The 57,671-nt window shown below is 50.9% G+C and carries 45 protein-coding genes (2 of these 45 cut by a window edge); 27 read left to right on the top strand and 18 right to left on the bottom strand.

The window, feature by feature from the left end; genetic code table 11:
- From A8O25_RS04190 to A8O25_RS04155, 8 genes are all read left to right on the top strand, one after another.
- A protein-coding gene (locus A8O25_RS04190; RefSeq protein WP_066831247.1) for a FecR family protein crosses the window boundary here: on the top strand, positions 1-435 show its 3' portion. It extends 717 nt beyond the left edge of the window; the window shows 435 of its 1,152 coding nt (coding positions 718-1,152); the start codon falls outside the window, past its left edge; its stop codon occupies positions 433-435.
- A 192-nt stretch (positions 436-627) separates the two neighbouring features.
- On the top strand, positions 628-3,918 hold the full coding sequence (locus tag A8O25_RS04185; protein ID WP_241498929.1) for a TonB-dependent receptor: 3,291 nt from the start codon (positions 628-630) through the stop codon (positions 3,916-3,918).
- A gap of 11 nt (positions 3,919-3,929) precedes the next feature.
- Positions 3,930-5,207 carry a RagB/SusD family nutrient uptake outer membrane protein gene (locus A8O25_RS04180; RefSeq protein WP_066831241.1) on the top strand — a complete coding sequence of 426 codons (1,278 nt, stop codon included), beginning with the start codon at positions 3,930-3,932 and terminating at the stop codon, positions 5,205-5,207.
- Complete coding sequence (locus A8O25_RS04175) at positions 5,197-6,150, top strand: phosphodiester glycosidase family protein (protein ID WP_066831238.1); 954 nt, start codon at positions 5,197-5,199, stop codon at positions 6,148-6,150. The genes A8O25_RS04180 and A8O25_RS04175 overlap by 11 nt, the downstream gene beginning before the upstream one ends.
- A 159-nt stretch (positions 6,151-6,309) precedes the next feature.
- The gene (locus tag A8O25_RS04170) at positions 6,310-7,629 is read left to right on the top strand and encodes an IPT/TIG domain-containing protein (RefSeq protein WP_153042577.1); all 1,320 of its coding nucleotides are present in this window, start codon (positions 6,310-6,312) and stop codon (positions 7,627-7,629) included.
- A gap of 147 nt (positions 7,630-7,776) precedes the next feature.
- Entirely contained in the window at positions 7,777-8,730 is a 954-nt protein-coding gene (locus A8O25_RS04165; RefSeq protein ID WP_066831236.1) for a sugar phosphate isomerase/epimerase family protein, read from the top strand.
- 325 nt (positions 8,731-9,055) lie between these two features.
- Positions 9,056-10,330 carry a YdcF family protein gene (locus A8O25_RS04160; RefSeq protein ID WP_066831234.1) on the top strand — a complete coding sequence of 425 codons (1,275 nt, stop codon included), beginning with the start codon at positions 9,056-9,058 and terminating at the stop codon, positions 10,328-10,330.
- Between the two features lie 87 nt (positions 10,331-10,417).
- Entirely contained in the window at positions 10,418-11,506 is a 1,089-nt protein-coding gene (locus A8O25_RS04155) for an SGNH/GDSL hydrolase family protein (RefSeq protein ID WP_074987934.1), read from the top strand.
- Between the two features lie 143 nt (positions 11,507-11,649).
- Here the strand turns inward: A8O25_RS04155 and A8O25_RS04150 are convergent, their stop codons facing one another.
- Positions 11,650-13,242 carry a hypothetical protein gene (locus A8O25_RS04150; RefSeq protein ID WP_066831232.1) on the bottom strand — a complete coding sequence of 531 codons (1,593 nt, stop codon included), beginning with the start codon at positions 13,240-13,242 and terminating at the stop codon, positions 11,650-11,652.
- Positions 13,243-13,384: 142 nt separating this feature from the next.
- On the opposite strand from A8O25_RS04150, the gene A8O25_RS04145 reads away from it, so the two are divergent.
- Positions 13,385-14,968 (top strand): hypothetical protein, encoded by a 1,584-nt coding sequence (locus tag A8O25_RS04145; RefSeq protein WP_066831230.1) that lies wholly within the window; start codon positions 13,385-13,387, stop codon positions 14,966-14,968.
- A gap of 55 nt (positions 14,969-15,023) precedes the next feature.
- Here A8O25_RS04145 and A8O25_RS23685 read toward each other — a convergent pair whose 3' ends face one another.
- From A8O25_RS23685 to A8O25_RS04135, 3 genes are all read right to left on the bottom strand, one after another.
- Entirely contained in the window at positions 15,024-15,206 is a 183-nt protein-coding gene (locus A8O25_RS23685; protein ID WP_241498928.1) for a hypothetical protein, read from the bottom strand.
- The gene (locus A8O25_RS04140; RefSeq protein WP_241498927.1) at positions 15,157-16,422 is read right to left on the bottom strand and encodes an exonuclease domain-containing protein; all 1,266 of its coding nucleotides are present in this window, start codon (positions 16,420-16,422) and stop codon (positions 15,157-15,159) included. Before A8O25_RS04140 ends, A8O25_RS23685 begins: the two co-directional genes overlap by 50 nt.
- A gap of 161 nt (positions 16,423-16,583) precedes the next feature.
- Positions 16,584-17,681, bottom strand: a complete 1,098-nt coding sequence (locus A8O25_RS04135) for an AI-2E family transporter (protein WP_066831228.1) — start codon at positions 17,679-17,681, stop codon at positions 16,584-16,586.
- A gap of 326 nt (positions 17,682-18,007) precedes the next feature.
- Here A8O25_RS04135 and A8O25_RS04130 point away from each other — a divergent pair, with 326 nt between their 5' ends.
- The 9 genes from A8O25_RS04130 to rplT all read left to right on the top strand — a co-directional run bounded on the left by A8O25_RS04130 (position 18,008) and on the right by rplT (position 30,636).
- The gene (locus A8O25_RS04130) at positions 18,008-19,879 is read left to right on the top strand and encodes a DNA topoisomerase IV subunit B (protein ID WP_066831226.1); all 1,872 of its coding nucleotides are present in this window, start codon (positions 18,008-18,010) and stop codon (positions 19,877-19,879) included.
- A complete protein-coding gene (locus A8O25_RS04125; RefSeq protein WP_082893431.1) occupies positions 19,872-22,619 on the top strand; it encodes a DNA gyrase/topoisomerase IV subunit A in 2,748 nt (915 codons plus the stop codon). Before A8O25_RS04130 ends, A8O25_RS04125 begins: the two co-directional genes overlap by 8 nt.
- A 101-nt stretch (positions 22,620-22,720) precedes the next feature.
- A complete protein-coding gene (locus A8O25_RS04120; protein ID WP_161947690.1) occupies positions 22,721-23,473 on the top strand; it encodes a hypothetical protein in 753 nt (250 codons plus the stop codon).
- A gap of 243 nt (positions 23,474-23,716) precedes the next feature.
- Positions 23,717-26,191, top strand: coding sequence for a DUF5686 family protein (locus A8O25_RS04115; protein ID WP_066831221.1), 2,475 nt, complete (start codon positions 23,717-23,719; stop codon positions 26,189-26,191).
- A gap of 167 nt (positions 26,192-26,358) precedes the next feature.
- Positions 26,359-27,360 carry a tetratricopeptide repeat protein gene (locus A8O25_RS04110; protein WP_066831219.1) on the top strand — a complete coding sequence of 334 codons (1,002 nt, stop codon included), beginning with the start codon at positions 26,359-26,361 and terminating at the stop codon, positions 27,358-27,360.
- 48 nt (positions 27,361-27,408) lie between these two features.
- Positions 27,409-29,346 carry a threonine--tRNA ligase gene (gene thrS, locus A8O25_RS04105; RefSeq protein WP_066831217.1) on the top strand — a complete coding sequence of 646 codons (1,938 nt, stop codon included), beginning with the start codon at positions 27,409-27,411 and terminating at the stop codon, positions 29,344-29,346.
- A gap of 110 nt (positions 29,347-29,456) precedes the next feature.
- Positions 29,457-29,987, top strand: a complete 531-nt coding sequence (gene infC / locus A8O25_RS04100) for a translation initiation factor IF-3 (RefSeq protein ID WP_241498926.1) — start codon at positions 29,457-29,459, stop codon at positions 29,985-29,987.
- 24 nt (positions 29,988-30,011) lie between these two features.
- Positions 30,012-30,206: a 50S ribosomal protein L35 gene (gene rpmI / locus A8O25_RS04095; RefSeq protein WP_066831211.1), complete on the top strand. Its 195-nt coding sequence runs from the start codon at positions 30,012-30,014 to the stop codon at positions 30,204-30,206.
- 85 nt (positions 30,207-30,291) lie between these two features.
- Positions 30,292-30,636 carry a 50S ribosomal protein L20 gene (rplT, locus tag A8O25_RS04090; protein WP_066831209.1) on the top strand — a complete coding sequence of 115 codons (345 nt, stop codon included), beginning with the start codon at positions 30,292-30,294 and terminating at the stop codon, positions 30,634-30,636.
- Positions 30,637-31,320: 684 nt separating this feature from the next.
- On the opposite strand, the gene A8O25_RS04085 is transcribed toward rplT, so the two are convergent.
- The 3 genes from A8O25_RS04085 to pckA all read right to left on the bottom strand — a co-directional run bounded on the left by A8O25_RS04085 (position 31,321) and on the right by pckA (position 34,625).
- Entirely contained in the window at positions 31,321-31,986 is a 666-nt protein-coding gene (locus A8O25_RS04085) for a DUF4159 domain-containing protein (RefSeq protein WP_066831339.1), read from the bottom strand.
- A gap of 185 nt (positions 31,987-32,171) precedes the next feature.
- The gene (locus tag A8O25_RS04080; protein ID WP_066831207.1) at positions 32,172-32,885 is read right to left on the bottom strand and encodes a 16S rRNA (uracil(1498)-N(3))-methyltransferase; all 714 of its coding nucleotides are present in this window, start codon (positions 32,883-32,885) and stop codon (positions 32,172-32,174) included.
- 126 nt (positions 32,886-33,011) lie between these two features.
- Entirely contained in the window at positions 33,012-34,625 is a 1,614-nt protein-coding gene (pckA, locus tag A8O25_RS04075; protein WP_066831204.1) for a phosphoenolpyruvate carboxykinase (ATP), read from the bottom strand.
- Between the two features lie 200 nt (positions 34,626-34,825).
- Between pckA and A8O25_RS04070 the strand changes: the two genes are divergently transcribed.
- From A8O25_RS04070 to A8O25_RS04060, 3 genes are all read left to right on the top strand, one after another.
- Positions 34,826-36,409 (top strand): peptide MFS transporter, encoded by a 1,584-nt coding sequence (locus A8O25_RS04070; RefSeq protein WP_082893428.1) that lies wholly within the window; start codon positions 34,826-34,828, stop codon positions 36,407-36,409.
- Between the two features lie 157 nt (positions 36,410-36,566).
- On the top strand, positions 36,567-37,406 hold the full coding sequence (locus A8O25_RS04065) for a glycoside hydrolase family 25 protein (protein WP_082893427.1): 840 nt from the start codon (positions 36,567-36,569) through the stop codon (positions 37,404-37,406).
- Between the two features lie 115 nt (positions 37,407-37,521).
- Positions 37,522-38,115, top strand: a complete 594-nt coding sequence (locus A8O25_RS04060) for a hypothetical protein (protein WP_066831201.1) — start codon at positions 37,522-37,524, stop codon at positions 38,113-38,115.
- 121 nt (positions 38,116-38,236) lie between these two features.
- On the opposite strand, the gene groL is transcribed toward A8O25_RS04060, so the two are convergent.
- The 10 genes from groL to A8O25_RS04005 form a co-directional block, all read right to left on the bottom strand.
- The gene (gene groL, locus A8O25_RS04055) at positions 38,237-39,880 is read right to left on the bottom strand and encodes a chaperonin GroEL (RefSeq protein ID WP_066831198.1); all 1,644 of its coding nucleotides are present in this window, start codon (positions 39,878-39,880) and stop codon (positions 38,237-38,239) included.
- A 48-nt stretch (positions 39,881-39,928) separates the two neighbouring features.
- A complete protein-coding gene (groES, locus tag A8O25_RS04050) occupies positions 39,929-40,219 on the bottom strand; it encodes a co-chaperone GroES (protein WP_066831331.1) in 291 nt (96 codons plus the stop codon).
- Positions 40,220-40,537: 318 nt separating this feature from the next.
- Positions 40,538-40,918, bottom strand: coding sequence for a preprotein translocase subunit SecG (gene secG, locus A8O25_RS04045; RefSeq protein ID WP_066831195.1), 381 nt, complete (start codon positions 40,916-40,918; stop codon positions 40,538-40,540).
- 1 nt (position 40,919) lies between these two features.
- On the bottom strand, positions 40,920-42,527 hold the full coding sequence (locus A8O25_RS04040) for a hypothetical protein (protein WP_066831192.1): 1,608 nt from the start codon (positions 42,525-42,527) through the stop codon (positions 40,920-40,922).
- Positions 42,528-42,623: 96 nt separating this feature from the next.
- Positions 42,624-43,169 (bottom strand): LptE family protein, encoded by a 546-nt coding sequence (locus A8O25_RS04035; RefSeq protein WP_066831189.1) that lies wholly within the window; start codon positions 43,167-43,169, stop codon positions 42,624-42,626.
- Positions 43,150-44,430 (bottom strand): sigma-54 interaction domain-containing protein, encoded by a 1,281-nt coding sequence (locus tag A8O25_RS04030; protein WP_066831187.1) that lies wholly within the window; start codon positions 44,428-44,430, stop codon positions 43,150-43,152. Before A8O25_RS04030 ends, A8O25_RS04035 begins: the two co-directional genes overlap by 20 nt.
- Before the next feature lie 79 nt (positions 44,431-44,509).
- Positions 44,510-45,946 carry a tRNA (N6-isopentenyl adenosine(37)-C2)-methylthiotransferase MiaB gene (miaB, locus tag A8O25_RS04025; RefSeq protein WP_066831184.1) on the bottom strand — a complete coding sequence of 479 codons (1,437 nt, stop codon included), beginning with the start codon at positions 45,944-45,946 and terminating at the stop codon, positions 44,510-44,512.
- Between the two features lie 388 nt (positions 45,947-46,334).
- Positions 46,335-47,666, bottom strand: a complete 1,332-nt coding sequence (locus A8O25_RS04015; protein ID WP_241498925.1) for an anthranilate synthase component I family protein — start codon at positions 47,664-47,666, stop codon at positions 46,335-46,337.
- A 156-nt stretch (positions 47,667-47,822) separates the two neighbouring features.
- Entirely contained in the window at positions 47,823-48,557 is a 735-nt protein-coding gene (locus A8O25_RS04010; protein WP_066831178.1) for a zinc ribbon domain-containing protein, read from the bottom strand.
- A gap of 7 nt (positions 48,558-48,564) precedes the next feature.
- Positions 48,565-49,662 carry a Nif3-like dinuclear metal center hexameric protein gene (locus A8O25_RS04005; protein ID WP_066831175.1) on the bottom strand — a complete coding sequence of 366 codons (1,098 nt, stop codon included), beginning with the start codon at positions 49,660-49,662 and terminating at the stop codon, positions 48,565-48,567.
- 59 nt (positions 49,663-49,721) lie between these two features.
- Between A8O25_RS04005 and lpxK the strand changes: the two genes are divergently transcribed.
- The 4 genes from lpxK to A8O25_RS03985 all read left to right on the top strand — a co-directional run bounded on the left by lpxK (position 49,722) and on the right by A8O25_RS03985 (position 53,968).
- Complete coding sequence (lpxK, locus tag A8O25_RS04000) at positions 49,722-50,792, top strand: tetraacyldisaccharide 4'-kinase (protein ID WP_066831172.1); 1,071 nt, start codon at positions 49,722-49,724, stop codon at positions 50,790-50,792.
- Between the two features lie 38 nt (positions 50,793-50,830).
- Entirely contained in the window at positions 50,831-52,756 is a 1,926-nt protein-coding gene (locus A8O25_RS03995; RefSeq protein WP_066831169.1) for a putative porin, read from the top strand.
- 143 nt (positions 52,757-52,899) lie between these two features.
- The gene (locus A8O25_RS03990) at positions 52,900-53,493 is read left to right on the top strand and encodes a MiaE family protein (protein ID WP_277620004.1); all 594 of its coding nucleotides are present in this window, start codon (positions 52,900-52,902) and stop codon (positions 53,491-53,493) included.
- Positions 53,494-53,689: 196 nt separating this feature from the next.
- Positions 53,690-53,968, top strand: a complete 279-nt coding sequence (locus A8O25_RS03985; protein ID WP_153042576.1) for a hypothetical protein — start codon at positions 53,690-53,692, stop codon at positions 53,966-53,968.
- A 135-nt stretch (positions 53,969-54,103) separates the two neighbouring features.
- Here the strand turns inward: A8O25_RS03985 and A8O25_RS03980 are convergent, their stop codons facing one another.
- Positions 54,104-55,369, bottom strand: coding sequence for an asparagine synthetase B (locus A8O25_RS03980; RefSeq protein WP_066831317.1), 1,266 nt, complete (start codon positions 55,367-55,369; stop codon positions 54,104-54,106).
- A gap of 139 nt (positions 55,370-55,508) precedes the next feature.
- Between A8O25_RS03980 and A8O25_RS03975 the strand changes: the two genes are divergently transcribed.
- Entirely contained in the window at positions 55,509-56,744 is a 1,236-nt protein-coding gene (locus A8O25_RS03975) for an ABC transporter permease (RefSeq protein ID WP_066831163.1), read from the top strand.
- A 183-nt stretch (positions 56,745-56,927) separates the two neighbouring features.
- Positions 56,928-57,671, top strand: the 5' portion of a protein-coding gene (locus A8O25_RS03970) for a voltage-gated chloride channel family protein (RefSeq protein ID WP_082893426.1). 564 nt of this gene lie beyond the right edge of the window; 744 of the gene's 1,308 nt are visible here — the first part of the coding sequence; the start codon lies at positions 56,928-56,930; the stop codon falls past the right edge of the window.

Genomic DNA, 57,671 nt, shown 5'->3' with positions numbered 1-57,671 from the left:
GAAATGGAGGTGGAAGTATTGGGTACCCATTTCAACCTCATGGCCTATGAAGACGAAGACCGCCTGCGCACTTCATTGCTGGAAGGCTCCGTGAGAGTAAGCAGCACTCAGAAACAGGTGGTGCTCCAACCTAACCAGGAGGCCGTGCTGCAAAAGAATTCCCACGCCTTGCAAGTGCACCAGGTAGATGCTTCTGAGAGCATCGCCTGGAAAAACGGCCAGTTCCTCTTTCATGACGAAGACCTCAAAAGCGTAATGCGCAAAATTGCCCGCTGGTATGACGTGGACGTGGTGTACCAGAGTGAAATAGGCGAGAAAAGCTTTACCGGCACCATTTCCCGGTTTGAAAAAATTGAAGATGTGCTGGAGATGCTGGAGTTAACAGGAACTGTACATTTTGAACAAAAAGGAAGGAGGCTCTATGTAAAGGCATAACAGGAAAAAAATATGCCCGGAGCCAAAAAAAGAACCAGGGGCGTTGCAGCGCCCCTGGCTATAGTTGGGCTACTAGAGGCAATACATGTGTCACATCTATTTTCTAAAACCCAAACAAACAAATGTATGAAAATTTATACTCTTTCTAAGAGTAGGTTTCCAGGGAGTATACCGCAAAAGCTAATCTTGGGTATGAAACTTACCGTTTTTTTAATGGTGGCCGCCCTCTTGCAGGTGAGTGCCGCCAGTCATAGCCAAAGCATTTCGCTTTCTTACCGAAACGCCCCACTGGAGCAGGTTCTCAAAGAAGTGAAAAAGCAGAGTGGCTACAATTTTCTCTACAACGTGCAAATGCTGAAAGAAGCCAAACCGGTCACGCTCCACCTGGCAGATGCCTCTTTGGAGGAAGCCTTGGAGCGCAGCTTTGCCGACCAACCGCTCACCTATACCCTGAACCAGAAAACGGTGGTGGTCAAAAGGAAAGAAAGTACGCGGGCGGCGGTGGCGCCGCCCACCCTGGTAAAAGGCAGGGTGCGGGACAGCAAAGGCGAACCCATGCCTGGGGTGACCATTACCTTGAAAGGCACTACCGTAGCCACCTCTACAGACGGAAACGGGAATTTTAGTCTGCCAGTACCGGTAGACCAGGGGGTGCTGGTTTTTTCCTTCATCGGGTTTCAAAACAAAGAACTCCCTTTTAACGGCCCCGCCGAACTCACCTTAGATTTACTGGAAGACAACCAGGCCCTGAAGGAGATTGTGGTGGTGGGCTATGGCCAGCAGGAGCGCGAAGATGTGACCAGCGCCATCAGTTCCTTTAAACCCAGTGAAGAAACAAGCCGGCCGGTATTAGGGCCAGACCAGTTGATTCAAGGCCGCATGCCCGGTGTAAACGTGTCAGCGGGGTCAGGGGCGCCCGGCTCCTCTAACCGGGTGAGCATACGCGGTATCGGGTCCTTGAGCGCCAGCAATGAGCCGCTCTACGTCATTGACGGAATTCCGGTAGTACCGCACAACGCCGCGCTCTTCAACCTGGGCGAAAACATGAACCCGCTTTCGCAGCTCAACCCCAATGACATTGAATCTATTGAGGTGTTGAAAGACGCGGCTTCCTCGGCTATTTACGGGTCACGGGCCACCAACGGCGTCATCATCATCACCACCAAAACCGGGAAGAAAGGCAAGACCAACCTCAACTTTGACTTCTACACCGGCGTGCAGGACGTGCCTAATACAGACAAGGTAAAAATGGCCGACTCAGACCTGTACCTGGAGGTGATAAATGAAGGCATTGACAATTACAACCAGCAATTTGGGTATAAGCCCGGTGATACCAACTACATGTTGCGCAAGCTGAACCCATACCCGGGCATGCCAGACACAGACTGGTTTGATTTGGTAACCCAAACCGCGAGAACCTCCAGTTACAATCTGTCCTTCTCCGGAGGTACTGATAAAACCCGCGTATTTATTTCAGGGAACTACTTAACCCAGGAGGGGGCCATCATTACCAGTGAGTACAAAAAGTACACCGGTAAGATCAATCTTTCGCACCAGATGTTTGACTGGCTGGAGGTAGGCACTAACTCAAACTTGAGCTACACCCACAATTCGCGCGTTCCAGGTTCTAACTCGGGGGCCACCGTAATGGCGCGCAGCATTCCGCAGCGGCCTTTTGACCGTCCCTACAAACCCAACGGTGACTACTACATGGGCGGAACGCCTGACCTGCTGTACCACAATCCGCTCCATATCCTGAATGAGGAAGACGCAGACATTGAGAATTATCGTTACCTGGGTAATTTCTTTGCCACGTTCCACTTGTTCAAAGGGCTTGATTTCAAAACCTCATTGGGCCTTGACCAGATTTATACGGTAGACAAAGTCTATTACAATGAAGACCACCCGTACGGCACCGGCGTAGGCCGCCTGATTGACAGCCGCCGCAGCATTTCCAACTTACTAATAGAAAACACCCTCACGTACAACAAACAGTTTGGGGAGCTTTCGTTTTCGGCCCTGGCCGGGCAGTCTTACCAGAAAGTGAACAACTCCAGCATCAGCATTTATGGGCGTGGATTCCCTTCGCCTTCTTTTGATGTGCTGTCAGTGGCCGCTGAGATCACCGAGGCCGGAACCGGTTTAACTGAAAGTGCCATTGCCTCTTACTTTGGAAGAACCAGTTTCACCTTTAAAGACAAATACCTGCTCAACCTGTCTTACCGCGTAGACGGCTCCTCTAAGTTTGCCCCAGAGAACAGGTTCGGGTATTTCCCGTCAGTGTCAACAGGCTGGCATATTTCGCGGGAGGAATTCTGGCCGGTCTCGCTGCTGGACCTGAAAGTGCGCGCCAGCTACGGCTCAACGGGTAACCAGGACGGCATCAGTTCTTATGCCTACCAGGCCCAGATGAGCGGGGGGCGGAACTACGGGTATAAAAGCGGGATAGGAGTGAGCACCAACGGCAACCGTGATCTTACCTGGGAAACCGCCGATCAGTTTGACGTGGGGGCAGACTTCAGCTTTAAGCGGGGCATGTTCCATTTTACGGTAGACTACTTTGTAAAGAACACCAACAACCTGCTTTACAGCCGCCCAACGCCGGCTACCACCGGGTTCACCAGCATTACCAGCAACATTGGCTCCATGCGCAACTGGGGGTGGGAATTCCTGCTGGGGTCTAACCTCACCTTTGGGGATTTGACCTGGAGCTCAGACTTCAACATCTCGTTCATCAAGAACAAACTCACCTCGTTGCTGGGTGATGATGCCTTGCTCATTGGTGCCAACCGCACATTGAAAGTAGGGGAGGAAGTAGGCAGTTTCTATATGTACAAAATGCTGGGCATTTACCAGACCGATGAAGAAGTGCCGGCAGCCTTCTTTAACCAAGGGGTTAGGGCAGGTGATGTGCAATATGAAGACCTAAACAATGACGGCCTCATTAACGTGGATGACCGCCAGATTGTAGGCACCTCCAACCCCAACTTCTTTGGGGGCTGGAACAACACGTTCCGGTACAAGAACTTTGACTTGAGCGTGTTCCTGAACTACAGCCAAGGGGCAGAGGTGTATTCTTCCGGCCGAATCACCATAGAGCGGCTGGCCAACAACTTCTTCAACATGCGCGAAGAAATTGCCCTCACCCGCTGGACCGGCCCCGGCACCAGCAATACCGTGCCCCGTGCCATTTATGGCACCGGCTGGAACACCCAGAACTCCACCCGCTTTTTAGAAGACGGCTCTTTCCTGCGTCTGCGCTCCATCATTCTGGGGTATACCCTGCCTAAGAACCTGGTGTCAAAAGTGCGCCTTGACCGGCTACGGGTATATGTGCAGGCAGACAACCTCTTCCTCTGGACCAACTATTCTGGCATGGACCCAGAGGTGACCAGTGACTTTGACCCGCAGTTCATTGGGGAGGACAACTTAATCCTGCCTCAGCTGAGAACCGTGAACCTGGGTGTGAACCTTAGATTTTAAAGCCCCTTCCCATGAAAAATATTCTTAAATACATAGTGATGGCAGGCGCGCTGCTGTTCACGTCCTGCAATGACCAGTTAGACTTCTATCCGCACTCCTCGGTGTCACCAGACAATACCACCGAGAAGGACATGGACGCGCTGCTCTACGGCATGTACAACACCATGCAGAATGCCCCGGGCAGAGAAGCTTACATTACGTTTGACTTGTTGGGCGGTGACCTCTTCGCCGCCTCTGGCGGAAATGTGCAGGCCTTCATCAGCAACATTCTGCGTCCTGAATACTCCATGATCAGCGCCTCCTGGAACGGGTATTTCCGCGCCCTGTATCAGGTGAACAACGTGCTGGAAACGGTAGGGAAATTCCCAGACTCCCAGAAGAAGCGTGAGATTCTGGGTACCGCCCACTTTTTCAGGGCGTACCTGTACTACAACATGGTCACCCGCTGGGGCGGTGTGCCGGTGCTGGAAGTGAACACCACTGAGAAAGTAGCCCGCAACTCTGAGGCTGAAACCTGGGCCTTCATTGAGAAGGAACTCACGCTGGCCTTGCCAGATGCGCCGGTCTACGTGGTCAACAATTACTACTACGTGAACAAAGACGCGGTGCAGGCGCTGTCTGCCCGCGTAAAGCTGGCGCAGAACAAAATGCAGGAGGCGGCGGCACTGGCCGAAGGCTTCATCACGTCTGGCCGTTACCAGCTGGACAGTTTTGAGAAAATCTTCCGGAAGCAGCAGAACCGCGAGGTCATCTTCGCTTTTGAGAACAACACCGAGGAGTCCAGCATCACGCTGAGCACTTTGTTTTATACCTATGCCCACCCGGTAAAAGGTTCTTACGTGTACAAGCCCACAGATGCCGCCATGCAGATGTATGAGGCCAATGACAACCGGCGAGCCATTTCCATTGACACCTACCAGGGCCTGAACGTGGTGAACAAATACCCCAGCGGCCAGGCCGGCACCGACCCGTTTGTGGTTCTCCGCCTTGCGGAAATGTACCTCATCAGCGCCGAGGCGCAGGGACTGGCCGGTCTGCCCCGGTTGAATGAGCTGCGCGCTGCCCGCAACTTAGGACCTGTCAACCCCACCACGCCGGAAGAAATGGTAGATGCTGTGCTGGAAGAAAGGCGCCGCGAGTTTTTGGGTGAGGGCTTCAGGTGGTATGATCTGGTGAGAACCGGGAGGGCTGTTGCTACGCTGGGCCTGAAGGAGTATCAACTCAAATTACCGTTGCCCGAAAACGAGTTGATCCTGAATGATTTGCTGGAGCAAAACAATGATTATTAATCCTTTAACCAGACCAGACATGTTACAGACCTTTAAAAAATATATACTTCTTCTCAGCTTGGTGGGCGGGGTGACCGTCTTCAGCGGATGTGAAGAGGATGATGCCCCCGTTCCGGTAGAGCGAGCGCCGGTCACGCAAGTTGCCCAGCAATTGGTTGAGAAATCCAGCCTGGTGGCCCGCGTCTTCTATGACACCACGTTTCAGCTGCACCCTGGCGTAGAGGAAACCGATATGCACTATCTGACTGCTGACGGCTATACCAACCGCGCCTTTATCTTAAAGGTAGATTTGAAGCAGCCCGGCGTCTCCTTGTTCCCTGCCACTCCCTACGGCGGCACCAGCTTTGCCATGCAGACCATTCCAGACATGGTGAAGTATATTGACAAAGCGGGCAGAAGGGTAGTGGCCGCTGTGAACTCAGACTTCTTCAATACCAGCACCGGGGAGCCCCGCAGCCTGGTGTTTATCAATGGCAAAGCGGTAAAGACCGCCATACAGGCGGGCGGCCGCGGCTACTTTGGCGTGGACAAACAAGGCAACCCCTTAATTGGGAATCTGGAAACCTATGATGCCCAGAAAGACAACCTTCTACACGCTCTGGGCGGCCACCACCGCCTCCTGAACAATTACCAGGTGGTCAGCCAGACAGACGTGTCCATAGAACCCAGAACGGCCGTGGGCTACACCGAGGACAAGGTGGTCTACTTTGTGATGATTGACGGCCGCCGGTTTGATTACGCCAACGGGAGCACCATTGAAAACATGGGCCGGTTCCTGCTGGCACTGGGCGCAAAGGAAGCGCTCAACCTGGACGGCGGCGGTTCCAACACGTTTCTCATCAAGCACCCGCTGGCAGACGTGTGGCAAGTGCGCAACTGGTCGTCAGACGGCAAGCCGCGGGCAGTGGCCAACGGTTGGACTATTGTGGCAGATTTGCCTTAAGCAAGAGCATGTTTAGATAAAATAGGTTTGTTTTCTGTTTTGGGGCTGTTTTCTGAAAAACAGCCCCAAAACAGAACCCCGGGTTCTGCCAGAAATTTCTTTCAGGAAAGGTATTTCGGCGGGAGCCGGACAGACCACACACCTTCAAAAAACAGAACTATGTTATTGAAAATAAATAAATATGTGGTGTTTCTTCTGGCGGTCCTGTTTCTGGCCGCCTGTGATGAAGACAACGACCCCACCACCAACGCAACTCCTGTAATTGTCTCCCTTTCGCCTGAAACGGGCACACCCTCAACCATTGTCACCATCATGGGCCGCCATTTCAGCCCCGTGCGCTCCAACAACGTGGTGAAGTTTAACGGAACAGCAGCCGTGGTCATTGAAGCTTCTGAAGGGGAGCTGCAGGTGGTGGTACCCGAGAACGGCACCACCGGAAACGTGACGGTAACCGTTGCCGGCCAAGAATTGACAGGACCTGCCTTTACGTATGCTGAACCACAAGAAGAATTTATGGTCAGCACCTTTGCAGGAAGCGGTACCGCTGGCCTGGTAGACGGCATGGCCGAAGAGGCTTCTTTCCGGAGTCCGGAAGGGGTGGCGTTTGACCTACAGGGAAATGTAATTGTGATTGACCGGGGCAACAACGGCATTCGGCGCATTACCCCGGCGGGACTGGTGTCTACACTCATGGGCGGGGCTGCCGGAAACGTAGACGGTCCGTTGGCGGTGGCGCAGCTGAACCTGCCCTGGAAATCTACCGTTGACGGCCAAGGCAACATCATCATTGCTGACCGAGACAACCACAAAATCAGGAAAGTCTCTCCGGCGGGCGTCATGACCACCATTGCCGGAACGGGTTCCGCCGGCTACGCAGATGGTCCGGTGGCTACCGCCCGTTTCAACCAGCCGCTAGACGTGGCGGTAGACAAAGACGGCAATATTTACGTAGCCGACAACCTGAACCACCGCATCAGGAAAATCAGCACAGATGGCACCGTGAGCACCGTGGCCGGAAACGGACAGGCCAGTTTTGGGGATGGAGATGCCGCCACCGCCGCGTTCCGGAATCCGTCTGGCCTCACCCTGGATCTGAACGGCAATATTGTAGTGGCAGACCGTAACAACCACCGCATACGGCTGGTAACGCCCCAAGGCCAGACCAGCACCGTGGCCGGCACCGGCACCGTGGGTTCAGTAGACGGCGCGGCGGCCACCGCCCGCTTCAGCCAGCCTTATGGCGTGGCGGTAGACAAACAGGGCAACATTGTAGTGGCAGATTTGGGTAACCACAAAATCAGGAAAATCTCTACGGCGGGCGCGGTGACCACCATGGGCGGCACATCGTCGGGCTTTGGGGATGGTCCCGGTACCAGCGCCCGTTTCAACCAACCCACTGATGTTACCGTGGGGCCAGACGGCTATGTGTACGTGGCGGATCTAGGCAACAACCGCATTCGGGTCATCAGGCCGTTGTAAAGTTTTTCTGTTTTCTGTTTTCGGGCTGTTTTCAGGAAAACAGCCCGAAAACAGAAGCCGCTTTTTCTTGACTCATTATCTTTCCGCGCCGTGAAACTGGTAAATATGATTCCTTAATTCCAGCGGAATATCCTACTTCTTGTACGCATGAGAAAAACGATAAACTTACCCTTGCTGGTGGTACTGTCTTGCTTGCTTCTGGCTGCGTGCGCCATCAAAGCGCCGCAGGGAAAAACACCCGCGCCCTTGAAAATAGGCTACTCAGTGGCCCTGGTGAACATTACGCCAGAAAAGCTGGCTTACGCTAAATCTGTGGGCATTGATTATCTGGAAACCTCGTTTCAGGCCTACATTGACAAAGACCTGAACTTGAAAAAAAGTGAGGCCGAAATAACGGAGGAGGTGCAGAAGGTGAAAGCCACCGCTGACAAGGCCGGTATCAGATTCTGGTCGGTGCACATGCCGTACAACCAGAAGATTGACCTCTCGCTGACAGATGAAACCGAGCGGCAGAAGGTAGTGGGGCTGCACAAGAAAGTGCTGGCGTTCTGCCAAATACTGGAACCCCAGGTCATTCTGTTCCACCCCAGCTACTACCTCACGCCGGGCGAACGGGAACAGCGCAAAAAGCAGCTGATCACCTCCAGCCTGGAGCTGTTGCCCGCGGTGAAAGCCATCAACGCCACCATGGTCATAGAGAACATGCTGGGCCCTGAGCTGATGGCCGATGCAAAGCGCGAACGCCCGCTTTGCCGCTCGGTAGAAGAGACGCTGGAAATCATGAACCGCCTGCCCAAAGACATTTACTCGGCGGTAGACATGAACCACATTAAGCATCCGGAGCTGCTCATCAGAGCGCTGGGCGGTAGGGTGAAATCCATTCATGCCGCAGATGGGCACGGTGAGAAAGAAAACCATTATTTCCCCTGCTCCGGCCAGGGAAGCAATAACTGGTCGGCTATTCTGGCGGCCCTGGAAGAAGCCGGCTACCGTGGGCCTTTCCTGTTTGAAAGCGCATACAAAGACGAGAAAGAGCTGAAGGAATGTTACCTCTCTTTGTACTCAGCCTACCTGGCGCAACGGCAGCAAATAAAACAGTAACACGCTGCCAAAGGCTTAACCACCATTTGCTTGTCTTTTATGTTTTGGAGCTGTTTTTCTGAAATTGGCCCCAAAACAAAGCTCCTGTTGAGGGCTTCTCCTTTTTCTTTACTAAAGTTCCGGCGTTTGCTTATGCCGCCGTTTCTGGCCTGTTTTTCAGAAAACAGCCCAGAAACAGGGAGTCCCAATAGACCTGAGCAAACGCTTGCGCCACGGCTACACCAGAAAGTGCTCCTCAGTTTTCCTGCTGGAAGTTTCTTAGTTCACCTTTTTGTTCAACGTTTACCTTTATCTTTAGATCTTGACAGATTCCTTTCCCTCACCCATGACGAACAGAACAAATTACCATATCCATAAAAAAAATCTGCTGGCTGCCGGGCTGGTCGGCCTGGGCCTCCTGTGGTCCTGTACCTCCAAAGTTCCGGCAACCGACCCTGCCGCTGCCCCAAATAACACTCAGCAGATCCTGCAGCAGAAAATTTACCCGGTGCTGGTGGCTTTGCAGAAAGACCGCCTCAGAAATGAGCTACAGAAGAACGCGGTGCTACAGGGGGTGGCCCGGCAGCGCGCGCAGCGGGTTCGGCAGGCCACCCAGAACTGCCAGGATGTGCCCTGTCTGGCCAATGCCGTGCAATGGAGTTCTGCAGATGTGCAGGAAGCCGGCAACGCCCTGGTAAAAGCCTATGCCGGCAGCCCGGCCCTGAAAGAAGCCATTCAACCATTGCGCGAGAGCGGGGCCTATGCCCTCTACGCCAGCCAGCCAGATACCGCCTTTTTGCGCAGTGCGTGGCAGCACGCCACGCAGGCCATGAACCACGCCACCGATGTGTATCTCAAAGGAAAGAAACCGCGCTACCCCAAGATTGACGCCATCAGTTTTGAAGGGACAGATCCCGCTTTTCAGCAGACGGTGCGGCAAACCCTGGAGAAGGTTGCCAATGACCACGGCAAAGGGCTGTTCTTTAAAATTCCGCTTCATGCGGCGCTCCAGGCGCTGGCTATTAACGGCCGCGACGAAGCGGCGCGTTATGAGCCGCTGCAGGAAGGGATGAATGCCGCCCCATTCAGACAGGCCAAAACCACCCCCTGGAAGAAGTATACATACAGTGTGATTCTGGTGCCCGGTTTCGGGCCGGAGGACCCGGCCATTGTGCTGGAAGAGAAAGCCAAAGTGCGCTGCCGCATGGCACTGGAGCGGTTTGAAAAGGGACTGGCCCCGTTTATTGTAGTTTCTGGCGGGAACGTGCACCCCAACAAGACTCCTTACAATGAAGCCGTGGAAATGAAAAAGTACATGGTAGACAACCTGGGGGTAGCCGAAGAAGTGGTGATCATTGAAACGCACGCCCGCCACACCACCACCAACCTGCGCAACACCAACCGGCTGCTGTACCTGCTCCAGTTGCCGCTGGAGAAACCCATTCTGGTGGTGACAGATGAAAGCCAGAGCAGCTATATTCTGAGGTTCGAGAAAAAGGCGATCCAGGAGCTGGGCTACGCCCCTTTCGCCAACCTGAAAAAGCTGTCTGAGGTGGAGACCGAATACTACTCTGTACCCGCGTCCCGGCACATTGATCCCCTTGACCACCTGGATCCCTAATTTTAACTTTCTGTTTTAGGGCTGTTTTTGGAAAAACAGCCCCGAAACAGAAAACCTGTTTCACGCAAAACCCTTCTCCTTTACCCTATGAAACCCCGTCTTTCCCTGCTGATTCTTTGCATATTGCTTCCTTTGTTCTCCGCCGCGGCGCAAGACACCTTAAAAACTGCTTTCAAATACAAGGATGCACGGGCACTCACCCTGCTGGGCAAACCTGCCACGGTGCAGGACAGCGGGTACCACCGTATCTATGAGCCGCAGCGCAAAGACGTGCCCAAGGCCGTGGCGGGGTTGGCCACCAATTCGGCGGGGATAATGGTGCAGTTTCAGACCAACTCCAAGGCAATCAAGCTGAAGTGGGCATTGGCCAAGTTCAACACCCTCTGGAACATGACCCCTGCGGCCATCAACGGGCTGGACCTGTACGGCTGGAACGGCAAAAACTGGCAATATGTGGCCACCGCCCGCCCCACCGCCCTCCAGAACGAAGACCTGGTGGTGAGCAACCTGGACGGACAGCTGCGCCATTACCGGGTGCACCTCCCGCTGTATGCGGCCGCTGAACAGGTGCAGGTAGGGGTGGAGGAGAGCGCCACCCTTGAAAAAGCCTCCCAGGATTTTATTCCCCGTAAGAAAGTGGTGATTTACGGCTCCAGCATTACCCAGGGGGCATCTGCCAGCCGGCCCGGTATGGCGTATCCGGCTATTCTCAGCCGCCAGCTCAACCTGGAGACGTTTAATCTGGGTTTCAGCGGAAGCGGCAAAATGGAGCTGCCCCTGGCTGATATTCTAGGTCAAATGGAGGCCGATGTGTACGTGCTGGACTGCGTGCCCAACCCCTCACCGGAGCAGATAAAGGAACGGGCGGTGCCCTTCATCAAACGGCTGCGGGAGCTCAGACCTAACACGCCCATTCTCATGGTGGAAAGCATCTTCAGGGAAAACGCGCACTGGGACCAGGAGAAGAAAGTGACGGTGACCCGCCAGAACCAGGAGTTCAGAAAAGCTTTTGACCAGCTTAAAAAGGAAAAGTTTGCCAACCTGTATTACCTGCCCACCAAAGACTTGATTGGCCATGACCATGAGGCCACCCTGGACGGGAGCCACCTCACTGATGTAGGCTTCACCCGCCTGGCGGATAAAGTAGGGAAACAACTTAAAAAACTGTTGAGGTAGTAGTGAGTGAGTGAGTGAGTGAGTGAGTGAGTGAGTGAGTGAGTGAGTGTTTTCTGTTTTCGGGCTGTTTTGGCTAAACCAGCCCGAAAACAGAAAATTATGCATGGGTAAAATTAGTACTTTCCTTTGTAACCTTCCTTGCCTTACAACCCTTCGCGGTCAAAGGCATGAATGGCTACGTCTTTTGACTTTTTGACTCTGGTTTCTTTGCTTTTTTCTACCTCAATGCCTTGTCTGGTGTCATAGACTCTGGTTTTCCTGCCCCAGCCCCTCACCTCTGATTTGTCTTTCACCTCATCTTCGCCCATGCCGCCGTAGATGTTCACCCTAATGCCTTTGCTGGCTTTGCCGGTCAGTTCAAATTCGTCTTCCTCGCCCAATCCGTAGAGATTAACAGAGCGGGTGTGATCTTTTTCAAGCAGCCGCTCATAGACTTTGAGCGGTTTCTGTTTTTCATCTTCCGGCACCTGGAACACTTGCACCAGGGTGTTTCCGTTGGGTTGGCGTTCTACTATAAATTTCTCCTGCTGGTCTGTACCTGCAATGAGTACCTCTGCGGCCAGGCGCCGGTATAGGTGCGCGGCGGCTTTAGGCAGCTGTTGCCGGCGTGACTTGAGCTTGGCCAGGATTTTTTTCCCGGAGAGGTCATACACCGCGGCAGGGAGGGCGGCTACCGAGGCTTCTAAAACACTGTCTGTGAGCTGGCGCTGGAGTTCCAGGGCCGCCTGTTGCCATTGCTCAGCGGTGACTTCATTGAGTACGCGGGCATCAATGAACTGGGCATTCTCCAGGTAGCCTTTGACAGAGGAAATATTGGTATGGAAGCTTTTCATTTTACGCAGGGGAGCCCACCGGCGGGAGAGCAGCCACGGGAAAAAGCCGTCATCAAATTTGAAGAAAGCCTGATCCCGGTCTTTGGGCACGGGGGAGTAGGAAGTGACCCGGCCCGTGTCATACACCGCCCACTGCCATTGCCCTTCATGCCGGTCCCAGTCACCTATGAACACATCAAAGAGGCGGGCTTTGGCAAAGGCCTGCTGGTTGGGCAGATGGGAGTGCCGGGTGAACCGGTTCTTCAGGAAATCTTCTGAGTCAACCAAGTCTTTGGCTTTCCCAAAGTAGCGGGTGAGGGCTTCCTTCCCTTCGTTTTTCTCTTCCAGCAGAAACACTTTGTCCTGAAACGCGCTGGCGCTGTCGCCCAACCCTTTGGCGTTCTTCCTGATGTACACAAAGCGGGGGTGGCTGTGGTAGATTCTGGCGCCTGCGGCCAACTGAGACACCACTACCGCCCCATACGGGTGGGCCGCTGAGGTCTGGTCGCGCAGCAGGTTGGTGAGAAAGGTCTTACGGAGCCCCTTGGGCAGGATTTCCTGCGGATCTTTGTCAACTGAGCGCAAGGCAAACTGCTTGCCGTTGTCGTCTTCCAGGGTCAGGCTGGTGGTTTGCATGCCGCCGCCAAGTTTTTCGGGCGAAAGCCCGCCGTGCATTCGCTGCAGGTCCAGCACGGGGAGCCTCACCGGCTGGGCCCAGACATCACGGTAGTGTTTGCCCCACCAGAGGTTGTGCCACCAGCTGCGGTCATAGTGTTTCCCGGCCACCACTGTGGCAGAATCCCATTGGGCATTGTTCTCCTTTTCAATGGTGCCCACCAGGGCAGACTCCTGAAAAAAGTTTTTGCGGGCGCATCCTTCTAACAGGAGAATAGTACAGATAAAAAGGAATAGATATCTTCGCATATTTTAATATTCACCTTTTGCCATACAGAAAGCCGAAGCCAAAGGTTTTACTTTCCCGGTGAGCCTGGTTTTGGACTGGGGGGGAGGCACGAAATCAGGAAAAGAAGAACATGAGCCCTTCCTTCTCAGTATAAGTACGGCTATGATGGAGATGAATACGGATTTCAGGAAGATGAGGTGCAACTGTTTATGGCTGTCCCTGCTTTTTCTGCTGCTCACCCCGTCTTTTGGCAGCGCCCAGTCTCCAGACTCCACCGTGACCGTGGCCGCCGGAAAGCACTATCTGCGGAGCGGGTTCCACCGGTTCTGGTGGGGGAGCCATTATAGAAAAGTATGGGCACAGCCGGTGCAGGCGCCGCTGCTCTGGGTCAGTACTTTTCAGGGCGGGGTGAAGCCGGTTAAAGAAGGAGGCAGCTTTCAGACCAAAAACCTGCGGCTGGTAGATTCTGTGGGGCATGAATACGTGCTGCGCTCCATTGACAAAGACCCCTCCGTCGCTTTGCCTGAGTTTCTGCAGAAGACCTTTGTAGCGCGGCTTATGCGGGACCAGACCAGTGTGATTCACCCGTACGGGGCGTTTATTGTACCCGCCCTGGCTTCCGCAGCCAATGTTTACCACACCAACCCCAGGTTGGTTGTTATAGCAGATGATGCTGGGTTAGGGCCCTTCCGGAAAGATTTTGCCAACATGCTGGCCCTTCTGGAAGAGCGACCAGACGGCAACTGGGAAAACCTGAACAGCTTTGGGAACCCTTCCCTGATTGTCAGCTCCAGAAAGGCATTTGGGGAACTGTTGAAGCACCCGGAGCACCAGGTAGACGCCCGGCGGTATCTGCGGTCCCGGTTGTTTGACATGTGGCTCAGTGACTGGAGCCGCCGCGAAGACCAGTGGCGCTGGGGAGTGGGCGGGGAGAACGAAACCGTGACGTATGCACCCATACCCCGGGACCGGGACCACGCTTTTTTCAAGTTCAATGACGGGGTATTGACCAAACTGGTCTCGCTGTTCAAGAAAAATTACCAGAGTTTTGACGGCAGCATTGTGGGCAGTAATGTAGCGGGGTTGATAATGGCCTCAAAGCAGATGGACTCTTACCTGCTGGCCTACCTCTCTGAGCAGGAATTCACGCAGGAAGCCCTTGCCTTACAGCAAAAATTGAATGACCAGGTCATTGCGGGGGCGCTGCAAAACTGGCCGCCCCAGATAAAAGAACTCACCCAGGCCGAATTCACCAAAAAGCTGAAAGACCGCAGGCAAGACCTGCCAGAGGCAGCCACCGCCTTTTACAGGCAGCTCAACAGGCACGTAAAACTGGCGGGAACGGCAGAGCGGGACCTGTTCCAGCTGGAGTTCCGCCCAGACGGGAGCTTGACCGTGCAGCACTGGTCCCAGCCCAAGGGCGGGGAGCGGCAGTTGTGGCACCAGAAAACGTTTTATCCGGCAGAAACCAGGTCTTTAGCGATCTACGGGCTGGGGGAGGAAGATGAGTTAAAGCTCACCGGAAAAGGTAAAAGCCAGATGAAAATTTCCTGGTACGGCGGCGAAGACACAGACAAGATCTCCCTGGCAGATTCTTTTGATCTCTCTGGCAAAAAAATACAAGTGCTGGATGAGGAAGACGGGAATGAATACCCTGCCCACAAGCGCATCCACTACAGGGGTTATTCTCCCAAAGCCAATGAATTTACCGTAGAAGGCTGGCTCCTGCGCCACCGTTTGCATTAGAAACTCCGTTTTCGGGCTGTTTTTTCAAAAACAAGCCGAAAACAGAAACCGCCGCTTAAGAAAACACCAGCACCTTGTCATTGTGTTTGGTGCGCAGATACCCCCTGATGATCTGCTGGGTGTCTTTGTTGTCATTGTAGGGCTTGATGGCCCCTTTAAAATCTTCCAGACCGGTGGCCGTGAAGGTTTCATCTACGTACCCAAACCCCAGGTAGCAGCCGTTGTCTACCACCACCACAGACTTCTCCTCCTGGTTTGCCGCGGCGGATGATCACAAACGAGTCATGGTCATACTTAAAGGCCTCTACCGCCTCCAGCACCCGCTGGTTGTATTCTTCTGGCGACTCTTTGCCTATGCAGGCGCCTTTGCACTGGTGCACCTGGTAGTCAAAACAGGCTCCGTTTGACTTGTACAGGTCGCAGAGTTTCTGGCAGAGGTTGTACTTGGCCACGCGGCTGAACAGGAAGTTCTTGGCCTGAAACTGGTTGGCCATGGTGAGCATGGGAGCCACTTCGGTCTTGGCTTTCTGATAGGTGAGGCGCAGGTAGCCCTGCTGGTCATAGTAGGAGTAGATGCCGGAGTGGTAGACGCTGCGCCGCTGGGCCCGGTTGTAGTAGGGTTTGCGCTTCTTTATCTCATCAGACTCAAAGAGCAGGGCCACCAGTTCACTGCCGGTGCGTTCATAGGTGATGCTGGCAATGCGGTTCTTGAACTCTACAGACTTCTTGCTTTTATAGTCAATGTTGAAGTGTTGTATGATGCGCTTTCTAATGCTCTTGCTCTTGCCTACGTAGATGACCTCGCCGTGCTCATCATGAAAGTAATACACCCCCGCCTCCAGCGGAAGCGCCTGCACCATCTCACGTGAGATAGCGGGCGGCAGGAGAGAGGTCTTGATTTCAGAAGAGATAGTAGAGGCTGTATCTGGTTTCTCCTCCTGATGGTCATTCACCTTGTCAGCGTCTATTTTAAGGAGCCGGTCAAACAGGACTGAAGTCGCCTCTGCGTCCCCAATGGCACGGTGGCGCATCTGTAACGGAATGCCCACGCTCTGGCAAAGCTTGCCCAGGCTGTAGGAGGGGAGCCCCGGCATCAGTTTACGGCTAAGCCGAACCGTGCAAAGGGTTTTGCGCTGAAAGGTAAAGCCAAGGTCGGCAAACTCCTTTTTCAGGAAGGAATAGTCAAAGCGCACATTGTGGGCTACAAACACATTGCCTTCTGTGATCTGCACAATCTGCTTGGCCACCTCATGAAACCGGGGGGCGTCTTTCACCATCTCATCTGTGATGCCGGTGAGTTGGGAAATAAAGAAAGGAATGGGCCTGCCGGGGTTGATGAGGCTATGGAACTGGTCTACCACCTGGTTTCCGTCATGAATGAAAACCGCTATCTCTGTGATGCGGTCTTCAGCAGGCTGGCTGCCGGTGGTTTCTATGTCAACTATGGCGTACACGCGCTACATCTAAAGGGTTTGAAGGCGGTACCTCCGCCCATACCTAAACCATTATTTTTAGCATTTCGTTTCATGTGCCTTTTCTGTGCGGCAAGGTTCCCATAACCGCTTTTCCTGTTTTTGGGCTGTTTTTACAAAAACAGCCCAAAAACAGGAAAAGGCTATTTCTTTCTCCGGCGGTTAAACCGTTGCAACAGCTTGTTCCCTTTTTCCTCTGCCTGTATGTCGCCCAGCAGATAACCGAACGGCTTCAACGGCTCAGAGGCATCAAACAGCACCTTGAGAATAGCAATAAGCGGAATGGACAGGATCATGCCCGGGGCACCCCAGACCTCCCCGCCCAGAATCAGGGCCACAATGGCGGCAAACGGGTTTATACTCACGCGGGAACCCACCACAAACGGCGTAATGAAATTGCCTTCCAGAAACTGCACAAAGGCAAATATCCCCACTACAATGAGCATTTGCCCCACAGAACCCGTGCTTACAAACACAAACAAAGCCGGTAAAAGAGCCCCTATCAAAATGCCTATATAAGGTATGATGGTCAGGATGGAGGCCAATACCCCAAAGAAGATGGCGTACTTCACGCCCATGATGAGCAGCCCGGTAGAGTTGAGCACAGACACAATCACAATCACGATCAGCAAACCGGAGAGATATCCCTGCACCACATGCTGAATATTGTCTACGGTGCTCATCAGGCTGCCCCGGCGGTCAACTGAGATAAACTGGAACATGAACTGGCGCAGGTGGTCTCTGTAGTAGAGCATACAGAACACATAGATGGGGATAAGCGTGAGCACGGTCAAGGCCCCGGTGGTGAGGGAGATGGTGCTGCCCAGAAATGCGGTTCCCGTTTGGGTAATGCTGCCCATTGCCTTCTGCAGGAACTCATTCTTGTTGGTGGGCTTAATCCCGAAACGCTCATACAGCATCTGCTGAAACTTGGCGATGAGCAGTGAAATCTTTGCGTTAATCTCCTGCAGTTCCGCTGAAAAACTGGCAATCTGTGAGGAAAGGAACCAAACCAACAGGCCCAATATGAGAATTACCACCACCAGCGAAATAGTAATGGACAGCGCCCGCGGCATGTGTTTCTCCAGGGCCCGGGCCATGGGCAGCAGCAACAGCGCAAACAGAGCTGAAAAACAGATAGGGATCAGAATGGAGCTGAACGACTGCAAGAAAAAGAGCAGCAGGTAAAGCCCTATCAGGATCACAACATATCTTACATAGTTTGGTAATTTAATTTCCATAGGTGGTGGTGCGTAACGTCTTAAAGGAGCAGGAATTAGAGTAGAAATTGCTAATAATATTAGTATGAAAATGTTTTTTAGGCTTTAAAATCTATTTTGGCTAAAAAAATAAGCACAAAAGGTTGTTCTGAATGAACTGGAAACCGCTATATTTGGTTACATAGTAGCTATGAAACAGACACCTACTCCTCCTTTTCAGGGGTTAAATTCCTGGAAAGCCACCTGTGCGCCGGCTTTCTAAAATCATTGTCACTGATCAGAGCATAGCAAAGTACACGCAAATTTTCATTTATTTTACCGAATTCTACTAAACCCAAACGTTCCCCATGGCAGAACCGAGCAATGTTACTTACAATGAGGATAGCATCCGTTCCCTTGACTGGCGAGAGCACATCCGGCTGAGGCCGGGTATGTATATTGGCAAGCTGGGTGATGGCTCCTCTCCTGATGATGGTATCTACATTCTGGTGAAAGAGGTGATAGACAACTCCATTGATGAGCACATGATGGGGCATGGTCGCACCATAGAAGTTAAAATTTCAGACCATAAAGTGGTGGTGCGTGACTACGGCCGCGGTATTCCGTTGGGCAAGGTGATTGATTGCGTAAGCAAGATCAACACCGGCGGTAAGTATGACAGCCGCGCCTTCCAGAAATCAGTGGGTCTGAACGGGGTGGGTACCAAAGCGGTGAACGCTTTGTCAACCCACTTCAGAATCCAGTCTGTGCGTGACGGGCAGACCAAAGTGGCCGAGTTTGTGCGCGGCGAGTTGGTGAATGATGAGCCGCTGCAGGAGACCAATCAGCGCAACGGTACCACCACCACCTTTGTGCCAGATGACACCATCTTCAAGAACTACCACTTCATTCCGGAGTTCCTGGAGAACCAGATCTGGAACTACGTGTACCTCAATGCAGGCCTCACCATCCACTTTAACGGGCAGAAGTACTACTCAGAGAATGGCCTGAAAGACCTTCTGAGCCGCAAGATTGATGAAGAGAGTATGCGGTACCCCATCATTCACCTGAAGGGGGATGATATAGAGTTTGCCCTGACCCACGGGAATGACTATGGCGAGGAATATTATTCCTTTGTGAACGGCCAGTACACCACCCAGGGCGGGACCCACTTAGCGGCTTTCCGGGAGGCGGTGGTGAAGACGGTGCGCGAGTTCTACAAAAAAGACTATGATGCCACAGACATCAGAGGTTCTATTGTAGGCGCCATTGCCATACGCGTGCAGGAACCGGTGTTTGAAAGCCAGACCAAGACTAAGTTGGGTTCCATCAATGTGGCCCATGAAGGGCCTACGGTGCGGAACTTCGTGAATGACTATGTCAAGGAGCACCTGGACAACTACCTGCACAAGAACCCCACGGTAGCCGAGGCGCTGAAGAAAAGGATAGAGCAGAGCGAGCGCGAGCGCAAAGACATGGCCGGGATCAAGAAACTGGCTAACCAGCGCGCCAAGAAAGCCAACCTGCACAATAAGAAACTGCGCGACTGCCGGTTCCACTTAGGCGAAGGTAAAGATTTGGAAAAAGAAGCGTTGACTACCCTGTTCATCACGGAGGGGGATTCAGCTTCCGGATCTATCACAAAGTCCAGAAACGTGGAGTTAGAGGCGGTGTTCAGTTTGCGCGGAAAGCCGTTGAACTGCTTTGGGCTGAAAAAGAAGATTGTGTACGAGAACGAAGAGTTTAACCTGCTGCAACACGCCCTCAATATTGAAGAAGGGCTGGAAGGGCTTCGCTATAACCGCGTGGTCATTGCCACCGATGCCGACGTGGACGGCATGCACATCAGGCTGCTCATGATGACGTTCTTCCTGCAGTTTTTCCCTGACCTGGTGAAGAACGGGCACTTGTATATCTTGGAGACTCCTTTGTTCCGCGTGCGGAATAAGAAGGAAACCATTTACTGCTATGATGAGCAGGAAAAGCAGAACGCCATGCGCAAACTGGGCAAGAACCCGGAGATCACCCGGTTCAAAGGGTTAGGAGAGATCTCACCGGAGGAGTTCGGGAAATTCATTGGCGAGAATATCCGTCTGGAGCCGGTAATTTTGGGTAAGACCGAACAGAACCTGCAGAAGATCCTGTCTTACTACATGGGCAAGAACACACCGGAGCGCCAGCAGTTTATTATTGAGAATTTGAAGATTGAAAAAGATATAGTAGAGGAGGTATATGCTTAACGAAGAATTGGAAAACGAGAACAACCTGGAACTGGAAGGGCAATTGGAAGGGGAAGAGACTATCCATGACATTGCCTCGGTTTCTGGTCTGTACGAGAACTGGTTTCTGGACTATGCCTCTTATGTGATTCTGGAGCGGGCCGTGCCTGCCCTGGAAGACGGTTTCAAGCCGGTTCAGCGCCGCATTATGCACGCCATGAAGGAAATGGACGATGGCCGTTTCAACAAAGTGGCGAACATCATTGGCCAGACCATGCAGTACCACCCGCACGGCGATGCCTCTATTGGGGACGCCATTGTCAACCTGGGGCAAAAAGACCTGCTCATTGACACCCAGGGAAACTGGGGCGATGTACGTACCGGCGACAGTGCCGCGGCGGCCCGTTATATTGAGGCCCGTCTGACTAAATTCGCCCTGGATGTGGTGTTCAACCCGCAGACCACCGAGTGGCAGCTGAGCTATGACGGCCGCAAAAATGAGCCGGTGACCCTGCCCGTTAAATTCCCGCTCTTGCTCGCGCAAGGGGTGGAGGGGATTGCCGTAGGCTTGTCTACCAAGATCATGCCCCACAACTTCAGGGAGCTGATCAAAGGTTCTATTGACGTGCTTAAAGGCCGGAAGACGCAGCTGTTACCTGATTTCCCAACGGGAGGTTTAGGTGATTTCACTAATTACAACGGAGGCTCAAAAGGCAGCAAAATACGTCTGCGCGCTACCATTGAAAAGGTTGACAAATCGCTCCTGATCATTAGAGACGTGCCGTACGGTACCACTACCACGGCGCTCATGGACTCTATTGTGAAGGCCAGTGAGAACAACAAGATCAAGATCAAGAAGGTGGTAGACAACACCGCGGCCAACGTGGAGATACAGGTGCATATTCCGCCCGGGATTTCTCCTGACCTGACCATTGACGCCTTGTACGCCTTCACAGATTGTGAGATTTCCATTTCGCCCAACACCTGCGTGATCATTGAAGACAAGCCCCGCTTCATGACCGTAGATGATTTGCTGCAAATGTCAACGGTGAAGACAGTGCGGTTGCTGGAGCGCGAGCTGGAGATTAAGATGGGGGAGCTGGAAGACCGGTGGCACCAGTCTTCGCTGGAGAAAATCTTTATTGAGAACCGGATCTACCGCGACATTGAAGAATGCGAGACCTGGGAGGCCGTTCTGGAAGCCATTGACAAAGGCCTGGATCCATATAAACCGCTGCTTCGGCGCGAGGTGACGCAAGACGATATCATTCGCCTAACAGAGATTAAAATCAAGCGTATCTCTAAGTTTGATGCTTTCAAGGCAGATGAGTACATCAAGAAGCTGGAAGTCGAAATGGCCGAGGTGCTGGATAACCTGGCTAACCTGACCCGTTACGCCATCAGCTACTTTGAAGGGCTGCTGGCCAAGTACGGTAAAGGCAAAGAACGCAAAACCCAGATCAGAACCTTTGATGTGGTGTCTGCCCAGAAAGTGGCCGTGGCCAACCAGAAGCTTTATGTGAACCGCAAAGACGGCTTTGTGGGCTATGGCCTCAAAAAAGACGAATTTGTATGCGATTGCTCTGACATGGATGACATTATTGCCATTAGAAAAGATGGCAAGTTCATGGTGAGCCGCATCAGTGACAAGATCTTCATGGGCAAAGACATCATTTATGTGGGCGTCTATAACAAGAATGACGAGCACATGGTGTACAACATGATCTACGTAGACGGGAAGACCGGTATCTCGTTTGCCAAGCGTTTTGCCGTGACCTCTATTACCCGTGACAAGGAGTATGACTTGACCAAAGGGGAGAAGAACTCAAAAGTAGTATACCTGACCGCCAACCCTAACTCTGAGTCTGAATTGGTGAGCATTACGCTACAACCCGCCAGTACGGCCCGGGTAAAACAGTTTGACTTTGATTTTGCCGAACTTCTCATTAAAGGAAAGGGTTCGCAAGGCAATATTGTGACCAAGCACCCTATCAAAAAAGTAGTGCAGAAAGCGCTGGGTGAGTCTACCCGCGGCGGTCGTGAAATCTATTATGACGAGGTGATTGGCCGTCTGAACACAGAGAGCAGGGGCCGCTACCTGGGCTCTTTCAACACAGATGATACTATATTGGTGATCTACAAAGATGGTTCGTATGAATTGACTTCCTTTGAACTGTCAAACCACTATGATGTGCAGAATATTGAAGCCATTCATAAGTATTCACCAGAACTGGTGGTATCTGCTGTCTATACAGAAGGGGAGACCAAGGTCACTTACGTGAAGCGCTTTGTAGTGGAGACGAGCACCGTTGGGAAACGTTTTATGTTTATCAGCGAAACCAAAGGTTCTAAATTGTTGGCAGCCACGGTGCATCCAGCACCTAAAGCGGAGATCAAATTTCAGCGGGACAAGAAATCTGATAAAGAAACAGAAGTTCTGCTGCTGAGTGATTTCATTGATGTGAAGGGATGGCGCGCCATGGGTAACAAACTGAATTACTACAAGATATTTGGCGTAACGGTGCAGAAACTTGAGCAAACAGAGGTTTTATCAGTCAAAAATAGCACTAAAACAATAAAACCTTTAAAGATAGAGCCACCTGTTATTGATCAACTGGCACCGTCTTTTTCCAGTGGAGATGAAATTAAATTAGATATTCAACCTACACAACCTAAAGCAGTTGCAACCGTAGAAACTGAACAAAACGGGGATCTACCAACGCCTGCCAAGGCCGGAAAAAAACAGTTGAACCTTTTCTAGGAAAAGCAAACTGCAATTTGTAGATTACCCTTACGTTGTAATTAAACAATAATAAGAAGGGGAGCATGCGAAGCACTACTAAGGTTATTTTATTGCTAGCCTTGCTCATTAGTTTACCGAACCTGCCCATCCTGGCGGGTGGGTTAGGTTCGGATAAACTATTATGGGAGGCGAATCAGTTATTCAGAGATTACAAAGACTCAGAGGCCCTGGAAAAATATGAACAGGTCCTTGCCAATGACCCTTTACAGATGGAGGCACTGTGCAAGGCCAGCCTTGTGAGCGGCCGTATTGGCAACCGCTTTTCTGATGACACTTCTAAAGGCATATATTTTAAGAAAGCGTTTGCTTTTGCTGAGCGTGCTGTAGCCGCTGAACCTGCTAAGGCAGAACCTAACTATGTTATGGCACTTGCCCTCAGCTATCTGTGCCATACCGCCTCTCTAAAGGTCCGTATGGAGCAGATGGTGCAAGTTAAATACCATTTAGATGCGGCCCTTGCCTCAGACCCTGAACATGCGGCTTCCTGGCATTTGCTTGGCCGCCTGAAGTATAAGCTAGCCAACCTTTCCTTTGCAGAACGTACCGCCAGCAAGTTGTTCAACATCTCACAGTTGCCAGTAGAGACCAATGAACAAGCCATTGAAGCCATTAAAAAGTCAATTGAACTAGCCCCGTCTAATCTGCTATATTACTATGACTTAGCCCGGGTGCAGCGGGAAGTGAACCAGAAGACAGAATGCGTGACTACTTTGCAAAAAGCCCTGGATCAAAAACTCATCACCACTGAAGACCTGGAACTGAACAGGAAATGTAAAGTACTGCTTCAAGAAGTAATGAACGTACGTTCTTAGATCTTCAGCACAGGTCAATAAAACAGCAAAGGTGCCTACAGGGCACCTTTGCTGTTTTATTGAATTATCATTCCAACGTAGGGGTTTTTGCTTTCCATCTGTCTACTGAAAAGGAAATTACTATTCAAGGGAAGGTTTGCACTACTTACTTCTAATGAATTTGCTGATATTCATCAAATTATAGAAGTGCGTCACATGGAAAAGTTTTCCTAATTCCTATATTCGTGTTTCAAAACAAGCCTAGTGAAAAAAATTTTGCTTTTTGTCCTGCTGGTACAAGGCATACAGGCCGTTATGGCCCAAAATGCCCCCATTACCGGCAAGGTCATTGACGTTGATACCAAACAGCCTTTAGATTACGTGACAGTGCACCTTTCAGGGGCTAAAGTTCCCGTTTTCACAGATGAGGCTGGGCGGTATGAGTTGCGCAATTATTCCCTCACTGACTCTGTTATCTTTACTTTGCTTGGGTATACGCCTGTCTCCAGATCCATCAAGGCTCTCCAGAAAAACGGTTTGATTAGTTTAGACCGGCAGAGTTACGCCATTCAGGAAATAGTGATCAGGCCCCAGGAAAATCCTGCTTACCGTATTGTACGCGCCGCAGCCCGGAACAAACACCTGCACCTGCCAGAGAACCAGCCAGCCGCTCAGTTCAGAACCTATACCCTTATGAAGGGAAGTATTCTGGAGAGGGAGGCAAAAGATAAGAAAAGGGGCTTCTCCAAACGGTATGCCCCCTATTTAGACAGTGTTTCTGTGAGTGACACCCCCCAGCGCATGGCGTCTCTCCCTGTGTTTCAGTCTGAGACCATAAAAGAGACCTTTTATACCAATGCCCCCCGTAAATCAAAAGAAGTGTTATTGGCCAGTAACGTAGTGGGGGTGGGTATTGAGAAAGAGAACCAGATCTCCCAGTTATTGAATGCGCAGGCAGAGCATTTCTCGCTCAACCAGAACCACATGCGCATGTTTGACAAAGAGTTTGTCAGCCCTATTGCCAACGGCTGGGCAAACTATTATGACTATGACCTCATGGATAGCGTGGAGACGGAGAATGGCAAAGTCTTCCGTCTCAAAATTATCCCCAAGCGTCCGCAAGATCTGACGTTTGAAGGGTATATGTGGATTGCTGACGGCTCTTTTTCGCTACGCCGCATAGAGCTCAAAATGAACAAAGACGTACGGCTTAACTTTGTAAGCGACCTGCAGATTGTGCAGGCCTGGGATGCCAAGAACCCCACCATGCTGCCGTTGTCCAGTAAACGTAAATTCCAGATTTCTGGCTTACCGGGCACAGACGTACGCATTTACGTGGAGACCATCACCAATTACTCAGATCTGCAGCTGAACAACCCTAAACCCACTGATTTTTACTCCAGTACCCATCAGATTGCAGACTCTGCCATGAAATACAAAGAGTCTTTCTGGCAGGAAGTGAGACCGCAGGCCTTTTCTGTGGCTGAAATAAAGCGGGCAGAGCAGATCAGGCAGATAAACAGATTGCCAGAAATCCAGAGCACCGTTAAGTTAATCAGAGTCATTGTAGAGGGCCACATGCCTATTGGCGAAAAGTTTGAATGGGGACCGGTGTTTGGGGCGTACGTGTTCAATAACGTGGAGGGAAGCCGGTTCCAGTTTGGGGGCCGGACCACTGAAGAGTTTCACCCGAACTGGATTCTCAATGGTTACGCCGCTTATGGAACCCGTGACAAGTCAATCAAAAGCCTCTTGAACGTGCGGTACGTGGCGGAGCGGGAAAGATGGACAGAGTGGGGTATGAGCTACCTCAATGATGTAGGGCCAGCTGCTATGGACCTGAACAACACCCAGGTAAACAGCCTTTTCTTTTCGGCCTTCAGGTGGGGTAAGTTAAATTTCCCCTATGAGCAGGAGCGGGCTCAGGTATGGGCAGAGCGGGAGTGGTTTCAGAATTTCAGGCAGCGCCTTACGCTTAGCCATACCAACTACCGCCCAGTGTTTGAAGTAGCCCCGGCGGGGGATGAAGGGGTAGACCCAAAATTTGCCGGCTTCAGAAGCACAGACATTACCCTTAACCTTACGTATTCACCTGATCTGAAAATGCTGATCAGGCACCACCAGAAATTCCCTATCTCAAATTCAAACTCCCCGGTGATAGGGCTGGAGGTTTCTGCCGGGGTAAACGGTGTTTTGAATTCTGACCTGAACTACCAGCAAGTGACTCTGTCTGTAGACCAGCGGGTACGGGCCGGGGTGCTGGGGTATGGGCGTTATTATTTCAGGGCAGGCAAAACGTTTAACCGCGTGCCGCTGCCAATGCTGCAGGTGCCCACAGGCAATGAGACCCCATTTTTCATTCTGCACGGGTACAACCTGATGCCTTTTTTCGCTTTCGCCACAGATCAATACGTGTCTCTGCGGTATGACCACCATTTTGAGGGAGCCTTTTCCCTTACCAACCGCTTGCCCTTGCTCAAAAAAACCAGAATGCGCCTGGTGGCAGGCGGTGCCGTCTTATACGGCAGCCTGAGTGATAAAAACAAATCGGCTGGGGTAGTCAACGAGCTGGAGCAGGGAGAATTCAGAGGCCTAGGCAAAGACCCGTACGCTGAGGTGAACATTGGCCTGAAGAATATTTTCCAGTTGATCAGGGTAGACGTAATACACCGGTTGACCTACCGTAACTTAGACGCTCCGCTGTGGGGGGTGAAACTGGCAATAGCGGTCAATCCATAACTGCGTTTTGGGGCTGTTTTGAGAAAAACAGCCCCAAAACGTAAAAAAAGCCCTTAATCCTGTATCTTCGCCCGAACGTCTTTGGTAGATTCACTCGCGGCATGCGTTATCCTGTAAAGCTGGTTCTTTTCTCCTTCCTCGGCCTGGCCTCTTGTTCCCAAGAGACTATGCAGGAACGTATGTTTCTGCCTTCCAAGGTAGACAGCAGCTTAAAAACTCAGATTCAGGAAATATCCAGGGCTCTGGAGAAAGGCAACGAGGAGCCGGAGTGGTTCCTGAAAAGGGCCAGGCTATATCTGGCCGGTGGCAACCAGCAGGCAGCTTTTCAGGACCTGTCTACTGCCACGGCCTTGAACCCTTCCCTGGGAGAGGCTTATTTTCTGCAGGCAAAGATACAGGTGGCCCGCAAAGAATATCAGGAGGCCATGAAAAGCATGATGCAGGCCAAGGCCTTCAACTATTACACTCCAGAATCAGAAGCTGTACTGGCGCAGACCTACGTGGGGCTCGCGCTTTATGAAAAAGCGTTAACCCCAAGCGCCCGGGCGGTCAGGCTCAGACCGGGGGAGCCTACGTATTATGTATTGCTCGCACGCGCGCAGGCGGGAACTGGTGACACCACCAGGGCGTTGTATAATTTAAAACGGGCACTGCAGCGGGATTCTACCAACCTGGCGGCGTTCAGAGAGCTCAGCTCTATTTATACCGCCCAGAGCAGGTTTGAAGAAGCGTACCCCATGGTACAGGCTGGTGTAAAGCAGGAGCCCCAGGATGGTATCTGGTGGCGCAGGTTAGGTCAGGTTTTGTTAAACCAACGGCTCACTGACACGGCCATGGCCACCTTTGCCAAAGCCATTGACCTGGAACCTAAAGACGCAGAGGCGTATGCCGGCATAGCCGAGGGCTGGTATAAGAAACGGCAGTATAGCCTGGCTTTAGAGAACCTCCTGAAGGCGCAGGAACTGGGCTTGAAACTCAATGACAACACCCGTTGGCTACTGGCCACCTGTTTTGAATGGACAGGGCAACGCGAATTAGCCCGGCAGCACTATCATTTACTGGTGAGAAAGCACCCGGAGAACCCCCGGTATGCCGCTGCTTTGCAGCGGATCACCCGCCCCATAAGAAGAACATTCATTGATACTATAGCGGCGAAATCTGTTTTTTAGCTATTTTGCGAAAAACAAGCCGAAAACGAGAAGTTATACACTTGCCATATGATTAAGATCACCTTACCCGACGGATCCATCAGGGAGTACCAGGAGGGCGTAAGCGGCATTGAAATTGCCGCATCCATTAGTGAGGGGCTGGCACGCAACGTGCTGGCAGTAAAAGTAAATGGATCAGTGTGGGACCTGACGCGCCCCATTACCCAAGACGCCTCTGTACAGCTGCTCACCTGGAATGATGATGAAGGAAAAGCTACCTACTGGCACTCCTCGGCCCACTTGATGGCAGAGGCGCTGGAGGCGCTGTACCCCGGTGTTAAGCTGGGTATTGGCCCTGCCATAGACAACGGCTTCTATTATGACATTGACTTGGGAGATGACCGCACCCTTTCACAGGAGGATTTCCCTGCCATTGAGCAGAAAATGCTGGAGTTGGCCCGTCAGAAAAGTGAGTTCGTGCGCAAACCTATCAGTAAAGATGAGGCCATTGCTTATTTCACTGAGAAAAACGATCCTTATAAGCTAGACCTCCTGGAAGGGCTGGAAGACGGTTCCATAACCTTTTATACCCAAGGTAACTTCACTGACCTTTGCCGCGGCCCCCATATTCCGAACACCGGGTTTATCAAGGCAGCCAAATTAATGAACGTGGCCGGAGCCTATTGGCGCGGTGATGAGAAAAGTAAGCAGCTGACCCGGGTGTATGCCATCACGTTTCCTAAGCAGAAGGAACTCACTGAGTATCTGGAGCGTCTGGAGGAGGCAAAACGCCGAGACCACCGTAAGTTGGGCAAAGAACTGGAGCTGTTCGCCTTCTCAGAGAAAGTAGGCATGGGGTTACCGCTGTGGCTGCCCAAGGGAACCATGCTGCGTGAGCGTTTAGAGCAGTTCATGCGCCGGGCCCAACAGAAGGCAGGATATCAGCCGGTGGTAACTCCGCACATAGGCAGCAAAGAGCTGTATGTGACCTCTGGGCACTATGAGAAATATGGGGCAGACTCGTTCCAGCCCATCAAGACGCCAAATGAAAATGAGGAGTTCTTGCTGAAGCCCATGAACTGTCCGCACCACTGCGAAATCTATAAGACCCGCCCGCGCTCCTACAAAGAGCTTCCGGTGCGGCTGGCCGAGTTTGGGACGGTGTACCGGTACGAGCAGAGCGGCGAGCTGCATGGCTTGACCAGGGTGCGGGGTTTTACCCAGGATGACGCCCACATTTTCTGCCGCCCAGACCAGGTGAAAGAGGAGTTCAAGAAAGTAATTGACCTGGTGTTCTATGTCTTCAGGGCGCTGGGCTTTGAAGATTATACGGCCCAGATCTCCTTGCGGGACCCTGAGAACAAAACCAAATACATTGGATCAGATGATGTTTGGGAGAAAGCCGAGCGCGCCATCATTGAAGCCGCCGAAGAGAAAGGCCTGCGCACCGTAACCGAGTTGGGCGAGGCTGCGTTCTATGGACCTAAGCTGGACTTCATGGTGAAAGATGCCTTGGGCCGCAAATGGCAGTTAGGTACCATTCAGGTGGACTACAATTTGCCGGAGCGCTTCCAGTTGGAGTATATTGGCTCAGACAATGAAAAGCACCGTCCGGTCATGATTCACCGCGCACCTTTTGGTTCCTTGGAACGCTTTGTGGCGGTTTTGATTGAGCATTGCGGGGGGCACTTCCCGCTGTGGCTGAGCCCGGAGCAGGTAGCCATTCTGCCTATCTCTGAGAAATACCATGACTACGCCCAAAAAGTGTTAGACCAGCTGGCCGAGCAGGATATAAGAGGCCATGTAGACACCCGTGACGAGAAGATTGGCCGTAAAATCAGGGATGCCGAAGTTGGAAAAGTGCCGTACATGCTCATTGTAGGGGAGAAGGAGCAGGAGAATGAGATTGTCTCCGTGCGTAAGCATGGCCTTGGTGACATGGGCAATATGCGGGTAGATGCCTTTGTAGATAACTTCAAAGCGGTGCTGGCAGACTTGTTAGGATAAAAATTATAGAGAATTACTTTTATTTTACGGGGTTTTATGCGATATTCGCACCCTGATTGTGAAACCTTAATTAAGGAGGTACAACTATTTCTACGAATAATAGACGCTACGTGCCACGTGGCAAGGTTGAAGAAGCGCACAGAATCAACCAGCGCATTACCGGTTTAAGAGAAGTGAGGGTAGTGGGCGAGAACGTGGAGCCTGGTATTTACAGTATTGAAGAGGCGCGCCGTTTGGCGCAGGAGCAAAACCTGGACCTGGTGGAAATTTCCCCTAAGGCTGATCCTCCGGTTTGCCGTATTATTGACTACTCCAAGTTTAAATACGAGCAGAAGAAGAAACAGCGGGAGATGAAGGCCAAAACCAGCAAAGTGGTGATGAAAGAGATCCGCTTTGGGCCGAACACAGATGACCATGACTTTGAATTCAAACTGAAGCACGCCCGCCAGTTCCTGGCAGAGGGTGCCAAGGTAAAAGCCTACGTACATTTTGTGGGCCGTACCATTGTCTTCAAAGAACGCGGTGAGATGCTGTTACTCAAATTTGCCCAGGCCTTGGAAGAAGTAGCCAAAGTAGAACAGTTGCCTAAGCTGGAAGGGAAACGGATGTTCCTGTTCCTGGGCCCGAAAGTGAAGAAATAACCAGTACACTTTATATACACCCAAATGCCAAAAATGAAAAGCAAATCAGGGGCTAAGAAGCGATTCACCCTGACAGGAACTGGCAAAGTAAAGCGTAAACACGCCTTCAAAAGCCACATCCTGACCAAGAAGACCACCAAGCAGAAGAGAAATCTTACGCACACCGGACTGGTAAGCGAAGCTGACCACGCCAATGTGTTGAGAATGCTTGCGTCTTAACCCATTCAATTTTTAACAAATTGTTTCATCGGGAACTGGTACCTAAGTATTAAACCGAAATCACCAGCCCCAAAAAAAAGTAGAAATGCCTAGATCGGTAAACACCGTGGCGGCCCGCCACAAGAGAAAGAGAATCATGAAATTGGCCAAAGGGTACTTTGGTCGTAGAAAAAACGTTTGGACCGTAGCTAAAAACGCGGTAGAAAAAGGCTTACTGTACGCGTACCGCGACAGAAAAGTGAAGAAGAGAGACTTCCGTGCGCTTTGGATCCAACGTATCAACGCTGCTGCCCGTATAAACGGCCTTTCTTACTCCCAGTTGATGGGCGGTCTGAAAAAAGCAAACATCAACCTGAACCGTAAAGTTTTGGCTGATTTAGCAATGAATCATCCTGAAGCGTTCACTGGAATTGTTGAGAAAGTGAAATAGACTTTCCTGACTATACATATGAAAGCCCAGCATTTTTTGCTGGGCTTTTTTTATGTGGTTTCACCAGCATGAGCATGCAAGTAGAGAGTCCCCGTTCAGGAATCTGATACTTTTTCAGCTTTATCCATGTTAAACGTGAGCGATACTAACTGCCCCAACTTTCGGTTTTAGACAAAATTTCTGTTTTGAGGCTGTTTTCCAGAAAACAGCCTCAAAACAGAAACACTTTTATCTAAAGGCATAAGCGTATACTGGGGCCAGAGACATTAAGACCTTCCTAACGGCTCCAAAGGAACAAGGAAAGAATTCTCATTTTGACCTGCCCAAAAGCTGAAGAAGGAACCAACCGGCAACGCTGTTTATGAGCCATTTTTCTGAAATCAGGTGTAAAACAGAAGGAGAGGTCTACTGCGTCAACAATGAAATAGCTTTAAAGAAAAGCCACCTGGTAGATTTAAAGGTACGGTTTCTGGCGAGGCGCATTTAAGCAGGCGTTTTTAGCCTGTTTTCTGTAAAACAGCCCGAAAACAGAAACACGCTTCGCCTTATGACATAAACACAGGTTTTCGCCTGAGAGGCAGAAGAAGACTCTTACACTTTTAACCTCCCTAGTGATGGATGGGGTTTATGAGTAGTTGGCTTAAACCTAAAGAAGCTGGAAATGAATTCTGGACATGTTTAAAGCTAAAAGCTAGTCAACGCATACGATATCAGATTGGCGCCCATGCGTAGAGCCGCCTGGTGCTTTTCTATGGGATCATTATGCACTGATTGGTCTTCCCAGCCGTTTCCCAGATCACTCTCATAGGAGTAGAAGCACACGAGTCGCCCCTGGTAGATGATCCCGAAGCCTTGCGGGGGCTTGTTGTCATGCTCATGTATTTTAGGCAGGCCACGGGGAAAATCAAATTTCTGGTGGTACACCGGATGGTTGAAGGGAAGCTCAATGAAATCAAGATCGGGGAAAATCTTTTTCATTTCCCGCCGGGCAAATTTATCCAGGCCGTAGTTGTCATCAATGTGCAGAAAGCCCCCGCTGGTGAGGTACTTGCGCAGGTTCTGAACCTCTGCTTCTGTGAATACCACGTTCCCGTGGCCCGTCATGTGCACAAAAGGGTAGTCAAAGATCTCAGGGCTGCCGGGCTCTACACTTTCTTCCTGTGGCTTGATATTGGCCTTCAATTCCCGGTTGCAGAAAGTAATGAGGTTGGGCAAAGCGGTTTTATTGGCATACCAATCGCCGCCGCCGCCATACTTAAGACGGGCTATGGCAAAGCTGGACCGTTGCGCCCACCCGGTACTGCAGCCCAGAAGTAAAAGTAGCGAAAGAAGTATAAGCTGTTTGTGCATTGTATTCAGTAAAAAAGCCAGGGACCCTATTCCCATTTTTAATTTACAGGCTGAAAGTTTGGTATATAACTGCCCTCATCCAATCACCACCTATGCAGCGCTGTCACCAGGCCCAAAAACACCTCAGGTGAATGTTGCCCCTAATGGTCACATATAAATCTATAGTGTAGAAAGGCTCTACAATGTTAAACGTCCAGTAGGACATGTATGGTATGACAGGCAGCCAGGGCAGCCGTCTCAGTGCGGAGGCGGCTGGAGCCAAGGGTGACAGGGGCAAAACCTGCCTGTAAAGCCTGTTCTACCTCCTCTGGGGTGAAGTCTCCTTCTGGACCAATAAGAACCAGAAATTCACCCTGCCCCGTGATACGTTTTGAAAGCGCCTGCCGCTCCTGGCCTTCTACCAAATGGGCAATAAACTTATCACCGTGGTGGTTATTCTGGATAAACTCCTTATAACGTATTAGGCCATTGAGCTTTGGAAGATAAGCCTTCAAGGACTGCTTCATGGCACTGACGGCAATTTTCTCAATCCGGTCCAGGTTCAGTGCTTTCCTTTCAGAGCGGGCACACTGCAGGAAAGTGATCTCATCAATGCCCATCTCTACGGCTTTCTCTACAAACCACTCCATGCGGTCCATATTTTTGGTGGGCGCCACCGCCACGTGAATAGAGTAAGGGCGCTGACCAAACTGCATCTGTCTATGTACTACCTGAAGCCTGGTCTTTTTGGCAGTGGCCTCTGTGATCTCAGCGGTATAGAAGCCGCCTTTGCCATCTACAAGCGTTACCTGATCACCCATTCCCAGTCTCAGCACCTTGGAGCAATGCTTGGATTCCTCTTCAGACAAGGTGTATTCCTGGGCGTCTGGCGCAAGGTCTGGTGTATAAAAGAGATGCATAGGTTGCTGTTTTGGAGCCGTTTTTCCAAAAATAAGCCAAAAACAGAAAGGTTGTGCCTTATTATAAAAAAAGCCTCCCACTAAATGGAAGGCTTTATTAAGTGAAGGAAGTAATTAAAAAAAGCTTTATACCTCAACCGCCACCTCAGGGGCGCCGACTAGTATTTCATCGTTTGCGAAATCAGCATACTTGCTGAAGTTTTTAATAAATGAACGGGCCAATTCATTAGCCTTGTGGTCATAGGCCTCTTTGTCAGACCAGGTGTTGCGCGGGTTCAGGATGTCGGCCGGAACGTGTGGGCAGCTTTCTGGCATCTCCACTCCAAATACAGGGTGTTTCACAAAAGAAACCTGGTCTAAGGCACCGTTAAGGGCAGCAGTGATCATGGCCCGGGTATAGCTAAGCTTCATGCGGGACCCGGTTCCGTAGGCACCACCTGTCCAACCCGTATTCACCAGCCACACATTCACATTGTTTTCTGTCATTTTCTTACCCAGCATCTCTGCGTAGCGGGTAGGGTGGAGTGGCAGGAAAGCGGCCCCGAAACAAGCCGAGAAGGTAGTCTGTGGCTCTGTAACCCCCACCTCTGTCCCGGCTACTTTGGCTGTATAGCCAGAGATAAAGTGGTACATGGCCTGGCACTTGTTCAGGCGGGAGATAGGAGGCAGCACCCCAAAGGCATCTGCCGTCAGGAAGAAGATATTTTTGGGAATACCGGCCCGTGACGGTTCAACGGCATTCTCAATGTGATAAATAGGGTAGGCGGTACGGGTATTCTCCGTGACTGATTTGTTTGTGTAGTCAACGGTGCGGGTGCCCTCTATAAAACGGGTGTTCTCTACAATTGCCCCAAACTTAATGGCATCCCAGATCTGGGGCTCTTTTTCCCGGGTCAGGTCAATCACTTTGGCGTAACAGCCGCCTTCAAAGTTGAAGACACTGTCTTTGGTCCAGCCGTGTTCGTCATCGCCAATGAGACCGCGTTCAGGGTCGGCAGAAAGCGTCGTTTTGCCCGTTCCAGATAATCCGAAGAAAATAGCGGTGTCACCGTCTTTGCCCACGTTGGCAGAACAGTGCATTGAGAGGGTGTTTTTCTCATGCGGTAAGAGGTAATTCAAGACTGAGAAAATGCCTTTCTTCATTTCACCGGCATAACCCGTACCCCCAATCAGGATCATCTTGCGGCTGAAATTGATGATGGCAAAGTTGGCCTGTCTGGTTCCGTCTACGGCTGGATCAGCTTCAAACTCAGGGGCACAGATAATGGTGAAATCAGGAGTGATGGTTTCAAGTTCTTTGGCGGAAGGCCGCAGGAACATATTGTTGCAGAAGAGGTTATGCCAAGCTTGGGTATTGACAATACGAAGGTTCAACCGGTATTCTGGATGGGCGCCGGCATAGGCATCCCGCACATAAAGGGTACAGCCAGAGAGGTGGGCCACCATCTTCTGGTAAAGGGCATCAAATTTGGCTGGTTCAAAGGCTATGTTCACATCACCCCACCATACTGAATCCTGGGTGTTCTCATCCCGCACCACAAAGCGGTCTTTGGGGGAGCGGCCGGTAAACTTGCCGGTATCGCACATCAAAGCCCCAGTGTCAGTTAAGAACCCTTCGCCGTTCTGTAGAGCCGCCTCAACCAACTCTGCTGGAGTCAAATTCCAAAGAATTTCTTTGGCTTCTGTAATCCCTAAACTACTAAGATCCATACCGGTCCGTTTGTTGCCAAATTCTTTCATAAAGGAAGTATTTATTTTTAATTTCTTAAACCGAAAGCGTTATTTTCCTTTTCAGCTGACAAAATTATAAAAAAACTAACACATGTTATCTTTTTTACGCAAAAGTTGCACAGGCGGGGGTAAATTTTGTGTGTCTATTCTGAATATGGTATATTTACCTTCTTTGTAACATCACTTACTATTCAAACAACTCTTTTTTTATGTCTGAAAAAGATCATCCACTTACTGATCAAGTCAGCAAGCATAATATTCCGTATGGCGAGCAAGAAATGAATCTTGGGAAAAAGCACCCCAGCGGATTGTTCGTACTCTTTTTTACAGAGATGTGGGAACGCTTTAGCTACTACGGGATGCGGGCTTTATTCGTGCTCTTTCTAACTTCCTCCCTGGCAGACGGCGGATGGGCATGGGAGAGGGATTCTGCCTTGCAACTGTACGGTATTTATACAGGCTTGGTGTACCTTACTCCTATTATTGGCGGTTTTATTGCAGACAGGTTTACCGGCTACCGCACGGCCATTATTCTGGGCGCATTGCTGATGACTCTGGGCCATGCCAGCTTAGCTGTTGAAACAGAAGTTTTCTTCTACATTGGTTTGGTCCTGATCATTTTAGGGAACGGGTTGTTTAAACCAAATATTTCAACCATGGTGGGTCAGCTGTATACAAAGAACCCAGAAAAGAAAGATGCGGCTTATACCATCTTCTATATGGGGATTAATTCAGGCGCTTTCCTGGGCATTCTTCTTTGCGGGTACATTGGCGAGAAAGTAGGCTGGAGCTGGGGCTTTGGTTTGGCGGGTATCTTTATGCTGTTTGGCATGTTGCAGTTTGCCTTCTCCAAGAAATTATTCGGGAACATTGGATTATCCCCCAAAACACTGTTAGACTCAGGAAGTGCCGCAGCTGCCAAAGCAGAAGAGGCACCCGCTCATATTGTTAGGGACAGGCTGATTGTGATCTCTGTGCTCGCCTTCTTTGTGATCTTCTTCTGGATGGCCTTTGAGCAGGCAGGTGGCTCTATGACCATCTTTGCCAAAGACTATACCAACCGCCTGTTGCAGGGAGACAGTGCTAACCTCTTTAAATGGGCCAATGCTATTCTGGTGGTAGTGCCTATGCTCATTCTGACTGTTGTTCTCTGGAATCTCTTTAAGGAGACGTACAGCCGTATTCCTTTTTCAAACCTTTTTCTGGGTACCAGCTTTGTCATAATCTGGGGTATCATCATCTGGATGCTGAGGAGAGAGTTCATCTCTGATGCGACCGAGGTGCCGGCGTCCTGGTTCCAGATCCTGAACTCGTTCTTTATCATTTCCTGTGCCCCGCTCTTCTCCAAAATCTGGGAAAGCAAATACAACCCATCTGCTCCCGTGAAATTTGCCATTGGTTTATTCCTCCTGGGGTTAGGTTTTGGGATATTGGCATTTGGAGGTCTTGATATTCCGCAGGGTGCCAAAACCGCCTCTGTGAGTATGATTTGGCTAATCTTGGCTTATTTCTTCCATACCCTGGGTGAATTGTGCATCTCGCCGGTAGGTTTATCTTATGTGAGCAAACTGTCTCCTGCGCGTCTGGTAGGCTTAATGTTCGGTATCTGGTTTGTTGCCAACTTCGTTGCGAACACGTTGGCCGGTTGGACGGGATCTTATATTGATAAAATCACCGAGGCGTATTCTATCACAACCTTCTTCCTGATCTTCACCGCCCTGCCTATTTTGGCCGGCTTGGTAATGTTAGGTTTGAACGGAACCTTGAAAAGAAAAATGCACGGTATTGAATAGTTAGCTTCACTCCTTAGGGAAGCCTCTGCCACCAAGGTGGCAGAGGCTTTTTTTATTTTAACCCCGCAAGCCAGAAGAATTCTTAATTTTGCAGCGGGGTAGGCACTGTCTAAAAATCTTTCGGTTCTACCATCGTTTCACCTTTAGTTGACTTGCAGTGGCCGCCAGATCATCTTCCACCTCCCGCACCAGAAAATCCACTTCTAAAAAGAAGGCGGCGGCAGAAGGCAGCCTCTGGAAGCCTATACTTGCGGGTATTGCTGCTTTTCTGCTGCTGTGCCTGGCCCTTGAATACTACAAAGAGGGGGGGAGGCTGGCTTTCCTGAAACATAAAATTGACGAGGCTACCCAAACCAATACCTTGACCAAGTTCCACCCCAGCGGCTATGAAGTGGCGGGCCTGGACATATCCCATCACCAGCCCAGCGTGAACTGGAAACAGGTTAAGGCGCAAAAGATTAAATTCACCTTTATTAAAGCCACCGAGGGTATTACCCACCAGGACCGCTACTTTGCCAGACATTGGAAGCAGGCGAAGCAGCATGATGTTTTGCGCGGGGCATATCATTTCTTTTTACCCTCAAGAGACGCTGAAAAGCAGGCGAAGAACTTTCTGGACAAAGTAAAACTGGAGGCGGGAGACCTGCCGCCGGTATTGGATGTGGAGGTGACCAACCACCAGTCTGATGAGGAGATTGTAGCCGGAGTACAGCTTTGGCTGGACCTGGTAGAAGAGGAGTATGACCTCAAGCCCATCATCTATACCAATTATGCCTTCTATGAAAAGCACCTGGCCGGGCACTTTGATGATTATCCCCTCTGGATTGCCCATTACAATCCTAAAAAGAGTCATGAGATAGGCAACCGCAATTGGGTTTTCTGGCAGCATACCAGCACCGGAAAACTGAAAGGCGTGCGTGGCAATCTGGACCTAAACGTCTTCAACGGCACCATGGAAGACCTCTACAATATGTGCTATGAGCCCGCCAGATTTTAATTTTATTTCCTGGGTACCATTCCATAAAGATTCTTTTGTAACGTCTTGATATTAAGGAACCAAGCCCCTGCTATTTTTGATTAGGTATCCATACATTCTACCTAAAACTATTCACATGTACCCCTTTATTAAAAAGCTACCCTTCCTGGCTCTTTGTCTGGCGTTTTCAGCCTGTTCACTGGAAGACCTGATCTCTTCAGATGAACCCGCCGCAGGAGAGGAGGGCGTCAATTATGTTATTGAGTCAGGTGACCATGAGACAACCAATCCACTGAGAACCTTAAAGCAGAGCAAACTGGTTTTTGAGGTGAAGTTTGACTCTACCGCCATCTACAAAACCAAGAACCCTACAAACCAGGCAGACATCAACAAGCTTTACGGCATGTCTGACTGCGGCAGCTTTCACCACACCAACAGCGCCCGCTTTGGGTGGAGATGGTATAAAGACAGGCTGGAGCTGATGGCGTATTCTTATGCTGACGGAAAGAACACATCCACGTTCATCACCGCCATTGACCTGAACAAGTGGTACTCCTGTGAACTGTCTTTGTCTGATTCTAAATACACGTTCAAAGTAGACGGCAAAAAAGCAGTGGAACATTCCCGTAGCTGCACAGGTGAGGGCAACGGCTATCAATTATACCCTTATTTTGGCGGTGATGAGACAGCCCCTCATAAAATCAACATCAAGATAAAAGAGAAGAAATAGCCTGTTTCTGTTTTCGGGCTGTTTTAGCCAAAACAGCGAAAAACAGAAATCATAGCCAATAAAAAAAGCCCCAGCTTTGCAGCCGGGGCTTTTTTTATTTATCAGCGTGCGCTGGGACAGATTACATCATGCCACCCATGCCGCCCATGCCACCTGGCATACCGGCACCGGCGCCAGCACCGGCTTCCTCTGGCTCGTCAGCAATCACGCACTCAGTAGTCAGCAGCAGGCTGGCCACAGAAGCAGCGTTCTCTAAGGCAAGACGGGTCACTTTGGTAGGGTCAATGATACCAGCGGCAAACATGTTCTCAAACTTGTCATCACGGGCGTTGTAACCGAAGTCTGCCTTACCGGCACGTACCTGGTTTACAATCACAGAACCTTCACCACCGGCGTTGGCCACAATGGTTCTCAAAGGAGCTTCCAGGGCAGTTCTGATAATCTGCACTCCGGTTTTCTCATCCTCGTTACGGGTTTCTACGCTGTCCAGGGCATCTAATGCACGGATCAGGGCAACACCACCACCGGCCACAATACCTTCTTCTACGGCAGCTCTGGTAGCGTGCAAGGCATCATCAACGCGGTCTTTCTTCTCTTTCATTTCTACCTCTGTAGAGGCACCAATGTAAAGAATGGCCACACCGCCAGACAATTTAGCCAAACGCTCCTGCAACTTCTCACGGTCATAGTCAGAAGTGGTTTTCTCAATCTGCGCTTTGATTTCGTTCACGCGGGCAACAATACCGTCTTTGGTTCCTTTACCATTTACAATAGTAGTGTTGTCTTTGTCAATAATCACGCGCTCAGCCTGACCTAGTGACTCTAAAGTTGCATTTTCTAATTTGTAACCACGCTCTTCAGAGATAACAGTTCCGCCGGTCAAGATAGCGATGTCTTCCAACATGGCTTTGCGGCGGTCACCGAAACCTGGGGCTTTCACCGCGGCAATTTTCAAAGAACCACGCAGTTTGTTTACTACCAGAGTAGCAAGGGCTTCACCGTCAACGTCTTCAGAGATGATGACCAGCGGCTTGCCAGTTTGTACCACTTTTTCAAGAACCGGAAGCAATTCTTTCATGGTAGAAACTTTCTTGTCGTAGATCAGGATGTACGGGTTGTCAAACTCCGCCTCCATTTTCTCAGGGTTGGTCACGAAGTAAGGAGACAGGTAACCGCGGTCAAACTGCATCCCTTCCACCGTTTTTACTTCGGTCTCAGTTCCTTTTGCCTCTTCAACGGTGATCACACCGTCTTTGCCTACTTTGTCCATGGCGTCAGCAATCATCTGACCAATTTCCACGTCATTGTTGGCAGAGATGGTACCTACCTGGGCAATCTCAGAAGAGTTTTCAATTTTTTTAGACTGGGCCTTCAGGTTCTCTACCACTTTCAGAACGGCTTTGTCAATACCGCGTTTCAGGTCCATTGGGTTGGCACCGGCGGCCACGTTCTTAGAACCGGCACCGTAGATAGCCTGCGCCAGAACGGTGGCAGTTGTAGTACCGTCACCGGCAGAGTCTGCGGTTTTAGAGGCAACCTCTTTCACCAGCTGTGCGCCCATGTTTTCCACGGCGTCTTTGAGTTCAATTTCTTTGGCAACAGTTACACCGTCTTTGGTGATGCTGGGAGCGCCAAATTTCTTGTCAATAATCACGTTGCGGCCTTTAGGGCCAAGGGTTACTTTCACGGCATTTGCCAGAGTATCCACGCCTTTTTTAATCTTATTGCGCGCTTCTACGTCGAAAGAAATGTTTTTAGATGCCATAGTTTCTTAAAATAGATTATGGTGGTTGATGTGTTTAACAGGATGAGATTAAAGAACCGCCAGGATGTCAGACTCCCGCATGATCAGGTAGTCGGCTCCTTCCAGGGAGATCTCAGTACCGGCATACTTGCCGTACAATACTTGGTCGCCAACTTTCAACTGTGACTTTACTAAAACACCTTGATCGGAGATTTTTCCTTCTCCTACGGCTACTACTTCGCCGCGCTGTGGTTTTTCTTTGGCAGTATCTGGGATGATGATACCAGACTTGGTTTTTTCTTCAGCCGCAGCAGGTAACACAATTACTCTGTCTGCCAATGGTTTTAGATCTAAGGCCATAGGTTTGTTATAAGATTTATTTAAGTTAACGATAATGTTCTGCAGCACACCTGCCACAGACGGTAAGGCTACTAGCGATTCCTGTGCCAACTCCGCTTCTCTGCCATCTTTGCCGCTTTTCTGCCCCTGCCACTCTGCCAAGATTACGCTTGTACTGACACCACCCGCCCCGCCGACTTTAAAAATGTCAGTTTAAGTGTGAGCCATGTGGCGTTTCTGGCCTGTTTTCAGAAAAACAGGCCAGAAACAGAAAGGGTAAAAAAAAATCCGAACCGGTAAAGGTCGGATTCCAATAAAGGGCTATAGTAACGGTTTTGATTATTGGGCTGTGTCTGTGGCCGGGGCAGCCGCCGGCGTTTGGGCAGGAGCGGTTGCTCCCGGGCCTTGCTGCGGAATAGCGGGAGCCGCTGGGGCAGGGGCAGGTGCTTGCCCGGCGCGCTGTTCGTTTACGCTGCGTACCTCTGCGCCTCCATCAGAAACAATCATGTGGGAGCAAAGGGTTAAAACAATAATACCAATGGCAAAACCCCAGGTCAGTTTCTCTAGAAGGTCGCCGGTGCGTTTCACCCCCATCAACTGGCTGGTACCGCCACCGCCAAACTGGCTGGACAACCCGCCACCTTTGGAGTTCTGAGACAATACTACCAACACCAACAACACACAAAGGAAGAGGATAACGCTGATCAGGGCAATGTACATACTAAGGTTCGTTTCTTAATTTTTCAATTTGTTGTGCAAAGTAACTCTTTTTTTCGGGAAACTTTACAATGAGCTGCTCATAAATTTTAACGGCTTTCCGGCCTTTGCCTTGTTTGATGTAAATCTGCGCCAGGTTCTCAGAGGCAAGGTTCTTCTTAATTTTAGAGCTCTTCGCTGAAAGGTCTTCCTGCGGCTCATTCTTCTGCTGCACACTGGCCAGCGTCTTTAACCGGGAATTAGATTTCAGGAACTGGTTAATGATGTCCAGCTGCTGGTCCAGTTTAGCAGCCGGGGCCTCAGCGGCAGGTACGCGCTTCTCCGTTGCATTCTGCCTTACATGCTCCAGAATCAGGTCAGGCTGGAAGTAGTAGGGCTTGGCAGACGTTAACTCATCTTTCAGCTGCAGGCTCTCACCCAGGCGGCTGGAGTCCATCCAGTAGGCCAGGCTGTTCTGGTAGAATATGTTCAGATAGGAATCAGCTGCCTCTGTACCGGCAACTGCCTCCTGGCCGTTAGCAGAGAAGGCCACTGTTGGGTACTGGTAGGCCTGTTGTTCTGTGGGCTGCTGCTCCGTTACAAAGGCATTGGGCGCAAGCGAAACCTCAAGTGCGGCTGTGTTCTCAGTGCTGTTTTCTGTGAACGCTGCCTCCGGCTCAGAATCTACCTCCACTGCAGCAGGAGGTAAGGCGTTGTTTTCGGCTTTTAATGAGGTAGATACAATTTCAGAAACAATCTCCTCATGGGTAAAAGCGATGGGAGGTTTAGGCGCCGTATAGGTAAACAGGCTGTTGATCTGGATTAAATCAAAGAGCTCAGTTTCATCTTCCTGGCTGGTATCCTGAGAAATGTTCTCTGCTTCTGAAGCAACGGTTGTCTCTGGTTCTTCAGAGACAACCTCACTGGTTACCTCCGGTACAGCCTCTAAGACATCCTCTTCAGGAAGGTCGGGTGATTCTGGATGTTGGGGAAAGGTGTCTTCTGCCAGAGTAACTTCTGGCGCTGCCTCTGCCACCTCTGCACGTTCTGGTGCCGCTTCCTGGGGTTCCTCCAGTGCTTCGGGTAACACCTCCTGCAGGTCTTCTTCGTCCAGAGAGGCAAGGGCCTCCAGAATGGCGGCTTCAGGCGCTAGAGAAGGGTCATAGCCTATGGCAAGCTTTTCTTCGCTATGCAGTTCCTCTTCTGTGAAAGGGGCTGTTGGTATGGGGTCCTGCAAATACGCGTCAGCTTGCTCTTCTGTTTCTGCGGCAACCAATACCACGTCTTCCACATCAGCCTGCACGAAGCTGTTTTCGGCCTGTTTTTCAGAAACCAGCTCTAAAACAGGAACAGCGGTTTCGTCTGGCGCAGGCGGCAGCACCAACACTTCCTGCACTGGGGGCTGGGAGTAAACCAGGCGTTTCAGGAGCTGGCGGTTTGAAACATGCGCCGCCGCCCGTCTCAGTTTCTGGGTGGAGAGCATGCTGCCGCGGTCATAGGCTGCTTTGGCCAATAGAACATGGGCGGTCTGGCAATACGGAAACGATACCACCAGTTTCTCCAGGTCTTCCACTTCCTGGTCCTGAATGGGGGCTACCTGCCGTACTATATTTAAAAATGCCGCTTTGTTCATGTATTCTTTGCCTCAAGCCTTCTTTAGGCAAGTGAAATTAGTATATTTTAAGAAGTCTTGAAAGCCTTTTATCGCTAAAAAAGCCCTTCTTTCTGCTTACCAGTTGGCCACCGTACTGGTAAAGACCTTATAAATTATTGGCTCCGTGATTCTTTGGATCTGTGGTCTTTGGATCTGGTTGATGTCCTGGGAAATGGGGAAGTCAAAGAACCCGGAAAAGCTCCGGTCAAAGCTGTTGGCCTGGTTTTTTGTATCTGTATAGTTGATCTGGATCACAATGGTCAACCGGTTGGCGCCCGCCTGGTCTAAGCCAATGTTCCCTCCGGCGGGCACGTCTGTGCGTTGTATTGCCGCCGGACTGAATGAGTAACTGGTGATCTGGCCGTTAATCTGCAAGTCACCGCCCTGAGGCACCAGACGCAGAGACGTGTTGCGCTGGAAATAGTCTTTGAAATCTTCTGTGATAAACTGCTGCAGGTTGGAAGGCCCCTGCCCAGAGGCGTTGCTGAAGTTGGTGATGGAGATGGTTTTGATCTCTGGTGAGATGTTGGTGCCGGTAAAGGAGTAGCAGCCGCCCAGCAGCAGCACCAGGCAAAGCAAGGGGATCAGGCGTAAAAAGGGCTTACAGGTCTTCAAGGTCATATTGTTTTAATTTGCGGTAGAGGGTGCGTTCAGAGATGCCCAGGTCTTTGGCGGCATACTTGCGTTTGTTCCCGTGCTTCTTTAACGCTTTCAGGATCATTTCCTTTTCTTTATGCTCCAAAGAAAGGCTCTCTTCTTCGGTTTCATGGGAGATGTCCTCTACTTTTTCCTCGTATTCATCGGGTTCATGTTCATCAACCGTGAGAACATACCCGTCTCTGCGCTCCGGGGCGCGGTACACCGGCGGCTGCTCATACGCCGGCCTTACCTCATCAAACAAATGCCGGTTGGCCTTGAGGAGTTCCGCGTCTTCCTGCTGATGTGATAATAAGTCAAACACCACCTGCTTGAGGTCGTTCATGTCTTTGCGCATGTCAAAGAGTACCTTGTAGAGCAAGTCGCGCTCTGAGATCCCGCTGGCGTTATCAGGCGCCCCGGCAGCGTGAAAGAGGGCCGGCAGCTGGTTCATCTGCTCCTGCGGGAGGTACCTGCGCAGCGTATCGCGGTCAATTTCCTTCTCATGCTCCAGCACTGAGATCTGCTCCACAATGTTTTTCAACTGCCTGATGTTGCCCGGGAACCGGTAACGCAGCAACTCTTGCACCGCCTCGGGCTGCAGCATGATGGGCTTCACGTGGTACCGCTCTGCAAAGTCACTGGCAAACTTCCGGAACAGCAGGTGCACGTCTTCTCCGCGTTCCCGCAACGGCGGAACATTGATGGGCACCGTGTTCAGGCGGTAGTACAGGTCCTCTCTGAATTGGCCGCGCTCCACTGCCTGTAATAGGTTCACATTGGTGGCCGCCACCACCCGCACATCTGTCTTCTGCACCTTAGACGACCCTACTTTGATGAACTCTCCGTTCTCCAGTACCCGCAACAGACGCGCCTGGGTGCCCAGCGGCATTTCACCAATCTCATCCAGGAAGATGGTGCCGCCGTTGGTGACTTCAAAATAGCCTTTCCGGGCTTCCTGCGCCCCGGTGAACGAACCTTTTTCGTGGCCGAATAATTCTGAGTCAATGGTTCCTTCAGGGATGGCACCACAGTTAATGGCAATGAATTGGCCGTGTTTACGGGGGCTCAGCTGGTGAATGATCTTAGAGAACGATTCTTTTCCGCTGCCACTCTCCCCGGTGATCAGGACCGTCATTTCAGTGGGGGCCACCTGCACGGCCACCTGTATGGCATGGTTCAGCAACGGGGAATTACCAATAATCCCAAACCGCTGCTTTACTGACTGTATATCAAATTCGCGCATGTTTCTGATGTGCTAGAGTGGAAATGTGCTGAAGGGCTGTTTTACTGGTAGCCCGTGAGTGATTTGATTCAGCAGCACACTAAAGAACCGGTTCCCCAAACAAGGTGCCCACTGAACATTCATTTATCAGAACGTTCACGTAGTCGCCTTTCTTGAAATGCATCTTAGGGAAGATGACCACCTTGTTCTGGTCATTGCGGCCACTGAGCATTTCCTCTGAACGCTTGGAGAAACCTTCTACCAGCACTTTGTGCACCTGCCCAACCGCCAGCTGGTTCCGGAGGTGCGAGTATTCCCGCTGTTTGTCAATGATTTCCTGGAGGCGGCGCTTTTTAACTTCCAGCGGCACATCATCCTGCAGTTTTCTGGCGGCCAGGGTACCCGGGCGCTCTGAGTAGAAGAACATGTAGGCGTAGTCATACTGCACGAAATCAATCAGGGAAAGCGTGTCCTGGTGCTCTTCCTCGGTTTCAGAGCAGAAGCCGGCAATCATATCAGTGGAAATGCCGCAGTCTACCCCTAAAATTCTCCTGATGGCATCTACCCGCTCCATGTACCAGGTGCGGTCATAGGTCCGGTTCATGAGTTCCAGAATACGGGAGTTCCCGCTCTGGGCCGGCAGGTGGATGTACTTGCAGATGTTGTCATACTTTTTCATGGTGTACAACACTTCATCTGTAATGTCTTTGGGGTGGGAGGTGGAGAACCGCACCCGCAGGTCTGGGCTGATCAGCGCCACGCGTTCCAGCAGCTGGGCAAAATTCACCTTCTCGGCACCGTCTTCAGACTGCCATTTGTACGAGTCTACGTTCTGGCCCAGCAGGGTCACCTCTTTATAGCCCTGGTTTACCAGTTCCTGCGCCTCACGCACCACTGAGTGGGCGTCACGGCTGCGTTCACGGCCGCGGGTGAACGGTACCACGCAGAAGGAGCACATGTTGTCACACCCCCGCATAATGGAGACAAAGGCGCTCACGCCGTTGCTGTTCAGTCGCACGGGGTTGATGTCAGCGTAGGTTTCCTCCCGTGAAAGGAGCACGTTGACTGCTTTGTGGCCGCCGTCCACTTCATTGATAAGCGCGGGTAGATCACGGTAAGCATCTGGCCCCACCACCAGGTCAACCATTTTCTCCTCTTCCAGCAGGTTTTTCTTGAGGCGCTCTGCCATACAGCCCAGTACCCCCACCACCATGTGCGGCTTTTTCCTTTTCAGGTGCTGCAGCTGGGTAAGACGGTGCCGGACCGTCTGCTCTGCCTTTTCTCTGATGGAGCAGGTGTTGAGCAGAACCAGGTCGGCCTGCGTGACTTCTGCCGTGGTGTCAAAACCTGCCTCAAAGAGGATGGAGGTCACAATCTCACTGTCTGAGAAGTTCATCTGGCAGCCATAGCTCTCAATGTACAGCTTGCGCTGATGGCCGGTATTGGTTTCTGCGCTCACCTTGGTGTCACAGGAAGCGGCGGCTTGGTCAGGGGTACGGTTATCTATAAAGTCTAAGTCCAGAATGGGTGCTTGCATTGCTCTAACTTTAAAACGCAAAGATACTCAAATTCTCCCCGAATGTGACAGAATGGCAGTTGATTTTTTAATCCAAGGCGCCTGTTCCCTGACCAGCAGGCGCTTTGCATAAAAAGCAGATCATAAAATGATGGCTGCCGTGAAACAGGAGGGTAGGGGGATCTTCCTGCTTTCCCAGGAATGTTCTTCATCAATGCTGGGAAAGCAATCAAGGGCAGTCCTTTCCTATCTGGTGCAGGCACGTACCTGTGAGCCTATGGGGTGGCCCGGTTCTGTTTTCGGGTCATGTTTTTCAAAAAACAGCCCGAAAACAGAAATACAGGCAGGCGCTCCTGTTCCAGGCAACGCTTTCATCAGGCCCAAAAGTGTACAGGACGGGATGAAGCCTTTATGAAAGAATCTTTAGAATGGCAGCCGCCTTGAGCAGGCACTCCTGGTATTCCTGCTCGGGGTCAGAGTCATAGGTAATGGCGCTGCCTACCTCAAAACTCACGTACCCTGAGGTTGCATTGTACTGCAGGCTCCGGATGACCACATTGAAATCAAAATCTCTGTTAGGTAAAAAATACCCGAAGCTGCCGGAATAGAGCCCCCGCTTGGTTTGCTCATAGGTTTCAATTAACTCCAGGGCCATTATTTTGGGGGCTCCGGTCATGCTGCCCATAGGAAAAGCCGCTTGTAGCGCAGAAACGGCAGAAACCTCTGCGGGCAGCGTACCGGTGACGGTAGAAATCATCTGCCAGACATATTTGAACCCATACAGCCCAAAGAGCTCTTCAACCTGTACACTACCGGTTTCGGCTACGCGGTTAAGGTCATTGCGCACCAGGTCTACAATCATCATATTTTCGGCCTGCTCTTTCTCGTTACTGGCCAGAGCCCTGCGCCGGGCCAGGTCTTCTGCCGGAGAACTGCCGCGCTTGCTGGTGCCTTTGATGGGCTGCGAGACCAACAGGTTCCCTTCTTTTTTCAGGAACCGCTCAGGGCTGGCGCACAGCAGGTACTTCTGCTGCAGTTTTAAAAAACCGGCAAAAGGAGTGGGCGAGGCCGCATTCAGTTTCCAGAACAGCGAAGAGGGTTCTAGCTGCGCGTTTTCAGCGTAAAATTCCTGGCAGTAGTTAACCTCGTAGACATCACCTTCCAGAATATGTTGCCTGAGTTGCTGCACGGTCTGCACGTACTTCTCTTTAGATACCCGGGCTTGCATTTTTAGCCTGTTTTCAGAAAAAGAGGTCAAAAACGCCCATGCATTAATTGTCTGTAAAATGACTTGCGGCTGTGCTACGGTAGAGAAAATGGTCACCTTAGCCTTGTCAAAAACAAACCATGTCTCTGGACGGAAAAAGTAGAGTGGGGGGAACCCAATGAAATCTGGGTGGTGGCTTTGCAGCTGCTCCAGCCCGTTTTTTAAATCATAGGTCAGAAAGCCCAGCAACGGCGTTTGCTGCTGCTGCTGGAGCAGGAGGCTGAGGTCTTGCCAGGAATGGGCGCAATCAACGCCAGGAGTCGCTTCTGCCCGCGCCCTAACCCCTAATATATTCTGGAAAGCCTGGTGGCGGTAAGGGATTTGGTTAGGTTCATAGTAAGCCACCGCCTCATGGTGTGCTTCTGCCCAAGCCAGGGCTTTCTGTTTCCAGAGGGAGACAGGAACGGGCAAAGAATCAAACGCCACTGAGAGCTGTTGCATACGCTTGTGAAAAACGGCTGCAAAGATAGGCATATTCCGGAGGTTCTTGTTGTAACGCGCGAAGGGAGGTATCTGCTTTCTGTTTTGGGCCTGTTTTCAAGAAAACAGCCAAAACAGAAAGTCACAAAGCCTAAACAAAAAAGGATGGCTTGAGGCCATCCTTTTCCTGATTCAAATATAGAAGGTACGTTACGCAACCACTTTCTGCTCAACGTCTGCCAAGATACGGCCGCAGTGCTCGCAAACCGTTATCTTTTTCTTAGCGGCAATGTCTGACTGGCGCTGTGGGGGAACGGTGTTGAAACATCCGCCGCAGGCGTCACGCTTCACGGTTACCACGGCTAACCCGTTGCGCACGTTCTTTCTGATTCTGTTGTAGGCGAAAAGGAGACGCTCTTCAATCTGCTTGGTGGCCTCTTCCTTCTCCTGGTTCAGCTTGCGCTCGTCTTCCTCGCTCTCGTCTACCATCACCTGCAGTTCTGCATTCTTGGTGTTCAGGTCTTTCTGGCGCTCTTCCAGGCGGTTTTTGGTTTCCTGGATATCCTGGTTCTTCTGCTCAATCTGGAAGTTGGCCTCCCTGATTTTCTTCTCATTGATCTGGATCTCCAGTTTCTGCAGCTCAATTTCCTTGGTGATGGCGTCAAACTCACGGTTGTTGCGCACGTTCTCCTGCTGCTCCTCGTATTTTTTGATCAGCTTTTCGGCATCTTTGATACCCTGCTTACGATTGGCAATGGTTTGCTGAAGTTCGGCAATTTCCTCGTCAAATTTGTTTACGCGTACTTGGTAGCCGGCGATTTCATCTTCCAGGTCTCTTACCTCTTCAGGAAGGTCGCCTCTCACTTGTAGAATTTTGTCCAGTTGGGAATCTAAGCTCTGAAGTCTTAGAAGTGCATCTAACTTACTTGCTACAGTACTTTCCATGTAATATTTAGCTGTGTCTAACGGGATTTGTATTAGTATATGACAAATCGACTGCAAAATTAGAAAAAGATTTTGTAAGTATATCATAAAAAAGCTCCTTCGTGTAAACTTCGCTTTCATAATGCCCTACATCTACCAGCGCCATCTGGTTGCTGGCCTCAAAAAACTCATGGTATTTCAGGTCGGCGGTCAGGAATACATCGGCGCCGACGGCTTTGGCGGGGCGGGTTAAGAAACTTCCCGCCCCGCCGCACACGGCCACTTTTTTGATAGGTTTCTCTGGCCAGGCCGTGTGGCGGAAAGTGTTGATGCTCAGGGTTTCTTTCACGTGCTGCACAAATTGTTCTGCCGCCATGGGGTCAGGCAATTCGCCCACCATGCCGGCACCCACTTCCTGGTTCTCGTTCTGCAGCGTTACCAGGTAATGGGCCACTTCTTCATACGGGTGCGCCTGTAGCAGCGCCTTCATGATCTGGTTTTGCTTAAAACCGGGAAAGATGACTTCTATCCTGTTCTCAATGGTTTCCTCGGTTTTGCAGGGCTCTCCCGTATGCGGGTTGGCTTGCGCCGAAGGGGTAAACCGTCCGGTGCCCGTTACCCTAAAACTGCAGTCACTGTACTCGCCAATCTGTCCGGCCCCGGCTTGGTGCAGAGCCGCCAGTACTTTCTCTGTGTCTTCAAGAGGTACGTAGGTTTCCAGCTTGGTCAGGATCTGGGTCTTGGGGGCCAGAATACGTGTCTTGGTGAGGCCCAGTTTTTCACAGAGCCTGGCATTGACCCCGTTGTGCACATGGTCTAAGTTGGTATGGCAGGCAAAAATGGCAATCTGGTGCTGCAGGGCTTTCAATAAGATTCTCTCAACCGGCGTTTTCCCCGTCAGGCTCTTCAGGGGCTTGAAGATAACCGGATGGTGGGCCACTATTACATTGCAGCCTCTCTCAATGGCCTCCTGCACTACCTCTAAGGTACAATCTAACGTAACCAGCACGCCAGTGACCTTTGTTTCCGGGTCCCCAACCTGCAGGGAGGCGTTGTCATAAGATTCCTGATAGGCAGGCGGAGCGTATTGCTCCAGCACCTGCACCACTTCTTTTATTTTCGTCATAAGCTAGTTTCAGGGCGTGAAGCGCAAAGAAAGGTAAAATTCAGCTACTTTTGCACGGTATGCTGTCTGTATTGCGTCCTTTCCGGTTCCTGTTGCTGCCCTTTGCCTGGGGCTATGGGGGCGTGGTGTGGCTGCGCAACAAACTTTATGACTGGCAGGTGTATAATACGTATGCGGCACCCATTCCGGTGGTCTGCGTAGGCAACCTGACTGTGGGCGGCACCGGCAAAACCCCTCAGGTTGAGTATCTGGCCAGACTATTCAAGGGTAAAAAAATGGCTATCCTGAGCCGGGGGTACAAGCGTAAGACCAAAGGGTTTGTTTTGGCAGATGCTTCTGCCACCGCCGCTACGCTGGGCGATGAACCTTTCCAGTACGTGCAAAGCCTGCCCTGGGCTGCGGTAGCAGTCTGTGAGCGGCGGGCGGCGGGAATACAACAGCTGTTGCAACTGTTCCCTGACCTGGAGCTGATTTTACTGGATGACGCCTTTCAGCACCGGGCGGTGAAGGCTAAGGTGAACCTCCTGCTCACTGACTATGGCCGTTTGTTTACCAAAGACTTTTTACTCCCTGTGGGGCTTCTGCGTGAACCAAAGGCTGGGGCAGGACGGGCAGATGCGGTAGTGGTGACCAAATGCCCTGCTGCTCTTTCAAACCAACAACAGCAGGCGATTACGGCTCAGATTGCCCTGTATACCCGCTCCAGTACCCCAATTTTCTTTTCTTATATACAATACGCCCCGGCCGTACCAATTGGCGCTGCTGCAACGTTAGGGAAGAAGCTTGTTTTAGTAACCGGCATCGCCAATGCCCAACCATTACTTGACTACCTAAAAAAGCAAGGGCATGACGTGGTGCACCATTTTGAATGGGCGGACCACAGTGACCTCACTCACTCTAAACTGGAGGAGGTGGTTTCTTTTTTTGGCAAGTCAGGCCAGCCGGCAGAAAGTATTGTCATGACGCAAAAAGATGCCGTAAAATGGCAGACCCCAGCGTTTCTTCCTGTATGGCAGAACCTGCCGGTGTTTTATATTCCCATTGAGGTGGCGTTCACTTCAAGAAAGCCTTCTTTTGAGCCAACAATGAAGCAGTTGGTTTTCCCGGAAGGTTCAGATAATAATTTTTAATTTTGGACGTGAAGTACTCAAAATTTATAGCTGCTGTCATGCTTCTTTGGGCAGGGACCTTTTCTTTCTCAGAGGCACAAGTAATAGATGACTCTACCAAGGCCATTTATGGTTCTGCCACGGTCAAAGTCATTTATGAACGCGATATTTTTAAGGGTGACACCGTTTTTTCGCCCATTGACACATTACTGACTAATATGCAGGTGGTGAGGCACTGGTATTATGACAAAACCCTGCAACAGGATTTAGGGAACGTAGGCACTGCTTCCCAGCCCCTTTTCTGGAAGATGCCTCTCACGTTGGGTTCCCGGTTAGGGAGAAATGCGTTTGACGCCTACGCCGTGAATCCGGCAACCATAGAGTACTATGACACTAAATCTCCCTTTACCTATCTGAATTACCTGCAGGGAACCCTGGGGGAGCAGGTGTTCAGGGCAAAGCACACCCGTAACATCTCTCCTAACTGGAACGTGGGCATTGGGTATGAGCGGCTGAGCGCCGAGCGCCAGTTTGGGGCGTTCCTTATTGGGCAGGACGGGTTCTTAAGCCATTACGGTTTGCAGACGTTTACCCATTACTTCAGCCCGAACCAACGGTACCGCCTGGTAGCCAACTTTGCCCAGACCAGTCATGTGCAGATTGAACTAGGGGGGATCAGGCCGAAACCCGGCGATACCCGGGACAGCCTTTTTGATTACAAAGATGAATCGGTTTGGTTGGAGCAGGCGGCCTCTGAGGAGAAAAGGTACCAGCTGCACGCCACCCAATGGCTTAGGTTAATTGGTTCTGGTCTGCAACTGTACCATACCTTAGACTACGGCAGCCAGAGCAATGATTTCTCAGAAAATGGCATTCCCTTTCAGTCCATTGATAACTCTAAAAGAGGAGAGTTGATTTTTTATCCTTCCGTTTTGCGTGACTCTGCTCAAACCGAAGACAATACCTACTTCCGGCAGATGGAAAACACCTTCGGGGTAATGGGGGCAACCAGGCTTTTCGTTTACAGGGCATATGCCAAAAGAAGGGATGGCCGGTATGAAACCCAGGCAAGGGATGCCATTTTGATTCCCATCACCCGTAACGGGCTGCCTGCAGATTCTGCGGGGTATGAACAGGATAAATCCACCCTGGACATTGCCGAAAACTTTGTAGGGGGGCAGGCGCAATTCAGGCTCAGAAATGACATCTATGTCACCACAGATGCAGAATTCCAGATTGGCGGTGGGGACTACCGGATCAATGCCGAGGCGAAATACAAGTACTTGGCCTTTAGGCAAACCCGTACCTCTTACTCACCCACACTCACGCAGCGGCGGCTGCTCAGCAATCATTTTGAATGGTCTAACAGCTTTAAAAACGTGTCTGTGAACCAGACAGCCGCAACCGTAGAGGCTACGGTGAAGAATCATTATTTCTTTGCTGAGTTGCAGTTCTCCAACATACGTGATTACGTGTTTTACCAGGATTCTATTGGGGGAAAGTGGGCTGAACCAGAACAGGTGTCCGGGGCTATCAACCTGGTGCAGGGGGTGCTTCGGCATAAATTCAATCTGAAGCATTTTGTGTTTGACAACACGCTCTACTACAACAGCTCCAGCGGACCAAAAGCCATTCGGATGCCGGAGTGGTACGTGAATGCCAAGGCGTACTGGGAAGGGCCGCTCTTCAAAAAAGCCATCTTCCTGCAGGCCGGCCTTGAGATGAACTGGCATACTGATTACTATGCAGACGGGTACATGCCCGTGACCCAGCAGTTCCATCTGCAGAACTCCTTCCTGATTACCCGGTACCCCACGTTTGATGTCTTCTTGAACACAGATATCAAAACGGTGAACCTGTTCCTGAAGCTAAGCCACATCAACAACATAACCAGCGGCTGGGAGCAAGGCTACTTCACCACCCCGTATTATGCTGCCAACCCCTTCAGCTTCCAGTTTGGGGTGAAATGGAATTTCTATGACTAAGGTCTTCACCTCACTATAATTCCCAGAACAAGCCAGTGTGCAGTTTCTGTTTTTTGCCTGTTTTCTTAAAAACAGGCCAAAAACAGAAAGACATTTTCTTCCCATATAAAAACTCTCCTTCACCCTTAACTTCTCCAGAAATCGTGGCCAAAACTATCCTGAGACTTGAGCTGCCAACAGATCCGCGGTGGGTAAACATTGCCGAAATGAACATCAGAGATATTCTGGTGGACCATGCCTTTTGTGAGCAGAAGGCGGCTTCTTCTGGTATATCACTCATAGTGAAGTACCCAGACAAAACCAGGCTGGTAGAAGAAATGACCGCCCTGGTGGCAGAGGAGTGGAGCCATTTTGAGCGGGTGCTGGACGAGCTCAAAAAACGAGGCTATGAGTTGGGCCGCAACCGCCCAGACGAGTACGTGGTGCATCTGAGCAAACACATCAGGAAAGGGGATAAGCGGGAGCGCCAGCTCATGGACCACCTGCTGGTTAACGCCCTCATTGAGGCCAGGAGCTGCGAACGGTTCAAGTTGCTCTGGAAGAACATCAAAGACGAAGAGCTGCAGAAATTCTATTATGAACTCATGGTCTCAGAAGCAGGCCATTATGTGAGTTATGTGAAATTAGCCAAGGAATACATGCCCAAAGAGGTAGTAGATGCCCGCCTGAAAGAACTGCTGGAAATTGAAGCCACCATCATCGCTAGCCTGGAGCCAAGGCCAGATAGAATGCACTAAGGGAAAGGCTGGTCAAATCCAAGAAAATAAGTTTTATTGCAAAAAGAAGAAAGTTCAGCGGCTTCGGCTTGTATTTTTATACTATATAGTGATTGTCTAAGTAAAAGCGCAACTGTGGAAGACATGGAGCGCTTTTTGCTTTTTTGGGGTTAAGCATGGCTAAGAGCTTTTCTTCACTTTCTTTCACCAATAGCTTATGAAAAAAATAATTACGATCTGCTTATTTATCTCTTTGTCTGGCTGCGCGGCACTTTCCTACAATTCAAGGATTGGAATGGGGGAGGAAGAGTTTAAAAAGACACATTTCGGGGCTAGTTTATATTCTTTCAGCGAAGGAAAATCTGTGTATAAAATTAATTTGACAGACGGGGGCAAGCAATTTTATTATTTTCAGGATGGAAAACTCATAGGTATGGAAACCATTGAAAGAGTGCCAGACGTAGTGATTCAGCATAAAAAGGAAGACTCTCAGTAAGGTACTAAAAGTAATTTATGAAATGGTCACTTGAGTTTTTCTTTATACAACAAAAAAAGGCTTCCGTTTTGGGGCTCATTTCTGGAAATGAGCAACGGAAGCCTTTTTTTAGAACAATCAGCAATCAACAATCCATCACGTTTTCTGCTTTTTCTTCTTGGCCGCCGGGAAGAGAATGTTGTTTAGGATGAGGCGATAACCGGGGGAGTTGGGGTGCAGCGCCAGGTCAGTGGGTTCCTCCTCCACAAAGTGCTGGTAGTCTTCCGGGTCATGGCCGCCGTAAAACGTCCAGGTACCTTTCCCGAAGGTGCCGTGAATGTAACGCGCCTCGTCAATAGATTTGGTTTCGCCCATAATCACTACGTCTGATTTGATCAGTCTTTTCTTGAAACCGGTGGTCAGCCCCATGAACCCTTTAATGGTTTTCTTATGGTTTTGGGTCAGCATGGTGGGAATGGGATCCCACTTTGCTGAATAGGTGAAGAGCTGAAAGTAATCACTGCCTTCGCGCAGCCCCCGCTCCAACTGTGAATTGTCAATGTTGGAAAACTCAGGATGGAAGGGATCTCTGATCAGGGTAAAGTCTTTGAAGGCAAAGGTGTTCTCAAACTTCAGCTTCTGTTGCGCCTGCGGGTCAGCCGGATCACCATCAAACATCACTTCGGTGATGTCAACGCCGTGTGCCGCCAGGGCAATGTCATACGTGTCGGTGGCGGAGCACATGGCAAACATGAAGCCCCCGCCGGCGCAAAAGTCCCTGATGCGCTGTACCACCGCACCTTTCAGCTCAGGCACCTTGCTGAACCCAAACCGCTTGGCAATGGCCTCAGATTCCCGCTTCTGCTCTATGTACCAGGGGGCGTTTCTGAAGGCAGCGTAAAACTTTCCCTGCTGCCCGGTAAAATCTTCATGGTGCAGGTGCAGCCAGTCATATTTGGGCAGTTTGTCTTCCAGAATATCTGGGTCATACACCACGTCATAGGGGATCTCGGCGTAGGTGAGTACCAGGGTCACGGCGTCATCCCAGGGTTGTTTTGATTTAGGGGAGTACACCGCAATTTTAGGCGCCTTCTCCAGTTTCATCACATCCATGTTAGACTCAGGGGCCCCAATCTCCTGCAGAATCTGGTTGTACTGCGCATCTGAGATGGTTTGGTAGCCAATACCCCGCACCACCAGCTCATTCTCCAGTGGCTGGGCATGTTTGAAGGCGAACGAGCCGCCCCGGTAGTTCAGGAGCCAGTCAACCTCCACCTGCCGTTGCAGGGCCCAGTACGCCACACCATAGGCCTTGAGGTGGTTCTTCTGGTCTTTGTCCATGGGCAGCAGCAGGTAAGAGGCCCGGCTGTGCGTTCCCGCCAGCAGAAAAACCGCCACAACCCCCAGCAAACGGCGCATCATCTTCTTCATTTACAAACAGTTTTAAACAAATTTAAGAAAATCAGGCAGTAAACCGGAAAACCATTACTTTTATGGTAGTAAGATTTCTTTGCTTTCTACGACAGATACCCTATTCCTGTACTGCTCTTTTTCACCCACTATGAATTATACTGAAAACATCAAGGAAGGCTTTCGGTCCATTAAAAGCAACCTCCTGAGAACGGTGCTCACGGCTATGATCATTGCCATAGGCATCACCGCCCTGGTTGGTATGTTAACGGCAATTGAGGGTATCAAGTATTCGGTCTCCAGTACCTTTTCTACCTTGGGGGCCAATTCTTTTGACATAGAGAAGAAGTGGGAGGGGCGCGGCAGCCGCGGCGGAAAGCAGAACAAGGTATACCCTAACATTACCGAGTTCCAGGCCAAGCGCTACAAGGAGCTCATGGAAGGCAAGGCGCGGGTAAGCCTGGCCACCCAAATCTCTGGCGCAACCACGGTGAAAGCCGGGAGCATCAAGACCAACCCCAATATCAGTGTGCAGGGGGGAGATGAGAATTTCCTGGCCAATGAAACGTATGACCTGGAGGCAGGCCGCCCTTTCTCCAGCCTGGAGCACCAAAGCGGGGCGCCGGTAGCCATCATTGGGCCAGAGGTGGCCAAAAAGCTTTTCCCTAAACAAAGTGCCGTAGGGCAGAACATTGTTATGCTGGGCCGCAGGTTCAAGGTGGTGGGCACCATCAAAGATGAAGGCGGCGGACTGGGCGGCGGCGGAAGCAACCGGATGATCATTATCCCCTTAGAGACGGCCACCCAAATTCCTACCAATCAGCCACTGACGTTTTCCATTAAATCTGTCATTACCAACAATACCAGCCTGGCCTTTGTCATGGACGAAGCCACCGGTATCATGCGCAAGCTTCGGCAAGACCCGCTGGGGCAGGAAGACTCGTTTGAAATCACCCGCAGTGACTCTGTGGCGAAGACCCTGGATGATATTACCGGCTACGTGAAATCTTTTGGGGTTTTAGTAGGGTTTATCACCCTGCTGGGGGCCTCCATTGGTTTAATGAACATCATGATGGTCAGCGTCACTGAGCGTACCCGCGAGATTGGCATTAGAAAAGCCCTGGGTGCCACCATCAAGCAAATCAGGCAGCAGTTCCTGATTGAAGCCATTGTGATCTGTGTCCTGGGCGGCATTGCCGGAATCATATTTGGGGTATTAATGGGCAACGGCATCTCTATTCTCATAGGTCAGGGCGAATTCATTGTGCCGTGGCTCTGGATGTTTGTAGGGATGGCCACCTGTATTACCGTTGGTCTGATTTCGGGGTACTACCCTGCTTACAAAGCATCTAAGCTGGATCCTATTGAATCGCTTCGGTATGAGTAGGCATCTTCTGTTTTGGGGCTGCTTTTCTAAAAACAGCCCCAAAACAGAAATCTTTCAAAAAATCCTTCGGCATGCAAAAGGAAGAATTTGCTTTACCTGTTACTTTTAGGCAGTCTGTCTTAGCAACCTGTTGGCTTGCCTTCGCCTGAAAGGCTACTGCAGGTATTTTTCAAATCTAGGCACATGCCGTTTCTACAACATCTTCTTGCCCAACTATCCCCTAAAAAAGCGTTTCACCGGCAGGGGCACGGGGTGCTGCTGAGGTACCTTTTGCGCTGGGTTTTCATTTCGCTTCTGGTGGGGGGCGTCTCCGGGTCTGCCTCTGCTCTTTTTCTGGTGTTGCTGGAGCTTGTAACCCAGTACCGCGAGACGCACGCGTGGGTACTTTACCTTCTTCCGGTAGCGGGTTTCCTTATTGGGGCTGCGTACCAGTATGGGGGCAAAGGCTCAGAAGGAGGGAACAACTTGCTTCTCCAGACAATCCAGAAGCCCAACCTTGCCAGAATCCCCTTCGTGATGGCCCCGCTGGTCATGCTGGCCACTGTGCTTACCCACCTGGTGGGCGGCTCCGCCGGAAGGGAGGGGACTGCCGTTCAGATGGGCGGAAGCCTGGCAGATCAACTGACCCCGTGGCTGAAGCTCCGCCCGCGGGACCGGCAGGTGCTCCTGATCTGTGGCGTGAGCGGCGGGTTCGCCTCAGTGTTTGGTACGCCGCTGGCCGGTGCTGTTTTTGGGCTAGAGGTCTTTCTGATAGGCCAGCTCCGGTACCACGCGCTGTTGCCCAGCTTTTTAACGGCCTGTTTTGCGCACTGGGTCACGCTGAGTTGGGGGGTGGGCCATACGGTTTATCCGGAGGTGGTGCCGCCTGCTTTCACTGTGCTGTCACTGGGGGCCACCCTTTTGGCGGGGATCTGCTTTGGGGTGGTG

This window comes from Rufibacter ruber, from assembly GCF_001647275.1.
Classification (GTDB): domain Bacteria; phylum Bacteroidota; class Bacteroidia; order Cytophagales; family Hymenobacteraceae; genus Nibribacter; species Nibribacter ruber_C.
Note: the sequence above shows the minus strand (reverse complement) of the source record. Positions and strands in the feature narration are given on the sequence as shown.

What these genes read in the sequence shown, in the direction of transcription:
- A8O25_RS04080 (WP_066831207.1), bottom strand. Translation starts at nt 32,885, where the DNA reads ATGCATCTCTTTTATACACCAGACCTTGCGCCAGACGCCCAGGAATAC.
- A8O25_RS03995 (WP_066831169.1), top strand. Translation starts at nt 50,831, where the DNA reads ATGCTTCTTTGGGCAGGGACCTTTTCTTTCTCAGAGGCACAAGTAATA.
- A8O25_RS04185 (WP_241498929.1), top strand. Translation starts at nt 628, where the DNA reads ATGAAACTTACCGTTTTTTTAATGGTGGCCGCCCTCTTGCAGGTGAGT.
- A8O25_RS04110 (WP_066831219.1), top strand. Translation starts at nt 26,359, where the DNA reads ATGCAGGAACGTATGTTTCTGCCTTCCAAGGTAGACAGCAGCTTAAAA.
- A8O25_RS03985 (WP_153042576.1), top strand. Translation starts at nt 53,690, where the DNA reads ATGAAAAAAATAATTACGATCTGCTTATTTATCTCTTTGTCTGGCTGC.
- A8O25_RS04155 (WP_074987934.1), top strand. Translation starts at nt 10,418, where the DNA reads ATGAAACCCCGTCTTTCCCTGCTGATTCTTTGCATATTGCTTCCTTTG.
- A8O25_RS04175 (WP_066831238.1), top strand. Translation starts at nt 5,197, where the DNA reads ATGATTATTAATCCTTTAACCAGACCAGACATGTTACAGACCTTTAAA.
- A8O25_RS04135 (WP_066831228.1), bottom strand. Translation starts at nt 17,681, where the DNA reads ATGGAAATTAAATTACCAAACTATGTAAGATATGTTGTGATCCTGATA.
- A8O25_RS04160 (WP_066831234.1), top strand. Translation starts at nt 9,056, where the DNA reads ATGACGAACAGAACAAATTACCATATCCATAAAAAAAATCTGCTGGCT.
- secG (WP_066831195.1), bottom strand. Translation starts at nt 40,918, where the DNA reads ATGTACATTGCCCTGATCAGCGTTATCCTCTTCCTTTGTGTGTTGTTG.
- A8O25_RS04005 (WP_066831175.1), bottom strand. Translation starts at nt 49,662, where the DNA reads ATGACGAAAATAAAAGAAGTGGTGCAGGTGCTGGAGCAATACGCTCCG.
- rplT (WP_066831209.1), top strand. Translation starts at nt 30,292, where the DNA reads ATGCCTAGATCGGTAAACACCGTGGCGGCCCGCCACAAGAGAAAGAGA.
- A8O25_RS04130 (WP_066831226.1), top strand. Translation starts at nt 18,008, where the DNA reads ATGGCAGAACCGAGCAATGTTACTTACAATGAGGATAGCATCCGTTCC.
- A8O25_RS04180 (WP_066831241.1), top strand. Translation starts at nt 3,930, where the DNA reads ATGAAAAATATTCTTAAATACATAGTGATGGCAGGCGCGCTGCTGTTC.
- groL (WP_066831198.1), bottom strand. Translation starts at nt 39,880, where the DNA reads ATGGCATCTAAAAACATTTCTTTCGACGTAGAAGCGCGCAATAAGATT.
- miaB (WP_066831184.1), bottom strand. Translation starts at nt 45,946, where the DNA reads ATGCAAGCACCCATTCTGGACTTAGACTTTATAGATAACCGTACCCCT.
- A8O25_RS04040 (WP_066831192.1), bottom strand. Translation starts at nt 42,527, where the DNA reads ATGAACAAAGCGGCATTTTTAAATATAGTACGGCAGGTAGCCCCCATT.
- A8O25_RS03975 (WP_066831163.1), top strand. Translation starts at nt 55,509, where the DNA reads ATGAATTATACTGAAAACATCAAGGAAGGCTTTCGGTCCATTAAAAGC.
- A8O25_RS04070 (WP_082893428.1), top strand. Translation starts at nt 34,826, where the DNA reads ATGTCTGAAAAAGATCATCCACTTACTGATCAAGTCAGCAAGCATAAT.
- A8O25_RS04170 (WP_153042577.1), top strand. Translation starts at nt 6,310, where the DNA reads ATGTTATTGAAAATAAATAAATATGTGGTGTTTCTTCTGGCGGTCCTG.
- A8O25_RS04125 (WP_082893431.1), top strand. Translation starts at nt 19,872, where the DNA reads ATGCTTAACGAAGAATTGGAAAACGAGAACAACCTGGAACTGGAAGGG.
- A8O25_RS04010 (WP_066831178.1), bottom strand. Translation starts at nt 48,557, where the DNA reads ATGGAAAGTACTGTAGCAAGTAAGTTAGATGCACTTCTAAGACTTCAG.
- A8O25_RS04145 (WP_066831230.1), top strand. Translation starts at nt 13,385, where the DNA reads ATGATGGAGATGAATACGGATTTCAGGAAGATGAGGTGCAACTGTTTA.
- A8O25_RS04035 (WP_066831189.1), bottom strand. Translation starts at nt 43,169, where the DNA reads ATGACCTTGAAGACCTGTAAGCCCTTTTTACGCCTGATCCCCTTGCTT.
- thrS (WP_066831217.1), top strand. Translation starts at nt 27,409, where the DNA reads ATGATTAAGATCACCTTACCCGACGGATCCATCAGGGAGTACCAGGAG.
- pckA (WP_066831204.1), bottom strand. Translation starts at nt 34,625, where the DNA reads ATGAAAGAATTTGGCAACAAACGGACCGGTATGGATCTTAGTAGTTTA.
- A8O25_RS04060 (WP_066831201.1), top strand. Translation starts at nt 37,522, where the DNA reads ATGTACCCCTTTATTAAAAAGCTACCCTTCCTGGCTCTTTGTCTGGCG.
- A8O25_RS04165 (WP_066831236.1), top strand. Translation starts at nt 7,777, where the DNA reads ATGAGAAAAACGATAAACTTACCCTTGCTGGTGGTACTGTCTTGCTTG.
- rpmI (WP_066831211.1), top strand. Translation starts at nt 30,012, where the DNA reads ATGCCAAAAATGAAAAGCAAATCAGGGGCTAAGAAGCGATTCACCCTG.
- A8O25_RS04030 (WP_066831187.1), bottom strand. Translation starts at nt 44,430, where the DNA reads ATGCGCGAATTTGATATACAGTCAGTAAAGCAGCGGTTTGGGATTATT.
- A8O25_RS04015 (WP_241498925.1), bottom strand. Translation starts at nt 47,666, where the DNA reads ATGCCTATCTTTGCAGCCGTTTTTCACAAGCGTATGCAACAGCTCTCA.
- groES (WP_066831331.1), bottom strand. Translation starts at nt 40,219, where the DNA reads ATGGCCTTAGATCTAAAACCATTGGCAGACAGAGTAATTGTGTTACCT.
- A8O25_RS03980 (WP_066831317.1), bottom strand. Translation starts at nt 55,369, where the DNA reads ATGATGCGCCGTTTGCTGGGGGTTGTGGCGGTTTTTCTGCTGGCGGGA.
- A8O25_RS04150 (WP_066831232.1), bottom strand. Translation starts at nt 13,242, where the DNA reads ATGCGAAGATATCTATTCCTTTTTATCTGTACTATTCTCCTGTTAGAA.
- A8O25_RS04085 (WP_066831339.1), bottom strand. Translation starts at nt 31,986, where the DNA reads ATGCACAAACAGCTTATACTTCTTTCGCTACTTTTACTTCTGGGCTGC.
- lpxK (WP_066831172.1), top strand. Translation starts at nt 49,722, where the DNA reads ATGCTGTCTGTATTGCGTCCTTTCCGGTTCCTGTTGCTGCCCTTTGCC.